Annotated in this window: 55 protein-coding genes and 2 pseudogenes (1 of these 57 running past the window's edge); 23 read left to right on the top strand and 34 right to left on the bottom strand. The window is 70.6% G+C overall.

The features are described 5' to 3' along the window. Window positions 1-431: the 5' portion of a TetR/AcrR family transcriptional regulator gene (locus O2L52_RS24270; protein ID WP_270116079.1), read on the bottom strand. The gene continues 145 nt to the left of window position 1, outside the view; only the first 431 of its 576 coding nucleotides appear in the window; it begins with the start codon at window positions 429-431; its stop codon lies beyond the left edge, outside the window. A gap of 135 nt (window positions 432-566) precedes the next feature. On the opposite strand from O2L52_RS24270, the gene O2L52_RS24265 reads away from it, so the two are divergent. Together O2L52_RS24265 and O2L52_RS24260 are read left to right on the top strand one after the other, a co-directional pair. Continuing rightward, window positions 567-1406, top strand: coding sequence for an SDR family NAD(P)-dependent oxidoreductase (locus O2L52_RS24265; protein ID WP_270116078.1), 840 nt, complete (start codon window positions 567-569; stop codon window positions 1404-1406). Then, window positions 1403-2485: pseudogene (locus O2L52_RS24260) on the top strand (DMT family transporter); the annotation flags it as partial. The gene O2L52_RS24265 and the pseudogene O2L52_RS24260, both read left to right, overlap by 4 nt. Window positions 2486-2795: 310 nt before the next feature. On the opposite strand, the gene O2L52_RS24255 reads toward O2L52_RS24260, so the two are convergent. The 7 genes from O2L52_RS24255 to O2L52_RS24225 form a co-directional block, all read right to left on the bottom strand. After that, a complete protein-coding gene (locus O2L52_RS24255; protein ID WP_270118800.1) occupies window positions 2796-3878 on the bottom strand; it encodes an amidohydrolase family protein in 1083 nt (360 codons plus the stop codon). Between the two features lie 428 nt (window positions 3879-4306). After that, window positions 4307-5434, bottom strand: coding sequence for a hypothetical protein (locus tag O2L52_RS24250; protein WP_270118799.1), 1128 nt, complete (start codon window positions 5432-5434; stop codon window positions 4307-4309). Between the two features lie 79 nt (window positions 5435-5513). Next, complete coding sequence (locus tag O2L52_RS24245; RefSeq protein WP_270118798.1) at window positions 5514-6362, bottom strand: ABC transporter permease; 849 nt, start codon at window positions 6360-6362, stop codon at window positions 5514-5516. After that, on the bottom strand, window positions 6359-7111 hold the full coding sequence (locus tag O2L52_RS24240) for an ABC transporter ATP-binding protein (RefSeq protein WP_270118797.1): 753 nt from the start codon (window positions 7109-7111) through the stop codon (window positions 6359-6361). Before O2L52_RS24240 ends, O2L52_RS24245 begins: the two co-directional genes overlap by 4 nt. Before the next feature lie 139 nt (window positions 7112-7250). After that, the gene (locus O2L52_RS24235) at window positions 7251-8435 is read right to left on the bottom strand and encodes an amidohydrolase (protein ID WP_270118796.1); all 1185 of its coding nucleotides are present in this window, start codon (window positions 8433-8435) and stop codon (window positions 7251-7253) included. 20 nt (window positions 8436-8455) lie between these two features. Continuing rightward, entirely contained in the window at window positions 8456-9199 is a 744-nt protein-coding gene (locus O2L52_RS24230) for a sulfite exporter TauE/SafE family protein (protein WP_270118795.1), read from the bottom strand. Window positions 9200-9567: 368 nt separating this feature from the next. After that, a complete protein-coding gene (locus O2L52_RS24225; RefSeq protein WP_270118794.1) occupies window positions 9568-10266 on the bottom strand; it encodes a GntR family transcriptional regulator in 699 nt (232 codons plus the stop codon). A 72-nt stretch (window positions 10267-10338) separates the two neighbouring features. Here O2L52_RS24225 and O2L52_RS24220 point away from each other — a divergent pair, with 72 nt between their 5' ends. Next, entirely contained in the window at window positions 10339-11388 is a 1050-nt protein-coding gene (locus tag O2L52_RS24220) for an acetamidase/formamidase family protein (RefSeq protein ID WP_270118793.1), read from the top strand. Further along, the gene (locus O2L52_RS24215; RefSeq protein WP_270118792.1) at window positions 11381-12508 is read left to right on the top strand and encodes an amidase; all 1128 of its coding nucleotides are present in this window, start codon (window positions 11381-11383) and stop codon (window positions 12506-12508) included. The genes O2L52_RS24220 and O2L52_RS24215 overlap by 8 nt, the downstream gene beginning before the upstream one ends. 727 nt (window positions 12509-13235) lie before the next feature. On the opposite strand, the gene O2L52_RS24210 is transcribed toward O2L52_RS24215, so the two are convergent. After that, complete coding sequence (locus O2L52_RS24210; RefSeq protein ID WP_091052314.1) at window positions 13236-13856, bottom strand: helix-turn-helix transcriptional regulator; 621 nt, start codon at window positions 13854-13856, stop codon at window positions 13236-13238. A gap of 189 nt (window positions 13857-14045) precedes the next feature. On the opposite strand from O2L52_RS24210, the gene O2L52_RS24205 reads away from it, so the two are divergent. Next, entirely contained in the window at window positions 14046-15782 is a 1737-nt protein-coding gene (locus O2L52_RS24205; protein WP_270118791.1) for an ABC-ATPase domain-containing protein, read from the top strand. A 299-nt stretch (window positions 15783-16081) separates the two neighbouring features. Here O2L52_RS24205 and groL read toward each other — a convergent pair whose 3' ends face one another. After that, complete coding sequence (gene groL / locus O2L52_RS24200; protein WP_270118790.1) at window positions 16082-17716, bottom strand: chaperonin GroEL; 1635 nt, start codon at window positions 17714-17716, stop codon at window positions 16082-16084. 84 nt (window positions 17717-17800) lie between these two features. Further along, complete coding sequence (gene groES, locus O2L52_RS24195) at window positions 17801-18100, bottom strand: co-chaperone GroES (protein ID WP_270118789.1); 300 nt, start codon at window positions 18098-18100, stop codon at window positions 17801-17803. 228 nt (window positions 18101-18328) lie between these two features. On the opposite strand from groES, the gene O2L52_RS24190 reads away from it, so the two are divergent. Beyond that, window positions 18329-19483: a class I SAM-dependent methyltransferase gene (locus O2L52_RS24190; RefSeq protein ID WP_270118787.1), complete on the top strand. Its 1155-nt coding sequence runs from the start codon at window positions 18329-18331 to the stop codon at window positions 19481-19483. On the opposite strand, the gene O2L52_RS24185 is transcribed toward O2L52_RS24190, so the two are convergent. The 4 genes from O2L52_RS24185 to O2L52_RS24170 form a co-directional block, all read right to left on the bottom strand. Further along, complete coding sequence (locus tag O2L52_RS24185; RefSeq protein WP_270118786.1) at window positions 19480-19890, bottom strand: HigA family addiction module antitoxin; 411 nt, start codon at window positions 19888-19890, stop codon at window positions 19480-19482. The genes O2L52_RS24190 and O2L52_RS24185 overlap by 4 nt on opposite strands. Continuing rightward, window positions 19812-20222, bottom strand: coding sequence for a PIN domain-containing protein (locus tag O2L52_RS24180; protein ID WP_270118785.1), 411 nt, complete (start codon window positions 20220-20222; stop codon window positions 19812-19814). Before O2L52_RS24180 ends, O2L52_RS24185 begins: the two co-directional genes overlap by 79 nt. Beyond that, window positions 20212-20358: a hypothetical protein gene (locus tag O2L52_RS24175; protein WP_270118784.1), complete on the bottom strand. Its 147-nt coding sequence runs from the start codon at window positions 20356-20358 to the stop codon at window positions 20212-20214. Before O2L52_RS24175 ends, O2L52_RS24180 begins: the two co-directional genes overlap by 11 nt. A 158-nt stretch (window positions 20359-20516) precedes the next feature. Continuing rightward, entirely contained in the window at window positions 20517-21038 is a 522-nt protein-coding gene (locus O2L52_RS24170; protein WP_270118782.1) for a CGNR zinc finger domain-containing protein, read from the bottom strand. Window positions 21039-21149: 111 nt separating this feature from the next. On the opposite strand from O2L52_RS24170, the gene O2L52_RS24165 reads away from it, so the two are divergent. From O2L52_RS24165 to O2L52_RS24155, 3 genes are read left to right on the top strand one after another with little or no spacing between them, the layout of a single operon-like run. After that, the gene (locus O2L52_RS24165; RefSeq protein ID WP_270118780.1) at window positions 21150-21692 is read left to right on the top strand and encodes a carboxymuconolactone decarboxylase family protein; all 543 of its coding nucleotides are present in this window, start codon (window positions 21150-21152) and stop codon (window positions 21690-21692) included. Further along, a complete protein-coding gene (locus tag O2L52_RS24160; protein ID WP_425554168.1) occupies window positions 21580-22230 on the top strand; it encodes an HPP family protein in 651 nt (216 codons plus the stop codon). Before O2L52_RS24165 ends, O2L52_RS24160 begins: the two co-directional genes overlap by 113 nt. Window positions 22231-22287: 57 nt before the next feature. Then, entirely contained in the window at window positions 22288-22728 is a 441-nt protein-coding gene (locus O2L52_RS24155) for a nuclear transport factor 2 family protein (protein ID WP_270118778.1), read from the top strand. Between the two features lie 123 nt (window positions 22729-22851). Here the strand turns inward: O2L52_RS24155 and O2L52_RS24150 are convergent, their stop codons facing one another. The 3 genes from O2L52_RS24150 to O2L52_RS24140 are packed head-to-tail and all read right to left on the bottom strand — an operon-like array spanning window position 22852 to window position 24940. After that, window positions 22852-23241 (bottom strand): RidA family protein, encoded by a 390-nt coding sequence (locus tag O2L52_RS24150; protein ID WP_270118777.1) that lies wholly within the window; start codon window positions 23239-23241, stop codon window positions 22852-22854. Between the two features lie 53 nt (window positions 23242-23294). Then, window positions 23295-23807, bottom strand: coding sequence for a 5-(carboxyamino)imidazole ribonucleotide mutase (purE, locus tag O2L52_RS24145; protein WP_310296190.1), 513 nt, complete (start codon window positions 23805-23807; stop codon window positions 23295-23297). Next, window positions 23807-24940, bottom strand: coding sequence for a 5-(carboxyamino)imidazole ribonucleotide synthase (locus tag O2L52_RS24140; protein ID WP_270118775.1), 1134 nt, complete (start codon window positions 24938-24940; stop codon window positions 23807-23809). The genes purE and O2L52_RS24140 overlap by 1 nt, the downstream gene beginning before the upstream one ends. Before the next feature lie 179 nt (window positions 24941-25119). Here O2L52_RS24140 and map point away from each other — a divergent pair, with 179 nt between their 5' ends. Then, window positions 25120-25893 carry a type I methionyl aminopeptidase gene (map, locus tag O2L52_RS24135; RefSeq protein ID WP_270118774.1) on the top strand — a complete coding sequence of 258 codons (774 nt, stop codon included), beginning with the start codon at window positions 25120-25122 and terminating at the stop codon, window positions 25891-25893. A gap of 108 nt (window positions 25894-26001) precedes the next feature. Here the strand turns inward: map and O2L52_RS24130 are convergent, their stop codons facing one another. The 4 genes from O2L52_RS24130 to O2L52_RS24115 all read right to left on the bottom strand — a co-directional run bounded on the left by O2L52_RS24130 (window position 26002) and on the right by O2L52_RS24115 (window position 31118). Next, entirely contained in the window at window positions 26002-26631 is a 630-nt protein-coding gene (locus O2L52_RS24130; protein WP_270118772.1) for a GNAT family N-acetyltransferase, read from the bottom strand. Window positions 26632-26662: 31 nt separating this feature from the next. Continuing rightward, window positions 26663-27901: a molybdopterin molybdotransferase MoeA gene (locus tag O2L52_RS24125; protein WP_344469270.1), complete on the bottom strand. Its 1239-nt coding sequence runs from the start codon at window positions 27899-27901 to the stop codon at window positions 26663-26665. Between the two features lie 54 nt (window positions 27902-27955). Beyond that, window positions 27956-28846 carry a UTP--glucose-1-phosphate uridylyltransferase gene (locus O2L52_RS24120; protein WP_270118769.1) on the bottom strand — a complete coding sequence of 297 codons (891 nt, stop codon included), beginning with the start codon at window positions 28844-28846 and terminating at the stop codon, window positions 27956-27958. A 178-nt stretch (window positions 28847-29024) separates the two neighbouring features. Beyond that, window positions 29025-31118, bottom strand: a complete 2094-nt coding sequence (locus O2L52_RS24115; RefSeq protein WP_270118767.1) for a diguanylate cyclase — start codon at window positions 31116-31118, stop codon at window positions 29025-29027. A 158-nt stretch (window positions 31119-31276) separates the two neighbouring features. On the opposite strand from O2L52_RS24115, the gene O2L52_RS24110 reads away from it, so the two are divergent. Continuing rightward, the gene (locus O2L52_RS24110; protein ID WP_270118766.1) at window positions 31277-31879 is read left to right on the top strand and encodes a 5-formyltetrahydrofolate cyclo-ligase; all 603 of its coding nucleotides are present in this window, start codon (window positions 31277-31279) and stop codon (window positions 31877-31879) included. A gap of 153 nt (window positions 31880-32032) precedes the next feature. Further along, window positions 32033-32353, top strand: coding sequence for an FmdB family zinc ribbon protein (locus O2L52_RS24105; protein WP_270118765.1), 321 nt, complete (start codon window positions 32033-32035; stop codon window positions 32351-32353). 73 nt (window positions 32354-32426) lie between these two features. Here O2L52_RS24105 and O2L52_RS24100 read toward each other — a convergent pair whose 3' ends face one another. The 5 genes from O2L52_RS24100 to O2L52_RS24080 all read right to left on the bottom strand — a co-directional run bounded on the left by O2L52_RS24100 (window position 32427) and on the right by O2L52_RS24080 (window position 37340). Next, window positions 32427-34649 (bottom strand): transglycosylase domain-containing protein, encoded by a 2223-nt coding sequence (locus O2L52_RS24100; protein ID WP_270118763.1) that lies wholly within the window; start codon window positions 34647-34649, stop codon window positions 32427-32429. Window positions 34650-34721: 72 nt separating this feature from the next. Next, the gene (locus O2L52_RS24095; protein ID WP_270118762.1) at window positions 34722-35675 is read right to left on the bottom strand and encodes a complex I subunit 1/NuoH family protein; all 954 of its coding nucleotides are present in this window, start codon (window positions 35673-35675) and stop codon (window positions 34722-34724) included. Beyond that, window positions 35665-36402, bottom strand: coding sequence for an NADH-quinone oxidoreductase subunit C (locus O2L52_RS24090; RefSeq protein ID WP_270118760.1), 738 nt, complete (start codon window positions 36400-36402; stop codon window positions 35665-35667). Before O2L52_RS24090 ends, O2L52_RS24095 begins: the two co-directional genes overlap by 11 nt. Window positions 36403-36453: 51 nt before the next feature. Continuing rightward, the gene (locus tag O2L52_RS24085; protein ID WP_270118759.1) at window positions 36454-36981 is read right to left on the bottom strand and encodes an NADH-quinone oxidoreductase subunit B; all 528 of its coding nucleotides are present in this window, start codon (window positions 36979-36981) and stop codon (window positions 36454-36456) included. Then, window positions 36972-37340: an NADH-quinone oxidoreductase subunit A gene (locus O2L52_RS24080; protein WP_270118758.1), complete on the bottom strand. Its 369-nt coding sequence runs from the start codon at window positions 37338-37340 to the stop codon at window positions 36972-36974. Before O2L52_RS24080 ends, O2L52_RS24085 begins: the two co-directional genes overlap by 10 nt. Before the next feature lie 461 nt (window positions 37341-37801). Between O2L52_RS24080 and O2L52_RS24075 the strand changes: the two genes are divergently transcribed. The 6 genes from O2L52_RS24075 to O2L52_RS24050 all read left to right on the top strand — a co-directional run bounded on the left by O2L52_RS24075 (window position 37802) and on the right by O2L52_RS24050 (window position 43139). Continuing rightward, window positions 37802-38434, top strand: a complete 633-nt coding sequence (locus O2L52_RS24075) for an RNA polymerase sigma factor (protein ID WP_270118757.1) — start codon at window positions 37802-37804, stop codon at window positions 38432-38434. Beyond that, window positions 38431-39354 (top strand): hypothetical protein, encoded by a 924-nt coding sequence (locus O2L52_RS24070; RefSeq protein ID WP_270118756.1) that lies wholly within the window; start codon window positions 38431-38433, stop codon window positions 39352-39354. Before O2L52_RS24075 ends, O2L52_RS24070 begins: the two co-directional genes overlap by 4 nt. Before the next feature lie 401 nt (window positions 39355-39755). Beyond that, window positions 39756-41549: a 2-oxoacid:acceptor oxidoreductase subunit alpha gene (locus tag O2L52_RS24065; RefSeq protein WP_373897033.1), complete on the top strand. Its 1794-nt coding sequence runs from the start codon at window positions 39756-39758 to the stop codon at window positions 41547-41549. After that, on the top strand, window positions 41542-42561 hold the full coding sequence (locus tag O2L52_RS24060) for a 2-oxoacid:ferredoxin oxidoreductase subunit beta (protein ID WP_270118753.1): 1020 nt from the start codon (window positions 41542-41544) through the stop codon (window positions 42559-42561). Before O2L52_RS24065 ends, O2L52_RS24060 begins: the two co-directional genes overlap by 8 nt. Window positions 42562-42630: 69 nt before the next feature. Further along, window positions 42631-42882 (top strand): type II toxin-antitoxin system Phd/YefM family antitoxin, encoded by a 252-nt coding sequence (locus O2L52_RS24055; protein ID WP_270118752.1) that lies wholly within the window; start codon window positions 42631-42633, stop codon window positions 42880-42882. Further along, window positions 42879-43139 (top strand): Txe/YoeB family addiction module toxin, encoded by a 261-nt coding sequence (locus tag O2L52_RS24050; protein ID WP_270118750.1) that lies wholly within the window; start codon window positions 42879-42881, stop codon window positions 43137-43139. The genes O2L52_RS24055 and O2L52_RS24050 overlap by 4 nt, the downstream gene beginning before the upstream one ends. A 78-nt stretch (window positions 43140-43217) precedes the next feature. Here the strand turns inward: O2L52_RS24050 and O2L52_RS24045 are convergent, their stop codons facing one another. Then, window positions 43218-44417, bottom strand: coding sequence for a hypothetical protein (locus tag O2L52_RS24045; protein ID WP_270118748.1), 1200 nt, complete (start codon window positions 44415-44417; stop codon window positions 43218-43220). Window positions 44418-44492: 75 nt separating this feature from the next. Continuing rightward, window positions 44493-45404: an IclR family transcriptional regulator gene (locus O2L52_RS24040; RefSeq protein WP_270118747.1), complete on the bottom strand. Its 912-nt coding sequence runs from the start codon at window positions 45402-45404 to the stop codon at window positions 44493-44495. 530 nt (window positions 45405-45934) lie between these two features. Here O2L52_RS24040 and O2L52_RS24035 point away from each other — a divergent pair. Together O2L52_RS24035 and O2L52_RS24030 are read left to right on the top strand one after the other, a co-directional pair. Further along, the gene (locus O2L52_RS24035; protein ID WP_270118746.1) at window positions 45935-47140 is read left to right on the top strand and encodes an MFS transporter; all 1206 of its coding nucleotides are present in this window, start codon (window positions 45935-45937) and stop codon (window positions 47138-47140) included. Window positions 47141-47217: 77 nt separating this feature from the next. Further along, window positions 47218-48213: a polyprenyl synthetase family protein gene (locus O2L52_RS24030; protein WP_344473426.1), complete on the top strand. Its 996-nt coding sequence runs from the start codon at window positions 47218-47220 to the stop codon at window positions 48211-48213. A gap of 342 nt (window positions 48214-48555) precedes the next feature. Here the strand turns inward: O2L52_RS24030 and O2L52_RS24025 are convergent, their stop codons facing one another. Together O2L52_RS24025 and O2L52_RS24020 are read right to left on the bottom strand one after the other, a co-directional pair. Then, window positions 48556-49146, bottom strand: a complete 591-nt coding sequence (locus O2L52_RS24025; RefSeq protein ID WP_270118743.1) for a TetR/AcrR family transcriptional regulator — start codon at window positions 49144-49146, stop codon at window positions 48556-48558. After that, window positions 49124-50650, bottom strand: a complete 1527-nt coding sequence (locus tag O2L52_RS24020) for a DHA2 family efflux MFS transporter permease subunit (protein ID WP_270118742.1) — start codon at window positions 50648-50650, stop codon at window positions 49124-49126. The genes O2L52_RS24025 and O2L52_RS24020 overlap by 23 nt, the downstream gene beginning before the upstream one ends. A gap of 279 nt (window positions 50651-50929) precedes the next feature. Between O2L52_RS24020 and O2L52_RS25530 the strand changes: the two genes are divergently transcribed. Then, window positions 50930-51478: a hypothetical protein gene (locus O2L52_RS25530; RefSeq protein WP_344473423.1), complete on the top strand. Its 549-nt coding sequence runs from the start codon at window positions 50930-50932 to the stop codon at window positions 51476-51478. Between the two features lie 62 nt (window positions 51479-51540). Here O2L52_RS25530 and O2L52_RS24015 read toward each other — a convergent pair. Further along, window positions 51541-52281: pseudogene (locus tag O2L52_RS24015) on the bottom strand (SDR family NAD(P)-dependent oxidoreductase); the annotation flags it as partial. Window positions 52282-52369: 88 nt separating this feature from the next. On the opposite strand from O2L52_RS24015, the gene O2L52_RS24010 reads away from it, so the two are divergent. Continuing rightward, entirely contained in the window at window positions 52370-53230 is an 861-nt protein-coding gene (locus tag O2L52_RS24010) for a sigma-70 family RNA polymerase sigma factor (RefSeq protein WP_270118740.1), read from the top strand. 76 nt (window positions 53231-53306) lie between these two features. On the opposite strand, the gene O2L52_RS24005 is transcribed toward O2L52_RS24010, so the two are convergent. Together O2L52_RS24005 and O2L52_RS24000 are read right to left on the bottom strand one after the other, a co-directional pair. Then, window positions 53307-53504: a DUF397 domain-containing protein gene (locus O2L52_RS24005; RefSeq protein WP_270118739.1), complete on the bottom strand. Its 198-nt coding sequence runs from the start codon at window positions 53502-53504 to the stop codon at window positions 53307-53309. Then, the gene (locus O2L52_RS24000; protein ID WP_270118738.1) at window positions 53501-54355 is read right to left on the bottom strand and encodes a helix-turn-helix domain-containing protein; all 855 of its coding nucleotides are present in this window, start codon (window positions 54353-54355) and stop codon (window positions 53501-53503) included. Before O2L52_RS24000 ends, O2L52_RS24005 begins: the two co-directional genes overlap by 4 nt. Window positions 54356-54564: 209 nt before the next feature. Here O2L52_RS24000 and O2L52_RS23995 point away from each other — a divergent pair. Continuing rightward, the coding region (locus tag O2L52_RS23995; RefSeq protein ID WP_270118737.1) for a hypothetical protein at window positions 54565-54908 on the top strand (344 nt) is incomplete at its 3' end.

Here is a 54908-nt window from a genome sequence, read left to right as displayed (position 1 = left end):
GGGCTGAGAAGGCCGTCGCGTTGGGCGCGTTGGAAGACGGCCATGCAGCGGGCCTGGACTTCGGCGTGGAGGCGGGCCGCCTCGCTGCCGGGTTCCGGGGGGAGGCCGAGGGCGTAGGTCCAGGAGTACTTGACCTGTAGCACGTTCGCGGTGATCCGGTGAATCGCGACGAGCGGCGGCGCGGTGTCGGGGCGGCCGTCGTCGACGGCGTCGAGGAGCTGGCGGGCGGCCGAGACCGCGAGGGCGTCGAGGACGGCCTGGCGGTTGGCGAAGCGGCGGTGGACCGTGGTGCGGGCGAGGCCCGCGGCGGTCGCGATCTGCTCCATCGACGCGCCTGGATCGGCGGCGAGCACCCGCTCGGCGGCCTCCAGGATCGCGCGCACGCTGCGCTCGGCGTCGGCCCGCAGCGGCCGCTTCGTCGTCGGTTCCATGTCGCTCCCGTCCCTCGTGCTGCACAAACGATACACGAACGTCGGCGTAATCGAATTAAATGGAACTTCACTGTTGCGTTTTTTGGATTTTCGCGTACTGTTCTGTCTCAGATACCGATGGAACGGAGCACGACCATGTCAAGCACAGCCCTCATCACCGGCGCCTCCTCCGGGCTCGGCGCGGAGTTCGCATCGCAGCTCGCCGCACGCGGCCACGATGTGGTCCTGGTGGCCCGCAGCGGCGACCGGCTCGAGGCCGAGGCCCGCCGCATCCGCGCCGAGCACGGCGTGAAGGCCGAGGTCATCGTGCAGGACCTCGTCGAACCCGATGCGGCGCAGCGCATCAAGATCAAGCTGGACGCCCGCGGCCTGCAGGTCGGCCTGCTCGTGAACAACGCCGGGTTCGGCACGTGCGGCCGGTTCGAGGAGATCTCCGGGGCGCGCGACCACGATCAGCTGATGGTCAACGTCGTCGCCCTGGTCGATCTCAGCCATGAGCTGCTGCCCGGGATGCTCGCGAACGGCGGCGGCGCGGTCGTGAACATCGCTTCGACCGCCGCGTTCCAGCCCTCCCCGTACTTCGCGGTCTACAGCGCGGCCAAGACCTTCGTGCTCAACTTCAGCCTCGCGCTGCGGAACGAGTACCGCGGACGCGGCGTGAAGGTCCTCGCCGTCTGCCCCGGGCCGGTGCCGACCGGGTTCGTCGAGGCCATCGGCAACGAGAAGGCCGCCTCGTTCGGCGCCCTGATCCCGGCGGACCGGGTGGTGCGCACCGCGTTGCGTGCCCTCGACCGCGACCGGGCCTATGTGACGCCGGGCCTCGGCAACGCCTTGAATGCGCACCTCATGCCGCGTCGGCCCCGGGCGCTCGTTGCCGCCATCAGCGAACGGGTCACCCGGACCGTGCTCGACGGCGGCGCAAAGGACGGGGCTTCGGCTGGGGCCGGGGCGGCAACGGCAGCGGTCGCGCCGTGAGCCACCAACCTCTCGACGGTGCCGCAGTACAGCGATCGGGCGACCACGGCGGCGGTGACGGCGCGGTGCAGCGATCCAGCGCCCAGGGGGCGGTTGAGCGATCCGCTGACCACGGCAACGGCGTGGCTCAACGGTCCAGCGCCCACAGTGCGGTTCAGCGCTCTAGCGTCCACGGCGGCGACGGCGGCGACGGCGACGGCGACGGCGACGGCGACGGCGTAGTACAGCGGTCCGGCATCCTCAATCGCGCTGCCGCCCAACGCCTCGCGATCATCGGCGGCGGAGTCGCGATGCTGCTCGTCGGCACCTCGACCGCGGTGGCGGCGACGATTGCGGACTATCCGGTCCTGATCGGACAGTCGATCCGCTTCGCGCTTGCCGCCGTGATCCTGCTGGCCGTGGTCCGGGCGCAGCGGCTCCCCCGCGTCCGGCTCACCGTGCGCGACGTCCTGCTGCTCGTGGCCCTCGCTGCCACCGGCCTCGCCGGGTTCAATCTCTTCCTCATCGAGGCGACCCGGCACGCGAGCCCTGCGATGATCGGCTCTGTCGTTGGGGCCGTGCCGGTGGCGCTGGCGCTGCTCGCCCCGGTCCTGCAGCGGCGCAAGCCTTCACGCAGGACGGTGATCGCGGCGATGGTGGTCGCAGGCGGCACGGCCGTCGCCGCCGGGCTCGGCTCCGGCAGTGTCGCGGGCCTGCTGCTGGCCATCGGCGCGCTCGGATGCGAGGTGCTGTTCTCCCTGCTCGCGATCCCGTTGCTGCCGAAACTGGGACCCACGCGGGTGTCCGCTTACGCCGCAACGCTCGCCGTACCGATGCTGCTCGTTGCGGGGCTGGGGCTCGAAGGGGCGGACGCACTGCGAATGCCGACGCTCGCCGAAGGCGCGGCCTACGTCTACCTCGGTGTGCTGGTCACGGCCGTAGCGTTCCTGTTGTGGTACAACGCGCTTCGCCGCATCGGGGCCGACCGCAGCGGCCTGCTGGCCGGGCTCGTGCCGGTCGGTGCGCTCCTCACGACCGCGGTGCTCGGCATCGCGCCGGTGACCGTCGCGGATATCGCGGGGGCCGTGATCGTCGGTGCCGGCATCGCGTTCGGTCTCCGGAAGTCGGGCGGGCGGCGGGACGCCGACCGGCCCGGACCGGCGCCGCGCCGCGGCGCGGCGCGAGGCCGTACGGGCGGTCCCGGGTACCCTCCCGATCCCACCTTCACCACTACCAGTGAAAAGGACACCCTCCCAGACGGGTACGACGTCTCGGTAGTCGTTCGAGGTCAAGGGCGGCAACCGAGTCGAACAACGGTGCGCGAATCGGGGCAAACTCGGCGGATGCTGCTCGCGGGGTTCAAGCGAACGAGTGAACGGACGCGAGGAAAGCCCGCGACCGGCACTCGTCCTACTCGATGCGCACTCCGGCACGAACCACGGCTGCGACCTTGGAGCATTGCAACAGCGCCTCGTCCTGGTTCGCCGCTTCAAGGACGACCAGGTCGGCCCTGGCTCCCGGGGTCGGACCGTGCTCCGGGAGCCCGAGGATCTGCGCTGGGTTCACGGTGATCGCGTCGATGAGCGTCGCCCGATCGGCGGCGGCGACGGCGCGGAAGAGCAGGCCCGCGAGCCAAGCGGCTTGGAGCTGGCTGCCGTTCCCATAGGGCGCGAACGGATTGCACAGGTTGTTGTTGGTGATCGCGACCGTGACGCCGGCGCGTGCGGCCCGCAGGAGCGGGGCGACCGGGCGGGTCGCGTGCCAGCCGCTGGCCTCGCGCGGATGGCCGGTGAGGTAGACATCGGTGGCGGGCATGACCGCCAGGGCGATGCCGGCCTCGGCCATCGCGGCGAACGCCCGGTCGGCGCGGTCCGGCGCCATGGCGGCGAGCGTGGTGACGTGGCCGATCGCGACCCTGCCCTGCATGCCGGCGGCGCGGGTGCGTTCGGCCACGAGGTCGATGAGGGACGCCTCCGGGTCGTCGCTGAAGTCGAGATGCAGGTCGACGGGGGCGCCGTACGCCTCGGCGAGATCGAAGACGAAGTCGAGGTGGGCACCCGGGTCGTCGTCGACGTAGGGACAGCCGCCGACCACGTCCGCCCCGGCGGCCATGGCGCCCTTCATGAGTTCGCGCATGCCGTCGAGCTCGAGGCCGCGCTGGGGGAAAGCCACGAGCTGGAGGCCGATCCGGCCGGCGTTGCGGGCGGCCAGGTCGGCGTGGAGGTCCATGAGCCCGAGGCCGACCGCGGGGTCGATCTCGACCATCGCGCGGGCGGCCACAGTGCCGTTGCGCACCAACGTGTCCACGGCGCGCTGCGCCCCTGCGGCGACCACTTCGGGGCCGAGGCGCGGACGGAGCCGCGCGACGGTGGCGATGGCGTCGCCCAGGTCGGCGGTGAGCTTCGCGCCCTCGGCCGCGAGCTCGTTCGCGATCGGTTCCAGCAGGTAGGCCTTGTCGAGATGGACGTGCGCGTCGACAAAGGCGGGCAGCACGACCCGGCCCGCAGCGTCGAAGACCCGGGATGCGCTGATTGTGTTACCGATGGATGCGGACGCCCGATCATCGACGCCCGCGACATCCCCGACGGGCGCGTCCGGGCCGGTGGTGCGGCCCGGCGCGACGGCCCGGGCGTTCACGCCCCCGACTGGTGCGCGCCGACCGGTATCGTCGCCGGGCGCGGCAGCCCGGGCGCCATTGCTCTCGGTGGGTACGTTCGGGCCGACCCTGCCGGGCGCCGCCGCCCGGGCTTCGGTGCCCCCGACGGGTGCGCCGGGCCCGCTGGTCCGCACGCCCAGGCTCTCGATGGATGCGTTCAGACCGACGCTGCCTGGCGCGGCGGCCCGGACGACCTGTCCCCCAAGGAGGATCAGGTCGGCCGGACCGCCCGGGAGGCTCGCCCCGGTGATGGCGTCGAGGCGCGTCACTGGAGGCCGATCGACTCGTCGATGAACTCGTTCGTCATGATGTCGGCCGGCGTGATGCCCTCCGGGATCTCCTCGCCGTAGCCCGCGAAGATCGGCACGACCGAGTCGATCACCCGCTGCACCCGCTCCTCGTCGAAGTTCCCTAGCGTCGCATCGGGACCGTTGCCCACGATCCCCTCCTCGAGCTGCACCGCGACCGAGTCGGTGTTGCCCTCCAACGTGATCGGCGGACCGTCCGGAATGGTCTCCGCGATGCGAAGGATCGCCTCGTTCACCGGCCCGGGATCGGTGACGTAGTCGACCTGGGCCTGCTGGAGCATCGGCACCAGCGCCTCCAGGCAGGGGCTCAGCTCCTCGAGCTCGCCCGAGCGCACCGACCACGCGTGCGGGTAGATCTCGTACCCGGACTCGTGCACGAGCAGGTAGTCGGCCGGCTTCATCCAGCCCTCGACGTCGTGCTCCCAGCGGTACGGCTCGTTCGAGACGTACCCCTGCTGCATCGAGGTGCCGCCGTCCGCCACGAACCGCGCGGGCGTGCCGTCGAACGACGCGTCCGCCTGGGACTCATCGACATAGCCGTTCGCGACGAGGTAGTCCATGAAGACCTTGCCCTCGCTGTACACGACCGGCGCGCCGGTTCCCGGCACGTCGTCCCAGCTGTCGATGTCGTACGTCGCCGGGTCGAACATGATGATCTGCGGGTTGATGTCGAGCGAGGCGAACACGCCCGTCACCGGGAACTCGGCGTTGGCGCGCACCGCGTCGTCCGTGGGCACGAAACCGAGGGTGATCGACGTGTCCTGGTACATCTGCGCCGGGACCGGCTGGCCGCCGAGGAAGGGACCGCCAAGGCTCACTTCGACATTGACGCCGGTGTCGCCGAGCGGCCCGACGTAGGCGCCCTTCGCGGCGTCCACAGTGCCGTCGGGGCCGACGAGCTGGAACGCCGCGGCGCGCTCGGGGGTGGCGAACCAGTCCGTCTGGATCACCACAGTGGACGGGCAGATGTCCGCGAGCGGCCCTTCGCCGGTGGGTTCGGGAGTCGCGGAGGTGGTCGCGGTGCACGCGGCGAGGAGGCTCGCGCCAGTCGCGACCGCGGCTGCGGCGGTGATGCGGCGGTTCATGGGAACTCCAAAAGGGTCGATGGGGGGTCGGTGAGGGGCGCGCTCGCGGCGATGGGAGGGCGCGCAGCGGGTGGGTCGCTCAGCGCTTGCCGTGCAGCCGGTCCACGCGTCCGGCGAGGAAGTCGAAGCACCAGAACAGGGCCAGGCCGACGAGCGAGGAGAGCAGCAGGGCGGTGAGGAGCTCCTCGGTGGCGAGGCGCTGGCGGTAGACGTCGATCATGCGGCCGATGCCCGGAACGCCTTGGCGGAAGAAGAAGTCCGCGACGATGGAGCCGATGATGGCCTGGCCGCCGGAGATCTTGAACCCGGAGATCATGGCCGGGAGCGCGGCGGGCAGCTGCAGCTTCCACAGGCGCTGGAAGCGGCTCGCGCCGTGGAGGGTGAACAGGTCGTGCTCGGCGCTGCTCACCGATTTGAGGCCGAAGAGGGTGTTCGTGATGACCGGGAACAGCGCCACCATGACGCAGACGATCACGCGGGAGCCGAACTCGTACCCGAACCAGAACCCAAACAGCGGGACGACCGCGAGGATCGGGATCGTCTGCAGCACCACCGCGTACGGGTACAGGGAGTACTCGGCCCAGCGGGTCTGGCTCATCACGACCGCGAACAGCACGCCGAGGACGATCGCGAGGGCCAGGCCGACGAGCGCGACCTGGACCGTGGACCAGAGGGCCGTCAGGATCTCGGTGCGCGCCACCGCGTCGAGCAGGCCTTCGGCGAGGACCTCTTCGGGCGAGGGCAGGAGGAAGCGGGACGCCTCGGGGATGAGGAGGTGGCTCGAGGCGGCCCAGGCGGCGATCACGAGGACGAAGACGACGACGGGCGCGAAGACCCGGACGGGGGCGGTCTTGAACGGCCAGAGCGGGCGCTTCGGCGTTTTCGCCTGCGCGGCAGGGGCTTGCACGGCTTCGAGGGTGGCGGTCATGCGCGGGCCTCCTGCTTCGCGCCGCGCAGGGCCGCCGAGACCTCGGAGGCGAGTTCGGCGAACTCGGCGGTGTAGCGCAGCTCCGGGTCGCGCGGGTACGCGAACGGGACGGGGATGTCGGCGGCGACCTTGCCGGGCTGGCCGTTGAGGACGACCACGCGGGTGGACATGAACACCGACTCGGGAACGGAGTGGGTGACGAAGACGCCCGCGAACCCGTCGCGGACGAAGAGGTTGCCGACCTCCTCGTTGAGGCGCTGGCGGGTGATCTCGTCGAGCGCGCCGAAGGGCTCGTCGAAGAGGAACACCTCGGGGCGGAGGGTGAGGGCGCGGGCGATGGAGGCGCGCATGCGCATGCCGCCGGAGAGCTGGGCGGGGCGGTGGTGCTCGAACCCGGCGAGGCCGACGCGTTCGATGGCGTCGCGGGCGCGTTCGCGCCGTTCGGCTTTCGGCACTCCGGCGAGTTCGGCGGGGAGCTCGACGTTGCGGGCGACGGTGCGCCAGGGCAGGAGGCTGGCCTCCTGGAAGACGTACCCGAGGTGGTCGCTGGCGAGGTCGACGGTGCCGCTCGTGGCCGTCTCGAATCCGGCCGCCAGGCGGAGCATCGTCGACTTGCCGCAGCCGGAGGGTCCGACCAGGGAGACGAACTCGCCGGGGCGGATCTCGAGGTCCACTTCGTCGAGCGCACGGGTCCCGTTCGCGAAGGTCAGGGAGACGCCGTTGAAGGCGAGGGCCGGGTCGATGCTCATCGCGACCACCGCTGGCAGTCGTATACATGACCCGGCCCGAGCCTGGAACTGAGGTTGAGCCGTGAGTTCATGGCTCAGTTTTATAGGTATACCATTGCGGCCCGCGGTCCGATCGATTACGAGAGTATTTCGTATACAATCATGTTGCGGGCGTGGCGTTGTGCGCGACGACCTTGCCGCCCTTGACGACGAGCTTCCGCTGCGGGACGCTGACCACGGCTTCGGCCGGCGCAGCGGCGTCGACGGCCACGAGATCGGCCTTGCATCCAATCCCGAGCCCGTAGTCTTCGAGGCCGAGAATCCTTGCGCCGCCGTGGGTTCCGGCCGCGAGCGCGAGTTCGATCTCCGAGTCGGCGACGAGGCGGTCCCGGAAGGCCACCTGGTTGATCTTGCGGAGGAGGTCGCCGTCGCCGTAAGGCGTCCAGAGGTCGCGGATGCCGTCGTTGCCGATGCCGAGCTCCGCGCCGGCCTCGTCCATGAGCCGCACCGGGATCACGGGGGCGCCGCCCACGGCGCAGGTGATCATGGCGACGCCGGCCTCGGCGAGGGCTTCGGCGATGCGGCGCTGGTGGTCCGGCTCGAGGCCGCCCATGGCGTAGGCGTGGCTGATGGTCACGCGCCCGGCGAGTCCCCGCAGTCTGGTGCGCTCGATGATCAGCTCGTACTCCCAGGCGCCGAGCAGGCCCTGGTCGTGAAGGTGGACGTCGATCTTCGCGCCGTGGCGTTCGGCGAGGTCGAAGACGAGGTCGAGCTGGCCGGCGGGGTCGCGGTCGAACCCGGCGGGGTCGAGGCCGCCGATGACTTCGACGCCGCCCTTCAGGGCCGCGTCCAGAAGCTCGGCGACGCCGGGCCGGGTGAGGAGGCCGCCCTGGGGGAAGGCGACGAGCTCGACGTCCACCTTCCCGGCGAGGCGGGCGGCGGCTTCGCGGACGGCTTCGACGCCGGCGAGGCCGACCTCGGGGTCGATGTCGATGTGGCTGCGCACGTGGGTGGTGCCGTGGGAGGCCATGACGGACAAGAGGTTCGCGGCGTAATCGGGGTTCGGGAGTCCGAGTTCGGCACGGCGGCCCTCGCCGTTGCGGATGCGGCCTTCAAGGGTGCGGCCGCCGGTATTGGGGGTCCACGGGCCGCCGAACATGGTCTTGTCGAGGTGGCAGTGGGCGTCGACGAAGCCGGGGAGGACGATCGCGCCGTCGAGGTCGATGACCTGCGCGGCTTCGTCCCCGGGGGTGGTGAAGCGGCCGTCGGTGACGGCGAGGTCGGTGGTCTCGAGGGGTGCGCCGGGGGTCCAGGGGCGGGCGTTGCGGAGGAGGAGGTCGGTCATGGCCGGTCCTTTCGGGAGGATCAGGTCAGGAGCATGGCGCCGCCGGCGGCGGTGCCGAAGGCGATGACGAGGACGCGGAAGGCGATGGGGCGCAGCTTGTCCGCGAGCTTGGCCCCGGTCGCGCCGCCGAGGAGGCAGGCGGGCGCGAGGACGAGGACCGTGAGCCAGTCGACGGGGCCGAAAAGGGCGACCGCGACCATGGCGGTGGTGGAGACGGTGAGGGTGAGCAGGCTCTTCAGGCCGTTGAGGCGGTTGATAGCGGCGTTGACGCCGAGCGCGAGGGCGGTGAGGAGCACGATGCCCATGCCGCCGTTGAAGTACGCGCCGTAGACGCCGCCGAGGAAGACCCCGGCGTAGAGGAGGGCCGAGGAGTCGCGGTCGCGGGCGGCGAGGCGCTTGGTGATGAGCGGCTGGAAAGCGAAGAGCGCGGTCGCGGCGAGCACGAGGTACGGGACGAGCGCGGTGAAGACCTCGGGCGGGGCGGCGAGCAGGGCGACCACCCCGCAGACCGCGCCGAGCGCGCCGGTGAGGACCAGGCGCGGCACGAGCGGGCGGAAGTCGGCGAGGCGCGAGCGGAGCGCGGCGGCCCCGCCGAGGTAGCCGGGCCAGACCGCGACGGCGTTCGTGACGGTGGCGGAGACGGGCGGCAGGCCCATGGCGAGCAGCGCGGGGAACGACAGGAGGCTCCCGCCTCCGGCGATGGCGTTGCAGACGCCCGCGCCGAAACCGGCGGCGAGCAGCAGGGCGATATGCGCGGGGTCCATGGGGTCCTTCCGGGAGGCGGCGGACCCAATCGTATACAACGATTCGCGAGCGGCGTTCGAGGGCGCTTTCGAGGGCCGCTGGAGGCGGTTTCGGCGTCCCGCCGTACAGCCGTCCACAGCCCCCACCCACCACTAGAGGGGGAAAGACTGTAGCGCCGATCCTCCCGCCCGGGTACGACAAAAACCGCCCGGAGCGGCGGTCATGTCACCCGAAGGAGTGGCGAGTCGGCCGCGCGGGAGCGGCGACGGGTCGACCCCGCGGGAGGCGGCGACGAGTCGGCCGCACATGCGGAATGACCTCGGGTGGAAGGCGGTCCGCGCCCGGAACCGGCAGCGGGTCGACCCGCGGGTCGCTGAAAGGCGGCCGGTCAGGCGGCGGTCGGAGCCGGGTCCTCCGGGGCCCGCTCGGCCTGGCGCTCGCGCCGCCGGTAGGCGTGCGTGGCATGGGCGATGTGCTCGGCGAGGAGGGCCGACGCACGGTCGGCGTCACCTGCTCCGATCGCCGCCACGATCCCCTCGTGCTCGGTCCAGGAGTCCTCGGCCCGCCGCGGCAGCTCCACCGCGTACACCCAGGCGATCTTCTGGCTGATCTGCCGGATCATCTGCCCCAGCACCTCGGACCCCGAGGCCTCCGCGATGACCTCGTGAAACCGCGAGTTCAGGCGCGGCAGCTCACCGAGCCGCCCGTCCTGCACCGCGTCCCACCCCATGTTCAGCAGCTCCTTCAAGCGCCCCAGCTGCTCCGGCGTGCGCTGCACCGCCGCCCGCGCCGCGCACATCGGCTCGACCACCGAGCGCAGCTCCAGCAGGTCCTCGGCCTCGGACTCGCTCAACTCGCGCACGAACACGCCCACATACGGCTTGGCCTCGACGAACCCCTCCGCCTCCAGCACCCGCAGCGCCTCCCGCACCGGCACCCGCGAGACCCCGTACCGGCCCGCCAGCGCCTCCTCGGTCAGGCGCTCGCCCGGCGCGAACACGCCTCGGATGATGTCGTCGCGGACCGCCCGCACCGCTTCCTGCGGGGAGCGCCGCGGCGCCTTGCCAGATGCCCGGTCGCCTGCCATGAGAAGCCTCCACTACGATCAGGCCACCATTGTCGTATACAGTCCCTCGCCCCCGGAACGCGGTGCCTCCTCATGACGCTCCTCCAGCCGCTCGGCGCGAACGACCGCGCCCACGCGTACCTCCCCTCCCGGCCCGAGACGATCGGGTGGGGCCTGCTGCCGAACGCGGCGAGCGCGCCGGTCCTGCGCGTGGCCTCGGGCGACGCCGTCGTCGTCGACACGGTCAGCCATGAAGGCCTGCTCGAGGACCAGGGCGGCGACCCGGCGGCGTTCTTCGCCGCGCACGGGATCGGCGCGGTCCTCGAGGACGCGGCCGAGATCGCCCGCGACTGCGAGCGGAAGCCGGACGCGGGCCCGCACATCGTCACCGGTCCGATCCACGTCGAGGGTGCCGAACCGGGCGATGTGCTGGAAGTCGAAGTGCTGCAACTGGAGCGGCGTGCGCCGTACGGGGTGGTGAGCAACCGGCACGGGCGCGGGGTGCTCGCCGGGGAGTATCCGCTCGGCGAGTCGAACGTCAGCGTCGTCACCACTGTGGACGAACATGGGCGGGGTGTGATGCCGGTGGGCGACGGCCGGTCGCTGCGGTTCGGCCTCGCGCCGTTCCTCGGGATCATGGGCACCGCGCCCGCCACCGAAGCGCCCGTCCACTCCGTGCCGCCGGGCGCGCACGGCGGGAACCTCGACATCCGGCTGCTCGGCGCGGGGGCGAAGCTGTACCTGCCGGTCGCGGTGCCGGGCGCGTCGTTCTACACGGGCGATCCGCATTTCTCCCAAGGGGACGGCGAGGTCGCGCTCACCGCGTTCGAGGCGCCGCTGCGGGCGACGTTGCGGCTCACGGTGCACTCGGATGCGCCGACGCGGCGGCTCGCAGCGGCCCTCGGCGGCCCGTTCGCCGAGACTGCGGAACACTGGATCACGACCGGGCTCGACGAGGACCTGGACGAGGCGGCCCGCAAGGCCACTCGCAGCGCGCTGGCGTTCCTGCGGGAGCGCCACGGCCTGCCCGGGCCCGTGGCCCTCGCCTACTTGAGCGCCGCTGTCGACCTGCGGATCTCGCAGGTGGTCGACCTCGTGAAGGGCGTCCACTGCACACTGCCGAAGGAGCTGGACCTTGACTGACCCGTTCATCAGGACCATTGCGGACGCCGAACGCGAAGGGCCGCTAGCGGGCCTGCGCCTCGCGGTGAAGGACCTGTTCGACCTCGCCGGCGTCCCGACCGGTGCGGGGAACCCGCGCTGGCTCGAGACCCACGAGGTGCCGGACGCGGACGCGAAGGCCGTCGCGCTGCTGCGCGAGGCGGGCGCGACGGTCGTCGGCAAGACGATCACCGATGAACTCGCGTGGAGCCTCAACGGCACCAACGCGCACTATGGGACACCGGACAACCCGGCCGCACCGGGCCGGGTGCCGGGCGGGTCGTCCTCGGGGTCGGCGTCGGCGGTCGCCTTGGGGCGCGCGGACATCGGGCTCGGGACGGACACGGGCGGCTCGATCCGCGTCCCGGCGTCCTACTGCGGCCTGTTCGGGCTGCGGCCCACCCACGGGCGGGTGAGCCTGGAGGGCGCGGTGCCGCTGGCGCCGTCGTTCGACACGGCCGGGGTGCTCACGCGGGACGCGGCGACGCTGCGCCTCGCGATGGGCGTGCTCCTCGAAGGAACGCCGGAGGCCGGGCCGATCACCAGGCTGCTGGTGCCGCAGGACATCTGGGCGGAGATCCCGGAGGCGACCCGCGCGGCGGTGATGCCGAAGGTCGAGGAGCTCGGGCTCGCGATCGACCACGCGCCGCTGTTCCCCGAGAGCGCGGACGCGGCGCCGCTGGAGACGGCGCGGGTCGCCTATGCGACCTTGCAGGCCTGGGAGGCGTGGCAGACGCACGGCGAGTGGATCGAGGCGAACGACCCGGTGTTCGGGCCGGGCGTGGCGATGCGGTTCGCGAACGCGGCGAAGTTCGACAGTGCGGACACCGATGCGGCGCAGCGCGTCCGCAGCGGCGTGACGGCGCTGGTCCGGGACCGGCTGCCGCAGGGCACGGCGCTGGCGATCCCGGCCGCGCCGGGGCCGGCGTTCGCGATCGGCGGCTCGCCGAACCGCGAGGCGATCGTGCGGTTGACGTGCATCGCAGGGCTTTCGGGCGCACCGGGCCTGGCCGTCCCGGCAGGGATGGTCGACGGCCTCCCGGTCGGCCTCCAGCTCGTGGCGGCCCCGGGCGCCGACGAGCGGCTGCTGGAACTGGCCTGACGGCGACCGTCCGAAGACGGATACAGCCTGAGTGCCGTGCGCGTCAAGCTGCTTCGCACATAGGCCGGCCGGTCTGACGCCCGAGGCGAACGCGGACACGACCGGTTCCCTCGCACGGGATCGGCGCTGCCGAGCGACTCGGGCGGCGCCGCACACCGTCAGCGTTTTCGGCGCGCGCCCGCTCACCGGCCCGTCCTAGACGGGCCGGTTGTCGGTGCGTCGATTGGCGGCAATGCGGTCGCGGCGGGCAGCGCATTGGTCGGCGATGGGTGCCGACGCCTCCGCGTCCGGTCGCGACGATCGCCGCGCGAGTCAGGTCCGCGGCCTGTTCGAGATGGGCCGGGACAGTGGCTCGCGCAAGGCGATCGTCAATGCTCTCGTGCTCGGCCGGGACGATGGGCGTCCCGTACCGCAAGCGTCCGAGGACGATCGGGCCGGCGGCCGTGGCGGCTTCCCGGTGGCGACGGCCTCCTGAGACCACCGGGTCGCGCGGGCCGGTGCCCGGTCGATCGGTCCGAAGGCCGTGCCGCGGGGCCCCCTCGCCCCGCGGATCCCTCGGTCCGTCGTTGTCACCGTTCGCTTGTGCTGCTTGAGAAAGCGCGTGCTGCTCTGGTGCGCGCCAGGCGCGTGACCCTGCCGGTCACCGCGGCGCCTGCTGCGCGCGTGTCGTTCCGGGGGGCGGCGCGTCCGTCCCTGCCAGTCGGGGCGCGTCGCCGTCAGTGGACGGTCAGCAGACGAGGCCCGAACGGAAGGCCTCGGCCACCGCGTGGGCCCGGTCGCGGGCGCCGAGCTTGCGGAACATGCGCCGCGCGTGGGTCTTGACGGTGTCCTCGGAGACGAACAGGTCGCGCCCGATCTCGGCGTTGGACTTCCCTTCGCTCATGCCCCGCAGGACCTGGAGTTCGCGTTCGGTGAGCTTCATGCCCTGCAGCGTCGAGCGCTGCCGCGGCACGGTCTCGGTGACCCGCTGGAGCGACGGCGAGGCGAACATGATCGCCTGCGCCAGCGCGACCAGCAGGTCGTCGGAGTTGTTGGACGGGGTGCGGATGACACCCCGGGCGCCGGCGGCGACCACCATGGCCGCCGTGCGCGGATCGGCCGCGCCGGACAGGAGGACCCCTGTCCGGGGCGAGCGGGCGCGGACGGTCTTGACGAACTTGACCGGGTCGGGCGCGGCCAAGGCCACGTCGACCAGCACCACGTCCACTTGGCGGCGCCCGAGTTCGAGGAACAGCTCGGGAGAGCCCTCGACCGACTTGACCGCCTGCGCCAAGCCCATGCGGGTCGCGCAGGCCGAGATCTTCTGTCCGGCTTGAGGAGTCTTAACACAGACCAGTACGGTTCTCACTTTGTTCTACCTTTCGCTGCGGTAGGCCGTGCGTGTCTCTGTTACCAGCACGCAGGCGGTCCGCCGCCATGACGCGAGTTCGCGCGGATTTTTCGAGTGACTTTTCGCGGATTCCGGGGCGGGGCGTGGACGCATGGTGTTCGGGTTCGCTTGCAGCGAGATCCCCGACCCGGATGGGAAACTGGGGGCATGACACAGCGAAGAGGCGGACGACCGTACCGAGCCGAGTCCCGCGATTTTGGTGACCATCGTTCACATCCACCTCGCCATGACTTGTCTAACGAACTAACGGCCCTGGAAGGTACGAGTTACGGCCGATATAAATCCTTGCGTGGCAAATGGTGGGCAGGACCGGCGATTCTGGACATTTCACGGGTCCAGTCGGACCCGTACGCGCCGCCGAGCCGGGTGGCGCTCGAGTTCGACGCGGACGCCGCCGACCTCGCCTCGGACTGGTACGCGACGCCGGAGCGGCGCGAGGCGCTGGCGGTGCTGCTCGCGAAGCGGCTGCGGCGGGCTTGCCCCACAAGGGACCTGCGGATCGACGGGGGCGGGCAGGAGATCCTGCGGCGGGCCTCGTGCACCGTGGGCGCGGACGGGTCGGTGGTGTTCCGGCTCGGCGCGCAGTTCCCCGGGCACGGGCGGCGGATCGCGGGCCGGCAGGCCGCGCGGCTGCTGTGCGAGGTCCTGCCGGACACGGCCGACGAGGCGCTCTCGGTGAGCGAGGAGGACGTGCTGGTGTGGACGCGCCACGCGGACGACGTGAAGGCCCTCAGGGAGGCCGTGGCGGCCTCAGGACTGGTCGCGTTCGTAGCGGACGGGGCCATGCTCGCCCGGCGCTCTGGCGTGGACGACAGGCCGCTGGAAGCGGGGGTGCCGTTCGCGAGCCCGGAGTCGATGGCGGTCGAGTTCGAGCTGCCGCATGCGGGGACCGTGCGCGGCATGGGGATCGGGCCGGGCGTGACGTTGATCGTCGGCGGCGGGTTCCACGGCAAGTCGACCCTGTTGCGGGCCTTGGAGTCCGGGGTGTGGGACCACATGCCCGGGGACGGGCGGGAGTTCGTGGTCGCGGACCGGTCGGCGGTGAAGATCCGGGCCGAGGACGGGCGCGCGGTGACGGGCGTGGACGTGCACGCGTTCGTGGACCACCTGCCGAGCGGCGACGACACCAGGCACTTCACGACCGAGAACGCGTCGGGGTCGACCTCGCAGGCGGCCGCGGTGGTGGAGGCGCTCGAGGCGGGCGCGAAGGCGCTCCTGATCGACGAGGACACGGCGGCGACGAACCTGATGATCCGGGACGCGCGGATGCAGGAGCTCGTGGCGAAGGACCGGGAGCCGCTCACGCCGCTGGTGGACCTCGTGCGGTCGATGTCCGACGAGCACGGGGTGGCGACGATCCTCGTCATGGGCGGCTCGGGCGACTACATGGACGTGGCCGACCGGGTGATCCTGATGGACGCCTACCGGCCCGAAGACGTGACGGAGCGGGCGAAGGCCCTCGCGGCCACGCCGACCGGGCGGCGGGTCGAGGCCGAGGGGTTCCGGATGCCGCGGGCGCGGGTGATCGACCCGCAGTCGGTGTCGTCCGAGTCGCGCGGGAAGCAGAAGATCAAGGCCGGGGGCACGGACGGGCTGCGGTTCGGCGAGTCCGATGTGGACGTGCGATCGGTGGAGCAGATCACCGACCCGGCGATGACCACGGGGATCGGCCTGGCGATCGAGGCGGCCGTGCAGCACGGCTGGATCGACGGGGCCGCCACGGTCGCGGAAGCATTGGATCGCCTGGACGAGGCGTTGGACGCCGGCGGGGCGGCGGAGCTCTTGCGGATCCGCGACATCGACCTGGCGGTGCCGCGCCGGTACGAGGTGGCCGCGACGCTCAACCGGATGCGGGAGCTGCGGGTGCGCCAGAGCGGCGAATGAGTTGCGTCCCATGCGGTTCGCGGTGTTTCACAGGCCCCAGTCCAGGCCGGGGCGAACCACCCGATTGCAGGAATAAAAGTGCCTTCGCGGCTCCGATCCCCAAAGGCCGCGAAGGCACTTGAACTCTATCGGTTTCCCGACAGTTGTGCGACTAACTGTCGGGATGTTGACACTTGGGGTTCCGACCCCCTGACCGACCTGCGGCTAAACCAGGCTCGACCGGGACCCGGAGACGCGGCAAGGCCGCCGACGAGGTCGGCGGCCTTGCTGTCGTGCGGCACTGCTCGGGTCAGCTCCCGCTAGTGCGAGTGGCTGTGCCCGCCGTGGGAGTGCGAGTGGCCGTGACCGGCCTCCTCTTCCTCTTCCGGCTTGTCGACGATCGTCACCTCGGTCGTCAGCAGCATGCCGACGATCGAACCGGCGTTCAGCAGCGCGTTGCGGGTGACCTTCACCGGGTCGAGGATGCCGGCCGCGACCAGGTCCTCGTACTCGCCGGTGGCGGCGTTCCAGCCCTCGCGCCAGCCCTTGCCCTCGACGCCGTTCACGATCACGTCGCCGGACTCGCCGGCGTTGATCGCGATGCGCCGCAGGGGCTCGGACAGCGACTCGGCGACGATCTTGAGGCCCACGCGGGCCTCCGGGTCGTCCAGCTCGATCTTCTCGAGGATCGCGATCGCGTGCACCAGGGCCGCGCCGCCGCCGGCGACGATGCCCTCTTCCACCGCGGCCTTGGTCGCGTTGACCGCGTCCTCGATGCGGTGCTTGCGCTCCTTGAGCTCGACCTCGGTGGCCGCGCCGACCTGGATCACGGCCACGCCGCCCGAGAGCTTCGCGAGGCGCTCTTCGAGCTTCTCGCGGTCCCAGGACGACTCGGTCGTGGAGGCCTGCTGCTTGATCTGCGCGATGCGGGCGTTCACGGCCTCCCGCTCCCCGGCGCCGTCCACGATCGTGGTGGCGTCCTTGGAGACGGTGACGCGGCGGGCCCGGCCCAGGTGGGACAGGTCGGCCGCCTTGAGCTCGAGGCCCACCTCCGAAGAGATGACCTCGGCGCCCGTGAGGGCCGCGATGTCGCCCAGGACCGCCTTGCGGCGGTCGCCGAAGGCCGGGGCCTTGACGGCGCACACGCGCAGCGTGCCGCGCAGGGCGTTCACCGTCAGGGTCGCGAGGGCCTGGCCCTCGACGTCCTCGGCGATGATCAGGAGCGGCTTCGACGTCTCGACGACCCGCTCCAGCACCGGCAGCAGCTCCTCGATGGAGCCCACCTTGGAGTTGGTGATGAGGATGTAGGGGTCCTCGAAGACCGTCTGGCGCGAGTCCTGGTCGGTGATGAAGTTCGGCGAGATGAAGCCCTTGTCGAACTGCATGCCCTCGGTCACCTCGAGCACGGTCTCCAGGCTGGAGCCGTCCTCGACGGAGATGACGCCCTCGGCGCCGACCGCGTCCATCGCCTTCGCGATGAGCTCGCCGATCTCCGGGTCCTGCGCCGAGACCGCCGCGACCTGCGCGATGTGCTCGTGGTCGGAGATGACGATGGCCTGGCGCAGGAGCTCCTCGGACACGGCGTTCGCCGCGGCCTCGATGCCCTTGCGGATCGCGATCGGGTTCGCCCCGGCCGTGACCGCCTTGATGCCCGCGCGGGACATCTTCTGCGCCAGCACGGTCGCAGTGGTGGTGCCGTCGCCCGCGACGTCGTTCGTCTTGGTCGCGACCTCCTTCACCAGCTGCGCGCCGAGGTTGGCGTACGGGTCCGCGAGCTCGATCTCCTTGGCGATGGTCACGCCGTCGTTGGTGATCAGCGGCGCACCGAAGGAGCGCTGGAGGACCACGTTGCGGCCTTTCGGGCCGAGCGTGACCTTGACGGTGTCGGCGAGCTCGTCGATGCCGCTCAGCAGGTTGTGCCGCGCGTCCTCGGCGAAATTGAGAATCTTCGGCATGGGTGTCCCTTTCCTAAGACACGAAAGGGCCCTCAGCCGTACGTGCTCGACTGGCGAGCATCGCCGCTGCGGGCCCCAAGCGTGCTAGTTCTCGACGACCGCGAGGACGTCGCGCGAGGACAGGACGAGGTACTCCTCGCCGTTGTACTTGACCTCGGTCCCGCCGTACTTGGAGTAGATGACCACGTCGCCGACCTTCACGTCGATCGGGAGGCGGTTGCCCTTGTCGTCGAAGGCGCCCGGGCCCACGGCCAGAACGGTGCCCTCCTGGGGCTTCTCCTTGGCGGTGTCCGGGATGACCAGACCAGAGGCGGTGGTGGTCTCGGCCTCGTTCGCCTGGACCACGATGCGGTCGCCCAGCGGCTTGATGGCAGCCTTGCTCACTTGGTTTCTCCAAACCTGCGTGTTCAATACGGATATACGCCACGACGGCGCGGGTCTCGTCGTCGCGGGTGCCGAGGCACCGGCCCGTGGCTGTTGGCACTCTCGAGGCGAGAGTGCCAAGCCGATCATAGCGCTTAGCAATCTCGGTCTGCGAGTGCTAAGGCGTAAGTTAGTTCGCCCAGGTGGGGACCGTCAACACCGGGTCTCCAACGTCATACCATGAAGCACGTGGACACCAGCCTGCTCGCCGCCCTCAAGGCCCGCCCCGAGCTCCAGACGCAAGCGGCCGACGCCCTGCGCCGCGACGGCGACCGGGCGCCGCTCACCCTGCGGAAGGCCGGCGTCGCACCCGACCTGGCGGCGGCGGCCCTGACCCTCGCGGAGCTGCGGGAGCAGGCCCGCGGCAAGTTCGGCGACCGCGCGGCGTCCCTGTACTTCACCCGGGCGGGTCTGGAGCAGGCCACGCGGTGGGTCGTGGCCGAGCGCCGGGCGGCGCGGTTCGCGCGGCACGCGGCGGCGGTGACGGACTTGTGCTGCGGGCTCGGCACCGAAGCCCTGGCGTTCGCCGAGGCGGGCCTGCGGGTCGAGGCCGTGGACCTGAACGAGGCGACGGCCGAGTACGCGAGGGCGAACGCCGAGGCCGCGGGACTCGCGGTCGGCGTCGAAGTCGGCGACGCGCTCAGCACCCCGCTGCTGGAGTCGGCGTTCGCGGACCCGGCGCGCCGGTCAGGCGCCGGACGGCACTTCAACCCGGCCGAGTACTCGCCGCCACTGAACGACCTCCTGGCGCACATGGCCACGACCGGTTTCGCCGCGCTGAAGCTCGGCCCGGGCATCAGCCACGAGTGGATTCCCGAAGGGGCCGAAGCGGAATGGGTGTCGGTCGACCGGGACGTTGTCGAGGCGTGCCTGTGGCTGGGCGAAGCGGCGGAGGTCCCGCGCAGGGCGAGCCTGTGCAAGGCGGGCGAGTGGCACGAGCTGACCGGCAGCGGCGAGGAGAAGGCGCCCGTGGGCGAGGTCGCGGCATACCTTTACGAACCGGACGGCGCGGTCATCCGGGCCGGCCTTGTGGCCGAACTCGCGGAGCAGTTGGAGGCGCATACGGCGAACGAGACCATCGCCTACCTGTACAGCGACGAACTGCGGGAGACCCCGTTCGCGAGGGCCTGGAAGGTGGAGGAGGTCTGGCCCCTCCACCCGAAGAAGCTCAAGGCCCTGCTGGCGGAGCGCGGCATCGGCCGCCTGACGATCAAGCAGCGAGGAACGGGCATCGACCCGGCGGCCCTGCGGAAACAGCTGAAGTTGAAGGGCCCCAACGAAGCGACCCTGGTACTCACGCGGCTACGAGAAGCCCACGCCGCGATCCTCTGTCAAGAGGCCTAAGCGGCCGCGAACGGTTTGATCCGGCGAAGGTCGCTGCCGAGGCGGTCGCGCTCGATCTCGAGGTCGAAGCGGTTCTGGAGGTTCATCCAGAACCGGTCGGAGGTGCCGAAGTACCGCGCGAGCCGCAGGGCGGTGTCGGCGCTGATGCGCCGCTTGCCGTGCACGATCTCGTTGATCCGCCGCGGCGGAACCCCGATCGCCATCGCAAGCCGGTACTGCGAGACGCCAAGCGGCTCCAGAAACTCCCCGGCAAGGATCTCCCCGGGTGAATCGGCGGCATCAAAGCTTCCATCGGTCTCCCCTTCCCGAGAACCCCGGCAAGCCGTGTTCAGGCGAACGGGTTCTCGATGACGAGGCCGTTGTATTCCGCGCCGGTCGCCAGGTCTTCGGTGAGCACTCGCGAGCATCCGGCCTGCCGTGCTGCTTCGATCACCAGGGAGTCCCAGTGCGACAACTGCCAGCGCTGACCGGCTCGAAGTGCGAGCTGGACCAGCTGGGCGTCTACGGCGACGCAGTGGATCCGCGCCAGGTTCCGGACCATGTGGGCCGCCGTCTCGGGTTCGATCGCCGGCTTGAGCTTCCTCGTGACCGTCACGTAGAACTCGTTCAAAACCTGGGCGGAAAGCACGAGTCCGTCGGCCTGCGCAAGCAGCGTTCGAGCGATCTTCTTCTTCGCGGGGTCAGCGTCGTCGACCGCGTAGACCAAGACGTTCGTGTCGAGGAAGGCCCTACCGCTCATAGAGATCCTCGCGACTCCAGTTGTGGCCCTCGGGACCGCTTGAAGCCGAGACCTGGTCCGCGAGGTCCAGGAAGTCGGCGAGCGCCTGCCGCGCGGGGTCCTCACCTGCGAGGCCCTCGAGGTAGTCGCGGACCATAGCGTTCACTGTCGTGTCAAGCTCAAGCGCCCTCATGCGCGCACGTCGCAGCAGGTCGTCGTCAAGACTAAGCGTAAGGTTTGCCATGTCCCCTCCATCCGTGTAGCACATATTCAGTGTAGCACTGATCGGGTTCGCGCGACCTCGGCGAGAAGTGCTCAGGCGTGTCGCTGGTGGTAGCGGACAGCCTTGGCCCGGTTGCCGCAGGTCTCCATGGAGTGCCAGCGGCGGCTGCCGTTTCGGGTGGTGTCGAGATACCAGAGGATGCACTCGTGGTTGGCGCACTTGCGGATGCGGTCCGCCTTGCGCTCGAAGAGGTCGAGGAACTCGACGGCGCAGCGCCAGCCCGGCAGGCGGGCGGGGTCGTCGACTTCGTCCACGGCCGCGGGCCGGCCTTCGAAGAGTTGAAGGCGCCGGGTGCCGTGGGCGAGGACCGCGTTGAGCCTGGCTTCGCCGCCTTCCTCCCGCTGGAGGACCGCGCGGATCGACTCGCGGGCCTCGGTGAGGTGCTCGCGCACTTCGGCCTCGGGGGCGTCGGCGGGGAGGTCGTGGCCGTCGAGCCAGTCGCGCAGGGCCCCAGGCACTCCGAACATGTCGAAGGGCGCGCCGTTCGACATCCAGACGGTGTCGAGGAGGTCGAGCGGCAGCGGCTCCCCGGAGAGCGGTCGCGTGATGGCCATCTCGCAATTGTAACCGGTAAAGCTCTTGTAGCCGGTTGTCGTGTGGCGCTAGCCTTCTCCCTGTGAAACCGTCTAAATGAAGTTAGACGGTTAAGGATGAAAGGCCACCCCATGTCACGCCTCCCCCTGATCCAGCCCGAGACCGCCGCCGACGAGACCGCCGACCTCCTCGCGGGCGTCCAGCAGTCCCTCGGCCGCACCCCGAACATGACGAAGGCGATGGCCAACAGCCCGGCCGTCCTCAAGGGATACCTCGGCTTCTCCGGTGCGCTCGCCGCCGGAGTGCTCCCGGTGCACCTGCGCGAGCGGCTGTCTCTCCTTGTGGCGCAAGAGAACGGCTGCGACTACTGCCTCTCCGCCCACACCTTCCTCGGCCAGAAGCGCGGCCGGCTCGACCAGGACCAGATCGCGGCCGCGCGCCGGGGCGAGGCCGACGAGCCGAAGACGGCTGCGGCCCTGGCGTTCGCGAAAGCCGTGCTGCGCAGCAAGGGCGGCGTGGACGACGCCGATCTGAAGGCCGCCCGCGAAGCCGGGCTCTCCGATGAGGAGATCGCCGAAGTGGTCGCCACCGTCGCACTCCAGGTCTTCACCAACTACTTCAACAAGACCGCCGACACCGACATCGACTGGCCGGTCGTCCGGCACGACCACTAAGGACTTCGCGGCGGGCCGAACCGCCGCCGATACGGAGAGACCCCGGATGAATCCGCCCCTGAAAACCCAGACCACCACGGCCAGTTGGACAAAGGTGGTCGTGCCGACGATCGCCGGCCTCGTCGGGCTGCTCGCACTCGCCGCACTCCAGGCCACCACCGGCACAGCGGTGTTCGCACTGCCGTGGGTCGCCGCCGTCGGCATCATCGCCATCGCACCCAAAGCGCCGTTCGCGCAACCGCGCGCGATGCTGCTCGGCCAGCTCAGCGCCGGAGTCGTGGGCCTGGCGGCGGTCGCGATCATGGGCCCGTCGATCTGGACCGCCGCGATCGCGGCGGGGCTGACGACCGCGCCGATGCTGCTCCTCAAGGCCCCACACCCGCCCGCGACGGCGACCGCCGCGCTCATCGGCGCGACCGGACCGTCCGTGTGGTTCCTCCTCGACCCGATCCTGCTCGCCAGCGCCGCCACGGTGCTCGTCGGCTGGGCGCTGGGCAGAGTGCTTCCCGCGCACCGGTATCCGACGCAGTGGTGGTGACCCCCGAAATACCCGTACCCGGCGCTCGCCGAGCGCCGTCCAGAAAGGAACATCCTCATGTCAGAGACCCGTCCTCCGTTGCCGCCGTTCACCGCCGAGTCCGCCGCCGCCAAGGTGCAGGCGGCCGAAGACGGGTGGAACACTCGCGACCCCGCGCGCGTGGCGCTCGCCTATACGCCTGATTCGGTGTGGCGCAACCGCTCCGATTTTCTCGAGGGTCGTGAGGCGATCGAGCGGTTCCTCACGGCCAAGTGGGCGCGGGAGCACGAGTACGCGCTGCGGAAGGAGCTGTGGGCGTTCACCGAGAACCGGATCGCCGTGAAGTTCCAGTACGAGTGGCACGACGACGAGGTCCAGTGGTGGCGCAGCTACGGAAACGAGCTGTGGGAGTTCACCGGGGATGGGCTGATGGCCCGCCGCGAGGCGAGCATCAACGACGTGCGGATCGCGGAGGCGGACCGCCGGATCTTCGGCCGCCGTCCCGACAGTGAGCGTTAGTCGCGAAGCAGGGCCTGTCACGAGCGGACCTTGACGTGCGAAGCAGCGCCGGTGTCGTCACGAGCGAAGGCGCGCATACGAGAGCCGGGCACCGCGATCAGCGGTGCCCGGCTCTCGCGGTGCTTAAGGGAGCCGTGCGGTGAGGTCGACCTCGACGAGCTGGCCGGGGTAGCCGAGCGCGGTCACGCCGACGACGGTGCTCGCGGCCTTGAACGCCGTGGCGAGTTCGGTCTGCTCGGCGAAGCGGTGCCAGGCGGCGCCGACCACGGCGCTGTCGGCGCTGACCACGTAGACGACGGAGCGGACGACGTCGTCGGCTCCGGCGCCGACCGAGGCGAGCGCGGCGAGGCAGTTGGCGGCGGTCTGGTCGATCTGGACGTCGAGGTCCCCGATGCCGACGACCTGCTGCTCGGCGTCGACGGGGCACTGCCCGGCGAGCATCGCGAGCCGCCCGGACTCGACCACGGTCACATGCTCGTATCCCCCGGTGGGGTGCAGTTCGGTGTCAGCCACATCGCGAGTCTAAGGCGGATGCCGCCGCCGGGACAGCGGGTTTCCGGTTCGCGCTACTCGGGGTGGGCGAGGCGGTAGCGGAGGTTGGCGTCCTTCTCGGTGACCATGCGCTCGAGGTCGACCTGGTAGTCCGAGAGCTTGGCGCGGAGGGCCTCGTCGGCGGAGCCGAGGATGCGGAGGGCGAGGAGGCCGGCGTTCTTGGCGCCGGCGATGGAGACGGTGGCGACGGGGATGCCGGCGGGCATCTGGACGATCGACATGAGGGAGTCCATGCCGTCGAGGTACTTGAGGGGGACGGGGACGCCGATCACGGGCAGCGGCGTCGCGGAGGCGACCATGCCGGGGAGGTGGGCGGCGCCGCCGGCGCCCGCGATGATGACCTGGAGGCCGCGGGAGGCGGCGGAGTCGGCGTAGTTGAGCATGCCGTGGGGGGTGCGGTGGGCGGAGACGACGCGGACCTCGAAGGGGACGCCGAACTCGGCGAGGACTTCGGTGGCCGGTTCCATGGTGGGCCAGTCGGAGTCGGAGCCCATGATGACGCCGACCCGGGGGTGCTGCTCTGCCATTACTCGCCTTCCTGGAGCCATTTCGCGGCCCGCAGGGCGCGGTGCCGCAGCACGTCGGGGTCGTCGCCGCAGACCGTGACGTGGCCGATCTTGCGGCCGGGGCGCACGGCCTTGCCGTAGAGGTGGACGTGCGCGCCCGGGTCCTCGGCGAGGAGGTGCTGGAGGCGCTCGTCGATGCGGGGGCCGCCGGGGGCGCCGCCGAGGACGTTGGCCATCACGGTGTACGGCGCGGCGGTCTCGGTGGAGCCGAGCGGGTAGTCGAGGACGGCGCGGAGGTGCTGCTCGAACTGGCTGGTGCGGGCGCCTTCGATGGTCCAGTGGCCGGAGTTGTGGGCGCGCATGGCGAGTTCGTTGACGAAGAGGCCCTTGGAGGTCTGGAAGAGCTCGACGGCGAGCATGCCGCACACGTCGAGGTCCTTCGCGATCGTCTCGGCGATGCGGCGGGCCTCGGCGGCGGTCTCGTCGCTCAGGTGCGGGGCGGGGGCGATGACCTCGGTGCAGATGCCGCCGGTCTGGACGGTCTCGACGACGGGGTAGACGGCGGTCTCGCCGCGCGGGGAGCGGGCGATCTGGACCGCGAGCTCGCGCTGGAGGGCCATGCGCTCCTCGGCGATGAGGCGGATGCCGGAGGCGAGCACGGCCTGCGCGTCGCCGGGCGTGTCGATCATCCACACGCCCTTGCCGTCGTAGCCGCCGGTGGCGGCCTTGAGGACGCAGGGGAGGCCGAAGGCCTCGACGTCGGAGATGGAGTCGACGGGGGCCCAGCGGGGCTGGGGCAGGCCGAGCCCGGCGAGGCGGGTGCGCATGGCCTGCTTGTCCTGGGCGTAGAGCAGGGCCTCGGGGCGCGGCTGGACTTCGACGCCTTCGGCGGCGAGGGCGCGGAGGGCGTCCTGCGGGACGTGCTCGTGGTCGAAGGTGACCACGGTGCAGCCCTTGGCGAAGGCGCGGAGGTCGTCGACGTTCCGGTAGTCGCCGAAGACGGTCGCGGGGGTGACGACCGCGGCGCTCTCGGCCGGGTCCCCGGCGAGCACTCTGAGGCTCTGCCCGAGGGCGATGGCGGCCTGGTGGGTCATGCGGGCGAGCTGACCGGCGCCGATCATGCCCACCGTCGGAAGTTGCGTCGCGGCGTCCACGGCCAGAGCCTAACCCCTGCCCCGGCCTGCACGTTAACGATTGTCAACCGGCGTGACCTGGGCCCTTACAGGATGATGGGATGTCTCGGCGGTCGCAGTTTGCGGGGGCTCTCGGCGGCGGCGGGCGCGAGCGGTGATGATGGAGGGGACACCGCTGCACGAGTTCCGAAGGACCCGCCATGATCGAGTACTACTCCCCCGCCGAGATCGAGGCGATGCGCCCGGCAGGCCGCTTCGTGGCCGGGATCCTCTCCGAGCTGGAGCGGACCGCCGAGGTCGGCATGAACCTGCTCGAACTCGATGACCTGGTCGCGCGCCGCATCAAGGAGGCCGGGGCGGTCTCCTGCTACGTGGACTACCACCCGTCGTTCGGCGCGAGCCCGTTCGGGAAGGTGCTGTGCACCTCGGTGAACGACGCGGTGCTGCACGGCCTCCCGTTCGACTACAAGATCCAGGACGGCGACCTGGTGAGCTTCGACTTCGCGGCCGAAGTGGACGGCTGGGTCGCGGACTCGGCGCTGTCGGTCGTCGTCGGGAACGCGAGCGAGCACGACCTGCACCTCATCGACACGACCGCGCGGGCCCTCGAGGCGGGCATCGGGGCGGCGCGGGTCGGGAACAAGATCGGGGACATCGGGCACGCGATCGCCACCGTGGCGCGCGGCGACGGCCTCAGCGTGAACACCCAGTTCGGCGGGCACGGCGTGGGCCGGACCATGCACGGCGACCCGCACATCCCGAACGACGGCCGCCCGGGCCGGGGCATGAAGCTCAAGCCGGGCCTGGTCATCGCGATCGAGCCGTGGTTCCTGCAGTCCACCGACGAGATCGTCTACGACCCGGACGGGTGGACGCTGCGCAGCGCCGACGGCTCGCGCGGGGCGCACATGGAGCACACGATCGCGATCACCGAGGACGGGCCGATCGTCCTCACCGCCCGCGACCAGGTGTAAAGCGAAGCGCGGCAAGGCGGGCCCGCGTCAGGACTGATGCGGGACCCGAACGGAGAAAGCACTGCGCAGCGGGTCCGAACCGGCTTCCGGTCCGGGCCCGCGCGGCGTTCAATGCTCCGCTTCGGTCCGGGCGAGGCGGGCCATGCGGTCGATCATGCGCTCGGAGGCGATCTCCTCGGCGGTGACGGCGTACCCGTAGTGGTCGCGCCAGTCGCCGTCGATGTAGAGGTACCGCTTGTGCAGGCCCTCGCGGCGCAGGCCGAGCTTCTCGGCGACCCGGTTCGAGGGGCCGTTCTCGGGCCGGATGTTCACCTCGATGCGGTGGAGGCGGCCGACGGTGAGGGCGTGGTCGACGACGAGCGCGAGCGCGGTCGCCGTGATGCCCTTCCCGGCGTGGCCGCGGTCGATCCAGTAGCCGGCGTAGGCGGAGCCGAAGGCGCGGCGCACGATGTTGCCGACGGTGAGGCCGCCCGCGAGCTGCCCCTGCCAGCACACGGCGAGGGGCCAGCTCGTGCCGTCCTTGATGGAGCGCTTGAGGCCGCGGAGCATCGCGCGGAACGCCGCGGGCGAGTGGGCTTCGTGCCAGGTGGTGCCGGTGCCGGGTTCCCAAGGGGCGAGCCAGGCTTCGTTGGCGCGGCGCAGGTCCGACCAGCGGGCGGCGTCGGAGCGTCGGAAGGGGCGGACGCTGACGTCCCCGTGGTTCAGGTGCACGGGCCAACCGGGGTTGGAGAGGGTCATTCGTGTTCCAGCTGCGGGTCGTTCGTGAAGATCATCGGTTCCGGTCCAGGAGCAGCACGTCTACGGTCGAACCGGCGGGCACCCGGGTCGCGTTCTCGCCGATCGTCATGAGGCCGGTCGCCTCGGCGAGTCCGGAGAGCGTGTAGGACGTGGCTCCCAGCGGGGCGACGGTGTAGCCGCCGCCGCGCCTCTCGGCGACGCGGACGGGCCGGAATTCGCGCAGCCCGCTCGGTGAGGATACGGGCTCGGTCAGGTTGGCGCGCACGCTGGGCCGGAAAACGGGCTCGGCCCCGGCGAGGCGCTGGATGAGCGGCCGGGCGATGACCTCGAACGCGATCGTGGCCGCGACGGGGTCGCCGGGCAGGCACACCACGGGCACCTCCTCGGGGCCGATCGTGCCGAAGCCCATGGTCTCGCAGAGGTAGACGGCCACCGGGTTGAAGTCGACGGCGCCGTCGCGGGAGAAGGTGCGCCGCACCATGTCCCCCGGGCCCAGGCCCGTGCCGCCGGTGGTGATGACGAGGTCGGCGCGGAGGATCTGGTCGTCGAGGACCGACCGGAGCGCGTCCGGCTCGTCGTCGCAGATGCCGACGCGGTACGCGTGCGCGCCCGCCTCGGAGGCCGCCGCGGTGACCAGGTGGGAGTTGACGTCGATGAGCTGGCCCGGCTGCGAGGGGCGGCCGGTGTCGACGAGCTCATCGCCCGTGGCGATCACGACCACGCGGGGCGTGGGCCGCACGACCACGTCGGCGATGCCGGCGGCGGCGAGGAGCCCGATCAGGTTGGGGGTGACGCGGCGGCCCTCGTGGGCGAGGATCTCACCCGAGGGGCGCTCGGAACCCATGCGGCGCACGCCGTGTCCGCGGCGCGGCACCTGCCGGACGTCGACCGTGGCCATGCCCTCGTCGGTCCACGCGAGGGGCACGACCATGTCGGCGCCGACCGGCAGGGCCGCGCCCGCGGCCACGGAGAAGCACGTGCCGGAGACCAGGCGCACGGGGCGCCAGGACGAGGCGGCGAGGTCGCCGAGGACCTTGAGGCCCACGCCGCGTTCGGGGCTCGCGCCGGCGATGTCGTCGCCGTTGCACGCGTAGCCGTCGATCGCGGCGTAGTCGAAGGCGGGGAGCGGGCCGGGATTCACTGCGTTCTCGGCCAGGACCGACCCGGTGGACTGGGTCATGTCGATGTCGACCGGCGGCAGGGGTCGCACCAGGGCCAGCGCCTTCGCCAGGAAGTCGGCCAATGGTGTCGCCTCGCCGGTCCCCTTCACTCCTCATCCCCCCGTCGGTCAAGTTCCTCTCAGCGCCGCCTCGCGGTCGCCGGGTCAGTCAAGTGTCGCACTGAATTCGCGCAGCCAGGCGTTGAAGCCGGGCAAGTCGTCCCGCTGGGTTGCGAGCTCGACCAGCGTCTGGAGGTACGCGACGGGCTCGCCGGTGTCGTAGCGGCGGCCACGGAAGACGACTGCGTGGACCGGGGTCCCCTTGGCGCGCATGGTCTCCATGGCGTCGGTGAGTTGGATCTCGCCGCCGCTGCCCGGCTCGGTCTCCTCGAGCACGGGGAAGATCGCCCCGGGGAGGACGTAGCGTCCGATGAGGATCAGGTTCGAGGGCGCGTCCTCGACGGCCGGCTTCTCGACGAGGCCGGTCACTTCGACGACGTCCTCGGCGTCGGTGGGCCGCACGGCGGCGACGCCGTAGCGGGAGACCTGGTCCTCGGGGACCTCGATGAGGGCGAGGACGATGCCGCCGGTCTCGGCCTGGAGGTCGATCATGCGCGGCAGGAGCTTGTCGTCGAGGTGGCACCACTCGTCGCCGAGGAGGACCGCGAAGGGCTCGTCGCCGACGTGGCCGGCGGCGCGGCCGACGGCGTGGCCGAGGCCCTTGGCGCCGCCCTGGCGGATGGCGGTCATCTCGGCGATGCTCTCGGGGGCCTTGACCTTGGCGAGCATCGCGTCCTTGCCCTTGGCCTTGAGGGCGTTGTCGAGGTCGGCGCGGGCGTCGAAGTAGTCGATCATGGCGTCTTTGCCGGGGGCGGTGACGAGCGTGACGTCGTCGGCGCCGGCGGCGGCGGCCTCCTCCACGATGTACTGGAGGACCGGCTTGTCGACGATCGGCAGGAGTTCCTTGGGGATCGCCTTGGTGACCGGCAGGAAGCGGGTGGCGAAGCCAGCCGCGGGGATTACGGCTTTCGTGGCGCGGGGCGCGGTTGCTGACATACCGCGAGGGTAGCGTGCACACGCTGCGTCGGCGGTCAGCCACCCTGCCGAACAACGGGTGAACGTTCATGTCGGGTGGTCCGCCCGGCCGGGGGTCGGGGCCGCCGGTCGCTGCTGCGAAGGCCTGCAGGGGTTCCCGGATCGCGGCCCGCCGTGCCGGCGCCCAGGTGGGCGGCGCTCAGGCCGCCGCGACCCGCCAGGTGTCGCGCCCGCCCGCCTTGGCGGCGTAGAGCGCCTCGTCGGCGGCCGCGAGCACGCCGGTGGCCGTGTCGGCGTGCTCCCCGAGGACGGCGATGCCGATGGAGACGGTGATGCCGAGTTCGCGCCCGCCCGAGGCGTCGTTGACCTTGAACTTGCGGGCGTTGACCGCTTTGCCGAGCCGCTCGGCGACCGCCGAGGCGCCGACCGCGTCGGTCTCCGGCAGCAGGACCATGAACTCCTCGCCGCCGTGGCGGAACGCGAGGTCGACTTCGCGGATCTGGCCGGTGATGCGGCGCGCGAGCTCGATGAGGACCTGGTCGCCGACCGGGTGGCCGTAGGTGTCGTTGACGTCCTTGAAGCGGTCGAGGTCGATCGCGAGGAGCGCGGAGGGCCGCTGGTAGCGGCGGGACCGCTCGGCCTCGCGGCGCAGCGAGGTCTGCATGAACCGGTAGTTCCACAGGCCCGTGAGGGGATCGGTGAGGCTCAGCCGCTCGGCGTGGCGGTGCAGGAGGACGTTCTCGACCGCGACCGAGGCCTGCCCGGCGAAGGTCCGCAGCGTGTCGACGTCGCCCGATTCGAACTCGTCCCCGCCGATCCGGTTGTAGAGGACGAGCACGCCGAGGACGCCCGCGTCGGTGCGCGGCGCGCCGCCGTACTCGCCTTCGCCGGCACGGGACCGGTCGTACTCGGCCCGCCGGACGCTCCGCGACTGGTCGGAGGGCTGGACGCCCCGGCCGCGCTCCTGCTCCGGCGGCAGGCGGCCGCTGTCATGGTCGACGGGCTGGCGTCCGCTACTCCACTCATGGTCAACGGGCTGACGCCCGCTGAACGGCACCGCGACGATCGTGTGGGCGTCCGGTTCGGTGTCGGCGCGGGCGTGGCCTTCGAAGCGGCCGTCGACGATGCGGCCGTGGGCGGGGACGCCGCCCGCGGCGATCGCGCCGATGATCCCCTCGCCGATGCGGATGCTCGCGGGCTCGGTGATGCCGAGGTCGCCCTCGCCGGCGCGCTCGCGGAGCTGGTCGGCGTCGTCCACGTCGACGAGCATGATGACCCCGGCCTCGGCCCCGGCCGTCACCATCGCCGTGTCGAGGATGACCTCCAGGATGCGGTCGAGGTCGAGGGTCGCGGTGAGGGTCTGGCCGAGGCGGCCGAGCTGGCCGCGCATCTGGTCGCGGGAGGCCGTGAGGGCGTTGACGTACGACTGGGTCTGGGCGGTCATGCGGTTGAACGCGAACGCGAGCTGCGCGACCTCGTCGCGCCCGTGCACCGGGACGCGCACGTTGAGGTCGCCCTGGGCCACGCGCTCGGCGGCGGCCGAGAGCTCCGCGAGCGGCCGCGTGGTCGAGCGGGCGAGCCAGGCGGCGAGGCCGACCGCGCAGAACGCCGAGGCGGTGACCATCGCGGCGAGCGTCCAGTACATCGGGGTGACGTCCGTGGCGACCGTGCCGATGCTCAAGGGCAGGAACGAGTCCGTGAAGTCCCAGCGCCCGGCGTCGGCGCTGCCGACCTGGAGCGGGACGGCGCGGGAGTCCTGGAGGATGAGGTCGGCGTCCGCGACGCGGGCGAGGCGGGCCAGGAACGTCTGGTCGACCTCGCGGAAGGCGGTGAACACCGACGTGGAGCCGTCGGCGTTCTGGACCTCGGCCTGCGCGCCGAGCGCCACGATCGGGCCCGCCCCGGCGTAGACCGCGGTCTCGCCGCAGTCGACCCAGGAGCCGTCGGGGGCCTCGGCGCCGATGTCGGTGCCCGGGCTGGTGCTGACGGACGCGAGGCTCGAGAAGACCACGCCGTCGACCACCGCCCGGTCGACGAGGAGTTGCGCCATTTCGACCGCGTTCTCCTGATCGCCGTTACGGTAGTTCAATGCCACCGCCGCCGCCGAAGCCTGGATGCGCTCGCAGATGGTGCCGAGGGTCGAGTCGACCATCGTCACCGCCGAGTTGGCCAGGGCCTCCCCGCGGGAGTCCGCCAGATGGGACATGACGGCAGCGACGAAGACGGCCCCCACCAGGACCGGCCCGAGCACGACGACGAGGAACGCCGTGGTGAGCCGTGAGCGCAGCGACACCGAATCCCCCTCAAGTTCACTACTTAGAAGACTACCTAGAGCTACGGGTTCAACACGACGCGGCAAGGCTTTGTAAACGGGACTAACCGAAAGGGTGAGTGGAGGTCTCCGTTCGGGGGAATCCTCCCAGCTAACGACCACTGAAGGAAGGAAACGGCATGCAAGAGGCGAAGACCGCAGCGCGCCGGCAGCTGCTCGAGGCCCGCAACGCACTGCCCGGAGAGCAGCGCGGATACGCCGATCTGGCGACATGGAAGGCCTTGCGGGACTTCCTGATCGAGGTCGTGGACGAAGGCGCCGTCGTGGCCGCCTACCGGCCGTTCGGCTCGGAACCGGGCGCGGCGCTCGAACCCGAACTGCCCGAACGCCTCGCGGTGGTCTACAAGGTCCTCGAACCGGTGCTCCTGCCCGACAAGGACCTCGCCTGGCGCGAGGCCGGAGGCCCTGGGGGGCAAGAGGATCCGGACCAGAACTCGAAGGACGGGGACGGCCCGAACCCGGGCGGAGCGGTGCTCGGACCGGAGGCGATCCAGCAGGCCGCGGCCGTCATAGTTCCCGGCCTCGCCGTCTCGGATGATGGGATGCGGCTCGGTCGGGGCGGCGGTTCGTACGATCGGGCGCTCGCCCGGGTCGGTCCGGACGTGCCGGTGGTGGCGCTCCTGCGCGACGGCGAGTTCGGCTTCATGGTCCCGGCCGAGCCCCACGACCGGCCGGTGACGGGCGTGATCACCCCGGCCCGGGGGTTCACCTCCTTGAGATAGGCCACACCCCGGGTCCCGGCCGGTCCGGTCCACCGCCGGCACGCTCGCGAACGGTCCTGTGACCTGTCCGGCGACCCGGGATGGGATTAGCACTCTTCGGCGTTGACTGCTAATGTCGATCGAGATCTGTGTTGAGTGCTGGAGGTCTAGGACGTGCCTGTCTACGAATACCGCTGCAAGGAGTGCGGTTTCGAGTTCGACAAACACCAGTCGTTCTCCGAAGCGCGCCTCAGCGACTGCCCGAACTGCGAGGCCAAGGGCGCACTGCGCAAGGTCTTCGGGAACGTCGGCGTCACCTTCAAGGGCAGCGGTTTCTACCGCACCGACTCCAGGTCGACCGACTCCAGCTCCCTGAGCTCGAACGGCTCCAAGAACGGGTCGAAGCCGGGCGAGGGCAAGTCGGAGAAGAAGTCCGAGACCAAGGCCGCCCCGGCCGCCAAGTCGGACTCCAAGAGCGCCGCCAAGGCCGCCTGAGCGGCACACAGCCGATACTTCCACCGCTGCCCGGTCGCATTCGCGACCGGGCAGCGGTGTCTTCGCGGGTCCCCTACTCGTCGCCGTCCCCGAACCACCAGGACTCGGTGGCCTCCTCGCTCGGGGCCGCGGATCGCTCGTCCGAGGCGCCGTCGGTCGTCGGGGCGGCCTCCTCGGCGTCCGTCCCGTCTTCCGTCAAGCCCTCGCCCTCTTCGGCTGTCGCCCCGGCTCCGGGCTCCTCATCGAGGACCGGCGGGTCCGCCTCAGCCTCACGCTTGGCCTCCTCCTCCTCCTGGGCGGGGCCGAACAGGTCGCGTTCGGTGCCCCCGCGGTACTCGTCCGAGCGGCCGTCCATCACCTGCCACCAGATGCGCTCGGCGATCGTGCCCTCGTGCGAGCTGCCGTCGCCCTCCTTCGTCTCGTCCCCGGCCCAGACCGCGAGCACCAGGCCCGGGGCGAAGCCGGTGTGCCAGGTGGCGGAGGCGTTCACGCCGACCTCGTAGTCGCCGAGCTCGGCGCCGTTCAGGAACAGCGGGAGCTGGGCCTCGGAGGCCGGCACCGGGTCGGCCTGGACGACGGTCGGCTCGACCTCGTAGAGCGAGCCTTCGGGGCCGTTGACGACCTCCACGAAGTAGGGCTCGGCGACCTCGCCGTCGCTCACGATCGCCGCGTGCGCCACGGCCATGTCGAGGGTCGTGACCGGGTAGGCGCCGATGCCGAGGTCCGGCTGGAATCCCGTGTCCGCCGCGGGGTCGATCGCGGCGGCCACCCCGTGCTCGTCGAGGTCGTGCGGGTCCCACATCTGCTCGATGCCGAGCGCGGCGGCGGTCCGCGCGATGGCGTCCCCGCCGATCGACTCGGCGACCTCGTACACCGGCGTGTCGAGCTTCTGGGTGACCGCGTCGAGGAGGCTGACCTCGTGGTCCTGGGCGCCGCCGATGTTCACCAGGTCCATCGGTTCGCCCTCGGCGTCGAGGTAGGTCGCGAACTGCCGCGGCGAGGAGCCGTCGAGGTCGGCCGACCAGACGTCCACGCCCATGTCGACGGCGGCGGCGTAGACGAGGGTGTTGAAGGCGGTGCCGGGCCGGTGGCCGACGTCGGCGGCGAGGTCCAGGCCGGCGCCGTTCTCGCCGCCGTAGTAGGCGAGCACGCGACCGGTGCCCGGTTCGACGGCGCTGAGCGCGGCGGCCATGTGCTCGTTCTCGGCCCCGACCTCGCGGATGCCGGTCTGCTCGACGGCGAGCTCCTGGAGGTCGGCGTCGATGGTGGTGACGATGTCGAACCCGCCGCGCAGCACCTCGTCGGTGCCGATCCCGGCGTCGGCGAGCTCCTGGAGCACGTAGCCGTTGGTGATGAACCCTTCCGGGCCGAGCCCTTCGGGATCGTCCGTCGGGTCGAGGGTCTCGGGGAGGTCCACGATCGCGTCGCGCTTGACCTGCTCGAGGTCGCCGGTGACGACCATCTGGTCGAGCACGTACGCCCAGCGCTCGTTCGCGGCCTCGATGTCGCCGCCCTTGCCGTAGGGGTCGCGCGGGTCGAAGGGGCCGTCCGGGGACTTGATCTGCGCGACCAGGAGCGCGGACTGGGACGTCGAGAGGTCGGCGGCCGAGGTGCCGAAGAAGGCCTGCGCGGCGGCCTCGACCCCGTACGCGCCGCGCCCGAAGTAGACGATGTTGAGGTAGTGGTTGAGGATCTCGTCCTTGGTGAACTCGTCCTCCATCTTCATCGCCATGGCCGCCTCGCGGGCCTTGCGGAGGTAGGAGCCGTCGCCGCGGATGTCGGCCACCAGGCCCACGTACTGCTGGGTGAGGGTGGAGGCGCCCTGCTTGTCGCCGCCCTTGACGTTGTTGACGATCGCGCGGAGCACCCCTTTGGCGTCCACGCCGGGGTGCTCGTAGAAGTTGGCGTCCTCGGCGGCGACCACGGCGTGCTCCACGTCGTCGGCGATCGCGTCGAGGTCGACGGAGGCGCGCCGCTCGGCGGCTAGCTCGCCCATCACGGTCGTGCCGTCGCTGTAGTAGACGGTGGAGCCCTGGCTGAGGGCGTCGTCGAGGTCCTCAGGCAGGTCCACATTGGCGTAGAAGACCGAGCCGGTCACGGTGACGGTGGTGCCGAGGACGAGGGCCGCGAGGCCGAGCGCGGCGATCTTGCGCTTCTTGCGGCGGTGCTTCGGCTTGGCGCCCGGCGGCCGGTCCGCTGGGGGGCCGGCCTCGGTTCTGGGCCGTCTCCTGAAGGGCCGCAAGATGATCGTGCGGCCGGGATCTTCGGTCTCGGTTGCGTCTCGACCTGGTTCCATGCTCAGGAATACGCGCGAAGTTCGCCAAACGGTTGCGGCGGTTTGAATAGTTCCTAAAGGGACGTATGTTACTCAGAGGACCAGTGCGACGGATGTGGTCAGGACGAGCTGCGCCAGCGCGATCGGCACCAGGGCCTTCCAGCAGAGGGCCTGGATCTGGTCGACGCGCAGGCGCGGCCAGGCCACGCGGAGCCAGATGACGACTGCCGCCAGCGCGCCGGTCTTCAGGAGCGTCCAGAGCCAGCCCAGCGATTCGGGGCCGGGGCCCTTCCAGCCGCCCAGGAAGAGCACGGCGGTGAGGGCCGAGATGACGACGATGCCCACGTACTCGGCGAGGAGCAGGAGCGCGAAGCGCAGTCCGGCGTACTCGGTGAGGTAGCCGAAGACGAGTTCGGAGTCGGCGACGGGCGCGTCGAACGGCGGGCGGCGGATCTCGGCGAGCCCGGCGGTGAAGAACACGAGCGCGGCGGGGGCCTGCCACAGCAGCCACCAGGGGTTCCAGGCCTCCACGATCTGGGGGAGGCTGAGGGTCCCGGCCGCGATGGCGACGGAGGCGGCGGCGAGCACGAGCGGCAGTTCGTAGGCCATGAGCTGCGCGGCGCCGCGCAGGGCGCCGATGAGCGTGTACTTGTTCGCGGAGGACCAGCCGGCCATGAGGACCGCGAGGACGCCGACGCCGACGAGGGCGACGACGATGAACAGGCCCATGTCGAGGCTCGATCCGACGAGGTCGCCGGGGCCGAGCGGGATGAAGAGGATGACCAGGAGATAAGGCAGGAGCGCGACGGCGGGCGCGAGCTTGAAGACGGGCTTGTCGGCGTCGTCGGGGACGAGGTCTTCCTTCTGGGCGAACTTGACGCCGTCGGCGATGAGCTGGGCCCAGCCGTGGAAGCCGCCGGCGTGCATCGGGCCGAGGCGGCCCTGCATGTGGGCCATGAGCTTGTGCTCGGTCTGGCCGACTACCAAGGGCAGCACGAGGAACGCGGCGAGCACGGCGGCGAGCTTGACCGCGATCTCAAGAAGCATCGGGACGCCTCAGGCGGGGGTCCGGGGTGGCTTTCGGGGCGTCTGCGGGCCCGGGGTCGGGGACGTCGGCCGGTGCGGTGGAGCCGGAAGGGTCAACCGGTGTGGTGGTCGCGCCGGGCGCGCCGTTCGGGCCGTCGACCGGTTGGATCCAGTCCTCCGGAACGCCGGGCGGGCGCTTGGGGGCGCGCTTGCGGACGGTGCCGTGCCCTTCGCCGGGCTCCTTGGCTCCCGGCCAGGGTTTGACGACGCGGGAGGCGAGGATGAAGTCCTTGCGGAGCGGGTGGCCCTCGAACTCGGGGGCGAGGAGGAGCGGCTGGAGGTCGGGGTGGCCGGGGAAGTCGACGCCGAACATCTCGTGGGTCTCGCGCTCGTGCCAGTCCGCGCCGAGGTAGAGGTCGACGACGGAGCCGACGGCGCCTTCGGTGAGGAGGGCGCGCAGGAGCACGCCGCGCCGCTCGCTCACGGACCAGAGGTGGGCGATGATGCGGAAGCGGATCGGGCCGGGCGGACCGTCCTCGGTCGCGGGTGCGGCCGGGCCCTCGTCGACGGCGGAGAGCCAGTCGAAGAAGTCGCAGCCGACCTCGTCGCGGCAAGCGCGCACGGCCTCGTGCCAGTCCTTGGGGTCGACGTCCACGACGACGCGCGGGCCGTCGAAGCCCAGGTCGTCAGTGCCGTCCCTGAATGCACCCAGCGCGGTGCGGACGCGGTCCTCCCAGAAGTCAGGCATACCGCCCCCTCGGGCCAGATCCTATAGGAAATAGGATATATCCTATAGGGTTCACTCGGGCCTCCTCAGGAGCGGGCGCGTGCTCGGCGTGCGCCGCAGCGGCTCGGCGGCGATCTGCTTCTGGAGTTGGCCGATGCCGTAGAGCAGGGCCTCGGGGCGCGGCGGGCAGCCGGGGATGTAGACGTCGACGGGGATGATCTGGTCGACCCCTTTGGTGACGCAGTACGAGTCCCAGTAGGGCCCGCCGGAATTGGAGCAGGCGCCGAAGGAGATCACGTACTTCGGCTCGGGCATCTGCTCGTAGAGGCGCTTGATCGCCGGTGCCATCTTGTCCGTGACCGTGCCGGAGACGACCATGAGGTCCGCCTGGCGCGGCGAGTGCGCGAAGGGGATCACCCCGAGGCGCATGAAGTCGTGGCGGCTCATCGAGGCGGCGATGAATTCGATCGCGCAGCAGGCGAGTCCGAAGTTGAAGACCCACAGGGAATAGCGCCGGCCCCAGTTCAGGACGTAGCGGATCGGCTCGCCGAGGATGTTCGTTTCCGTTGGGCGCGAAGGGAACGGGAGTCTCACCGCCATCGCAGGACCTCTTTCCGCCAGGCGTAGGCGAGGCCGAGCGCGAGTACGCCCACGAAGACGCCCATCTCGACCGCCGCCGCAGGCCCGAAGGCCCGGAACACCGCGGCCCACGGGAAGAGGAACACCGCTTCGACCGCGAAGAGCACGAACAGGAACGCGTAGACGTAGTAGCGGATCTGGACCTGCGCCCAGTCCTTGCCCACGGGATCGACCCCGCACTCGTAGGTCTGGCCCTTCGCCTTGGAAGGCGCACTCGGCCTGAGGAGCCGGTTGGCGGTCATCGCGGCGGCGACGAACGCGAACCCGGCGAGCAGGAGCACCCCGAATACGGCGTAATCGCTCAACCGGGTCGTGTGCATAACGACACCATAGCGGCGCACAGCGCCGGGCGATACCCGTGCGCGGGCGAATCGGGCGCGATTCGAGCCGATTCCGGGGAACTTCGGCGCACCGGGCGCAACCGCCCGGCACGCCCCTGCGTGTTGTTGTACGAAGAGGATTCACCCGAACGCCGCGAACCCCTGCTAATGGGGGCGCGAACGCACAGGCAACAGGAATGGGATCACCGCACATGACCGCCGCCGGCGCACCGACGCTGCTCCGAGTCGACGCCGAGTCCGCCACGATGCTGCTCGACCGGCCCGTGGTCCTCGGCGGCGCCTTCGACGGCTTGGACGGTCCGGTAGCCGCTGAGAGGATTGTCGACATAACGACCCCGCCTCGCGTCTCCCCCTTCCCGAACGCGACAATGGTTGCCGCCGGGCACGAACGCGATGACCCGGAAGATTCCCTTGTCCCACCTACCTGCGCTGGAGCGGATGTGCGAACGGAGGCGGAGTTCACCGACCTCTACGAGAAGCATTTCTCGGAGCTCGCGGCCCAGGTCTGCGCCTACCTCGGCGACGCCACCGAAGCCCAGGACCTCGTCCAGGAGGCGTTCCTGCGCGCATGGCAGCGCTGGGACAAGGTCGGCGGTTACGAGGAGCCGGTCGCGTGGGTCCGCCGCGTCGCGTGGAACCTCGCCACGAGCCGCCACCGCCGCAACCAGGTGGCCCGCAAGTTCCTCCAGAAGTCCTCCGCGCCGGAGATGGCCCCGGCCGCGAGCCCCGACCACGTCGCGCTCGTCGCCGCGCTGAAGCAGGTCCCGGCCAAGCGCCGCCAGGCGCTCGTCATGCACTACATGGCGGACATGACGGTGAACGCGATCGCCGCGGCGACCGGTGCGAAAGAGGGCACCGTGAAGTCGTGGCTGCACCGCGGCCGCAAGGAACTCGCCGCGCTGCTCACCGACACCGCGGCCGACCCGCGGCCCGCGAAGGCCGCCAAGGCCGCGAAGACCCCCGAGGGCGACCCGGACACCATGCCGATCCGCATCAAGCGCGCCCTCCCCGGCTCGCAGCGGACGCCCCGCGCCACGACCCGCCGAGCTCCCGTGAAGGAGGACCGCTCATGACCTTCGAACCTGATGACGACAAGGTCGCAGCGGCCTTCGCGAGCTTCAAGGCGGACGCCGCCGCGCAGTTCCCGGCGCCGCCGGTCAACGAACTGCTCGGCCGCGCCCCGGCCGCGAAGCGCCGCCGCCGGCTCGTGTCCCTGGCCGCGATCGCCGGCGCCTGCACTGCGGTCACCGCGGGCGGCTTCGCCGTGGCCCAGACGATCGGCCCGATCGCGTTCGGCCCCGAGCCCTCGGGCAACGAGAGCACCTCGGTCGAGGCCGCCACTTCGGACGAGACGCCGAGCTTCAGCATCGGCGACCCGGCGAGCCCGCACTCCTCCGGCGGCGAGGAGCCGACCGAGGAGATCGAGATCCCGGCCGAGACCACCCTGGTCATCACCGACCCGGGCGCGTACGGCGAGCCCTGCGCCGACGTCTCCCTCGGCTTGAACGTTGAGGACTGGACCTTCACCGACGAGACGCCCTGGGCGATCGCGTTCGACGCCGAAGCGGGCGTCGGGCCGGTGCTCGGCGACGTGAACGGCGACGGCGTCGACGACGTCGCGGCCGTGCTCGAATGCCGCTCCGAAGGCGCTGAAGCGTCGACCACCGCCGGCGTGGCCGCGTTCGCGTGGAACGAAAACGGCACCTCGCTCGAGCAGCTCGGCTGGGTGTGGGAGCCGAAGGCGCCCACCGCCACCGTCGCGATCACCGCGATCGAGGACGGCGTGGTCACCGTCGACGCCGTGAACCCGGGCTTCCCGGACCAGACCGGCTCGTTCCAGTACGCGTGGAACGCCGAGACCGAGGCCTTCGCCCCGGTCGCCGACGACCCGCCCGCGACGCCGACGCCGTCCGAGAGCTCGCCGAGCACACCGCCGAACGAGACGCCGACCGCCGACGAGAGCGCCGCCGCGACGGCCTCCAGCGGGTCCTGATAGGAGGCCGGCCGGGCTCGGCCGGACCGTCGGAAACACGACTCCGGCGTGTCCGCGAGCGCGGCTCGCGTCCAGAATCCGGGACGCTTCGGCGCATTGAACAGTGTTCCGGGAGAGCCGAAACAAGAGGTCCAGGTCACTGCGCACCTCGCATCGTCTCATCATGTGAGCCGGATCGCCGAAAGTGGTGTCGCCTACATCGCGCCCGCGTCGCAGGGTTGGCATCGCGAGGTGACGCCCGCGTAGCATCGCAAGTAGCAGACACGGCGGAGCCCCGCTCCCCGAACACCGAACGCCGCAGTCCTTGCGTGCCCCAGAACCCGCATGAGGAGAACTAGGTGAATACCGTCCGGCAGCTCGACCGGGTCGTCATCCGCTTCGCAGGGGACTCCGGCGACGGGATGCAGCTCACTGGTGACCGCTTCACTGCGGAGACCGCCAAGCTCGGCAACGACCTGTCGACGCTCCCTAACTACCCCGCCGAGATCCGGGCTCCCGCAGGCACACTCCCCGGCGTGTCGAGCTTCCAGATCCACTTCGCGGACACCGACATCCTCACCCCGGGCGACCAGCCCGAGGTGCTCATCGCGATGAACCCCGCGGCGCTCAAGGCGAACCTGAGCGACCTCAAGCCGGGCGGCACCATCGTCGTCAACACCGACGAGTTCACCAAGCGCAACCTCACCAAGGTCGGCTACGACGCGAACCCGCTCGAAGACGGCTCGCTCGACGACTACCAGGTGCACGCCGTCGCCCTCGCGACCTTGACGATCGGCGCGCTCGCCGAGCACGAGGTCTCGAAGAAGGACGCCGAGCGCTCGAAGAACATGTTCGCGCTCGGCCTCGTCTCGTGGATGTACTCGCGTCCGACCGAGGCCACCGAGGAGTTCCTGCGCGGCAAGTTCAAGGCCAAGCCGACCATCGCCGAGGCGAACATCGCCGCACTGCGGGCCGGCTGGAACTACGGCGACACCACCGAGGCGTTCGCCGTTCGCTTCGAGATCCCGCCGGCGAAGCTCAAGTCGGGCACCTACCGGAACATCACCGGCAACCAGGCCCTGGCCTGGGGCATCACCGCCGCGGGCGTCGCGTCGGGCCTCCCGGTGTTCCTGGGCGCGTACCCGATCACCCCGGCCAGCGACATCCTGCACGAGCTCTCCAAGCACAAGCGCTTCGGCGTGACCACCGTGCAGGCCGAGGACGAGATCGCCGCCGTCGGTGCGGCCCTGGGCGCTTCGTGGGGCGGGGCGCTCGGCGTCACCACCTCCTCGGGCCCGGGCATCGCGCTGAAGTCGGAGACCATCTCGCTCGCCGTCTCGCTGGAGCTGCCGCTCCTGGTCGTCGACGTGCAGCGCGCCGGTCCCTCGACCGGTCTGCCGACCAAGACCGAGCAGGCCGACCTCATGATGGCCATGTTCGGCCGCCACGGCGAGGCCCCGATCGCGGTCCTCGCCCCGCAGTCCCCTTCGGACTGCTTCGACATCATGCTCCACGCGGCGCGCATGGCGCTGACCTACCGGACCCCGGTCATGGTCCTCTCGGACGGCTACATCGCCAACGGCGCCGAGCCGTGGCGCCTGCCCGAGCTCACCGACATCCCCGACATCTCCGTCGAGTTCGCGACCGAGACGAACGGCGTGGACAAGGCCGGCGAGCCGGTGTTCCTGCCGTACCTGCGCGACTTCGACACCCTGGCCCGCCCGTGGGCGGTCCCGGGCACGCCCGGCCTCCAGCACCGCATCGGCGGCATCGAGAAGGCCGACAAGACCGGCGACATCTCGTACGACCCCGAGAACCACGACCACATGGTGCGCACCCGCGCGGCGAAGATCGCCCGGATCGACGTGCCGGACCTGGAAGTGGACGACCCGGCCGGCGACGCCGACGTGCTCGTCCTCGGGTGGGGCTCCACGTGGGGCCCCATCGGCGCGGCTGTGCGGGGCCTGCGCGACAAGGGCGTCTCCGTCGCCCGCGCGCACCTGCGGTTCCTCAACCCGATGCCGAAGAACACCGCCGAGGTCCTCGCCCGCTACGACCGGGTCGTGGTCCCCGAGATGAACCTCGGGCAGCTCGCGCTCCTGCTGCGCGGCAACTTCCCCGGCACGAACGTGGTCGGCTACAACAAGGTGCGCGGCCTCCCGTTCACCTCCAACGAACTCCAGGACGCCATCGAGGAGGTCATCAAGAATGGCTGACGTCAAGCTCGACGCCCCCAAGCTGAAGGCCAAGGACTTCAAGTCGAGCCAGGAGGTGCGCTGGTGCCCCGGCTGCGGCGACTACGCCATCCTGGCCGCCGTCCAGTCCTTCCTGCCCGAGCTGGGCCTCGAGCGCGAGAAGATCGCGTTCATCTCCGGCATCGGCTGCTCCTCGCGGTTCCCGTACTACCTCAACACGTACGGCCTGCACTCGATCCACGGCCGCGCCCCGGCCATCGCCACGGGCCTGGCGGTCTCCCGCCCGGACCTGTCGGTGTGGGTCGTCACCGGCGACGGCGACGCGCTGTCGATCGGCGGCAACCACCTCATCCACGCGCTGCGCCGCAACGTGAACCTGAAGATCCTGCTGTTCAACAACCGGATCTACGGCCTCACCAAGGGCCAGTACTCCCCCACCTCCGGGCCGGGCACGCTCACCAAGTCGAGCCCGATGGGCTCGGTCGACGCGCCGTTCAACCCCTTGTCGCTGGCGCTGGGCTCCGAGGCCACGTTCGTGGCCCGCACCCTCGACTCCGACCGCGCGCACCTGCAGGAAGTCCTGCGGGCCGCGGCCGAGCACGAGGGCAGCGCGTTCGTCGAGATCTACCAGAACTGCCCGATCTTCAACGACGGCGCGTTCGAGGTCCTGAAGAACCCCGAGACCCGCGACGAGTCGATCATCCGGCTCCAGGACGGCGAGCCGATCCGCTTCGGCGACAAGGTCGTCGTGCAGTCCGGTTACGGACTCCAGGTCAAGGACGCCGCTGAAGTCGACGAGGCCGACGTGGTCGTGCACAAGGCCGACGTCGACGACCCGGCGTACGCGTTCGCGCTGTCGCGCCTGTCGGGCATCGCCCTGGACCACACCCCGATCGGCGTGTTCCGCAACGTCAAGCGGCCCACGTACGACACCCAGGTGCGCACCCAGGTCGACGAGGCCGCCGCGGGCGTCGACCGCACCGAGGCCCTCGACCGCCTCCTGCATTCCGGCGACACCTGGACCGTGCTCTAGCCATCCTAGAAACGCAGGCGGGTCAATCCCACGGGAAGTACACTTTCGAGACAAGATGAGGGGGTGAGTATGAAGACAATTTCCTTCTCCCAAGCGCAGGCCGAGTATGCGGAAACGCTCGCCTCTGTCATCGATGACCGCGAAGAGGTGGTCGTGACCGGCGGTGGGCACGCCCCAGTGGTGATCGTCGCGCTCGACGACTACAAATCACTGCTTGAGACTGCCTACCTGATGAAGAGCCCGGCGAATGCCCGCCGCCTGCTCGCCGCCATCGAGAGCCTTGAGAGCGGCCAGGGGACCGAGCGGGACCTCGCCGAGTGAAAGTGACTTGGGCTGCGGGGGCCTGGGACGATTACTTGTACTGGCAGGATCAGGACCGCAAGATCGTCAAACGTATCAACACGCTGATCAAGGACATTCAACGCAACGGCAATGAGGGAATCGGCAAGCCCGAACCGCTCCGACACGGCTTCCACGGCCTCTGGTCCCGCCGGATCACTCAAGAGCACCGACTCATCTACAAGGTCGAAGAAGGCGCCGTTCACATAGCCCAATGCCGGTACCACTACGAAGGATGATCCTCCCAGAGGCGGCACTGCGCACGCAGTAGCGGGCCGGACCCCGAGGGGGGTCCGGCCCGCTTTCTGTTGCGCCGCTTAGCTTTCGAGCACTTCCTGGGCCTCGGCCAGGATCGCCTTGACCTCCTCCTGCCAGGCGTACGTCGCGGTCTCGATCGAGACGTAGAACGACTCCTGGGAGGCGACCCAGGCTTCCTCGGCGGTCTCGCGGTAGCCGGTCTCGTCGCCGCATTCGGCGAGGTCCACGGCGAACGCGATCTCGAAGGCCTTCTTGCCCTCGTAGTCGTCGGGGGCGTCGTCGGGCAGGTCCGGGTGGTCGCCCACGACGGAGCCCTCGCCTTCGTACAGCTCGAAGAAGTAGTCGGTGACCGGCAGGGACGACTCCTCGCCGAACTCCCAGCCGTGGCGGTCGTGCTCGGCGAGGCAGTCGACGAGCTCGTTCTGGACGGCGGCGATCCCCTCGTGGAACAAGACCTGCGAGGCTTCCAGGGCCTCGCCGTCGTCCATGGGGTTGTCCGGGCGGTAGTACCAGTACGCGCCGCGGCTCTTGCCGCCCTCGGGGTCCTCGACCAGCCGCAGGTCGTCGTAGAGCGCGTCGATCATCTCGCGCAGGCAGCCGCCCGGTTCGGGCTGCATGTACGAGAACTCGTCGCCGGTGTAGACCTCGTCCTCGCTGGCCTCGGGCTCAGTGCCCTCCTCGCCGATCAGGTAGCCGTACTCGTCCAGCGCGGCGGCCTCTCCCTGATAGGCGGTGTACCAGTCGAACTGCTCCCGGGGGTCGAGCGCGGCGAACTCGCTCTCGGTCCCGCCGGTCCCGCCGCCCTCGGGCCCGCCCATCGCCTCGCTGTCGACCTCGAAGCCCTTGTGCGCCATGTACGCCTCGACCTCGTCGGGATCGGCCTCCGGGTCGAACCGCCACGAGCCGAAGCCGTACTGCGAGGCCTCCTCGACCGACGGCAGCCAGCTGCCCCATTCGTCGGCCCTGACCAGCTCGTCCTCCGGCTCGAACTCGCCGGAGACGAAGAAGAGCTCGTCGTGGACCGTGAAACCGTCCTCTTCCAGGCAGCCCTTGACGATCCGGGACTCCGCGGACTCCAGTTCGAACAGGAGCCGGTTGCTCTCGTTGACCATGTCGATGAGCCGCGGCGCCTCGAACGTCTCGCCCGCGCCCTCGGGCGCGCCGTCCTCGCCGCCGTTCGCGTCGTCGGAGCAGGCGGCGGCGGCCGCCAGGGCCAGTGCGGCGACGAAGGCGCCAACGACCCGGGTCTTGCGTTGCATCGCGTTCCTCTCAGGTGGAGCCGAAGCGACTTCGGCTCCCTGAGTACGCGTGCCCCGCGCGGCCGGGTTGCCCCGCTAAAGCAGCGGTTCGAGTTCGAGGGCGGCGTCGCGCAGGCGCTGCGTGAGCTCCGGCCAAGAGGACCGGATCTCCTCCAGCGGGAGCGCGACGGCGAAGACGATCCGCTCGCCGGGCGTCACCCCTTCGCGCACCACGACACCCGCGCAGCCGACGCCTTCGCGGAACTGGCCCATCTCGGCGTACACCCCGGACTCGCCGTAGACCGCGAGGTCGTATTCGAGGGCGTCCGGCTCGATCAGAGTGCGGCGCGTGAACGGGCGCATCCCGGCCGACTTCAGGAACCGGGCGCGGTCGTGCGGCTGGAGGGTGGCGAGGAGAGCCTTGCCGAGCGCGGTGGCGTGCGCGCCGTCGTCGAAGCCGACGATGAGCTCCTCCACGTGCGGGCTGCGGTGGCCCTCGATCACGTCCGTGACGGCCGGGCGGCCCTCCACGAAGCGGGCGATGAAGGTCGAGTACCCGGTCTCGGTCGACATGCGGCGCATGAACTCGCCGCAGGTGCTCGGGCCGGCGATCGCGCGGGTGAGCTCGGAGTAGCGGTCGGAGACCTCGAGGCCGAGCGTGTAGCGGCCGTTCTCGTGGCGGCGCAGGTAGTTCTCGTAGACCAGCGTGCGCAGCAGGTTGTAGGCGGTGGCCCGGTTGAGGCCGCACTCGAAGGCGATGCGCGGGGCGGTGACGCCCTCGGCGTGGCGGCCCACGAGCTCCATGATGCGCAGCGCCCGCTGGACGCTCTGGATCATCTTGGTCGGCTCGCTCTGCGCGCTCGGGAAGGCGCTCGCCGCCGAGGCGCCCTTGGCGGGCTTGTGATCCGGGGGCGCGGGCCGGCTTCTGGCCGCCCGCTGCCGGGGCGCGCTCGAGTAGTTCGGGACACCGCTCTGCGGTTCATCCCCTGGTCGCCGCTGCTCCACCATGCCGCCGCTCCAATTTGCACCAGTTGTCCGACTATCGGCGCCGGGTGCGGCGCCGGTCGGACCGGCCATATCTAACTATATAAACAACAGCCGGTTGCGTCACAGTCGCATACAGGGCAGTATCTAACTGTCAGCACCGTTCGCGGTCCGGCTCACGCCGGTCGCGGACAAACCGCGGCGGCGGCGTCGAGTCCCCACCAAACTTCCTCGTCGCCGCCGCGGAACAATTCGAATAACCGAAACGCGGCGGCTCCCTCCCACCAGGGCCGCCGCGTTTCGTTTGCCCCAATGTTCCTGGGAGAGAAGCGGATACGGCGGTTCCGACGGAAAACCACAGGTGACGGGCGGCCCGCGGGGCCGAAGTCCACTGTCGTTAGGCAGCGCTGTCGTACAGACGCAACAGTCGCACACGCTGTGTGCCGGAGTCAAGACAGCGTCACGAAGGATCACGCTCACGGGGGACGCACCTTCACGATCGGGCGTTGTGCGCACCGATCCGGTTATCAGATAAGCGGAGTACGGTTGCCGTCGTGTCCACCTCCACACGCTCCCGGCTCCGCTTCCAACGGGGCCTCCGACCCCGGGACTCCCCGCCCCGGACCGCCACCACCGTCACCGCCGCCATGACCGTCCAGGTCGCCGCCGTCCTCCCGCTCTTCCTCTTCGGCGGCCTCGCCGTGCAGATCGCCGGCGAACTCGGCATGGGCCTCAGCGCGATCGGCTGGATCACCGGCATCTACTTCACCGTCACCGCGGCCACCACCATGCCCTCCGGGCGGCTCGTCGACCGCTTCGGCGCGCTCGTGACCGCCCGCTCCGCCATCGCGATGTCCGCCGCCGGGCTCCTCGGCGTCGCCGCCTTCGCCCACGACCCCATCGTGCTCACCGTCTTCATGGTGCTCTGCGCGCCCGCGAACGGCCTCGGGCAGCTCGCCTCCAACACCGTCCTCAGCGAATGGGCACCGCAGGGCCGCCGCGGACTCCTCTTCGGCGCCAAGCAGGCCTCGGTGCCGCTGTGCACCATGCTCGGCGGACTCAGCGTCCCCCTCGTCGCGCTCACCCTCGGCTGGCGGTGGGCGTTCGTCATCGGCGCAGGCCTCGTACTCCTCGCGCTCGTCCCGCTCGCCGGACTCGGACGGCCCCCCGTGCGGCCCAAGAACAAGAGCGCCCGCTCCTTCGACCTGCAGCTGCTGCTGTTCGCCGTCGCGACCTTCCTCGGCGCGCTCGCCGCCACCCCCATCGGCTCGTTCATCACCACCTTCACCGTCGACTCCGGCGGCTCCGAGACCTACGCGGGACTGGTCCTCATGGTCGGCGGCATCGCGGGCGTCATCGGCCGCACCGGCTTCGGCGCCCTCGCCGACGTGCGCAAAGGCGGCGAGTTCCAGATCATCGCCCTCATGCTCACCGCCGGGGCCGCGGGCGTCGCCACCTACCTCTTCGGGCTGCCGTGGCTGCTGCCGATCGGCACCGCCGCCGCGTACGGCCTCGGCTGGGCCTGGCCGGGGCTGATGAACCACGCCGTGGTCCAGCGGTACGCGGACGCCCCGGCGCTGGCGACCTCGGTGACGCAGACGGGAATCTTCCTCGGAGGCGCCGTGGGCCCGATCTGCTTCGGGCTCGTCGTCGACCACATCGGCTGGGGCGCGGGCTGGTCGGCCGCGGTCGCGGCCATGGCGGCGTCGGCCCTGTTCATCGTGGCGGGCAGCATGGTCGGCAAACGCCGCGCGCATTGACGTTCCTCGTTGCGGCGCGCGCGACTACCGGATCCCGTGCCGATCAGTCCAGGGCGGTTACGCGATAAGGTGTGGCTGTGGTGACCACCCGACGCGCCCAGACCGCGCTGACCTTCTCCGACGAGGCTTTCGCCGAAGAGATCCGAGCCTCGCTCGATCTCGTCGAGGAACGACTGCTCAAAGCCGTCGACACCGACCAGCCGCTGCTGCGCCAGTCCGGGTCCCACCTCATCCGCGCCGGCGGGAAGCGCTTCCGCCCCATGCTCACCCTCGCGTGCGCGCACCTCGGCGACCCGGCCCGGCCGGGCATCCTCGACGCGGCCGTCGCCCTCGAGCTCACGCACCTGGCGACGCTCTACCACGACGACGTCATGGACGAGGCGCTCGTGCGCCGCGGCGCCCCGAGCGCCAACGCCCGCTGGGACAACTCGGTCGCGATCCTCACCGGCGACTACCTGTTCAGCCAGGCCGCGCAGATGATGGCCGACCTCGGCATCGAGGCCGTGCGCCTGCAGTCCGCGACGTTCGCGCGGCTCGTGCGCGGCCAGATCAACGAGACCATGCCGCAGCCCGAGGGCATCGACCCGGTCGAATGGCACCTCGAGATCCTGTCCGAGAAGACCGGCTCGCTCATCGCGACCTGCGCGAAGTTCGGCGCCTGGTTCGCGGGCGCCTCGGAGGAGACCATCGCGACCGCCGCCGAGTTCGGCGAGGTCATCGGCGTGGCGTTCCAGATCGCGGACGACATCATCGACATCGCCTCGGACTCCTCGGGCAAGACCCCGGGCACCGACCTCCTCGAAGGGGTCCCGACCCTCCCGGTGATCTACGCGCTCGCCGACGACGACCCGAAGGAAGCCCGGCTGCGCGAACTCGTGGCGCGCCCGGTCGCCGAGGAAGACCTCCCCGAAGCCCTCGAACTCCTGCGGAACTCCAAGGCCCTGGAGCAGGCCCGCGCCACGCTCTTGCAGTACCAGGAGCGGGCCCGCCGCCTCGCGAAGTCCCTCCCCGAAGGCCCGGCCCAGAAGGCCCTGGTCGACATCTGCGACTACATGATCGAACGCGACGCCTAATCCGGCAGTTCCGGCCCGCTCCCAGGGATCATCGTCCCCGAGGCGGCCCTCCCCGAAGAACGCATCCGCTTCGGCCCGCATCTCCGCATAGTCGAGGTGCGGCCGCCGCTGAGCGCGCCTGACGAGTTCCTCCGATGTGCGCTCGCGACCCGCTCTGAGCGGCGCGCTTGCTGCGGCCTTGGCCGCTGCCTCGCGAAGGACCTGCTTCGCGCGTTCATGTTCGATCGGCTGCGTGCCTTGGGCACGAGCGCGCTGGTTGCGGAGGGCGGCAATGATGTCCTCCGCGTCTTCCCGGTCGCTGAAGTTCTCGCGGTCACGTTCCATCGGCGGATGCTATCGGTCTTAGAGCGGGGCGCCCGCTTCGAGGTGGGCGAGGCATTTGTCGAGGTTGGCGGCGAGGTCGTCCTTGGTGCCGTCGGTCTCGGCCCAGGCGCTGATCGCCACGGTCCAGGAGGCGACGACGAGCGCGGTGAAGTGGCGGACCTCCAGCTCTTCGGCGGAGCGGCCGGTGCGCTGGGCGACCATCTGCGCCAGGAGCCGCTCGGTGGCCGCGGACTGCCCGACCTGGCGGGCGCGCAGGGCCGGGACCGAGAAGATCATCCGCACGCGGCGCCGCACGCGCTCGATGTCCTCGTCCGTGAACTCCCTGAACAGGGCGGTGAGGACCGCGCGCAGGGCCTCCAGCGGCGCGGTCCCCTCCTGCTGGCTCTCGAAGACGTCGACGATGAGCGGGTCGTACTCGTCCTGCACGACCACGTCCTCCTTCACCGGGAAGTAGCGGTAGAAGGTCGAGGGGGAGACGCCCGCGGCCTCGGCGATCTGCTCGATCGTCGTCGCGTCGTAGCCCTGCTCGTCGAAGAGCCGCAGGGCCTCCTCCTGCAACCGGTGCAGGGTCTCGATCTTCTTGCGCTCACGCAGCCCGGGACGGTTCATGCTGCGATTGTGCCTCTTCCGCTCCCGGGTGCTTCGGGAACCTCGGGCCCGCCGCGCACGCGACGACGACGGCGAGGACCGCGCAGACCAGGAACACCGCGCCCATCCCGTCCGTGAACGACGCGAACGCGCTCTGCGCGGTCTCCGGCGAGCCGAGCGTCTCGGCGACCGCCGCGGCCCCGGCCACGGAGTCCTCGGCGGCACTTTCGGCCTCGGCCGGGAGCGGCGGCAGGTCGAGTTCCGCACGGTAGACACTGGCCGCGATCGACCCGAAGACCGCCACGCCGATCGCGCCGCCGGTCTGGCGCAGGGTCTGCATGAGGGCCGAGCCGATCGCCGCCCGGTCGGGCGGGAGCGAGGCGAGGACCGCGTCCGTCGCGGGGACCAGGGACATACCGAAGCCCGCGCCGAGGACCGCGAGCCAGAGCGCGACGAAGCCGAAACCGGTGTCCGGGCCGGTCGCGGTGGCGGCGGCGCATCCGGCCGCCGAGAGCACCAGGCCGGCGATCACCGTGAAGCGGTAGCCGAACCGGGCGGCCAGCCGCTCGGCCCCGAGGCCGCCGACCATGAGCCCGCCGATCATCGGGAGCAGCCGCAGCCCCGTTCCGAAGGCGCTGTGCCCCTGCACGATCTGCAGGTACTGCGGCACCAGGAACAGCGCGCCCATCATGAGCATCGAGGAGGCCGTGGCGATGGCCGAGCCCCACAGGAACGCCCGGTCGCGGAACAGCCCGAGGTCGACCATCGGCGCGGCCGAGCGGGTCTGCGAGACCACGAACGCCGCGATGAGGACGAGCCCGCCGATGCCGCCGATCAGCGTGGCCGGCGAGAGCCAGCCCTCCACGGGCGCCTCAATGACGCCGTAGACGAGCGCGCCCAGGCCGAGCACCGACGCGAGGGCCGCGAGCGGCTGGAGGCGCGGGGCGCTCCGATCGTGGGACTCGGGGAGCAGGAACGCGATCGCGAAGAAGCCGATCACGATGAGCGGCAGGTTGATGAGGAAGACCGAGCCCCACCAGTAGTGCTCGAGCAGCCAGCCGCCCAGGAGCGGGCCGAGCGGGAGTCCGACGGCCATGCCCGCGGTCAGGAGCGCGACCGCGCGGGTGCGCTCGGCACCGCTGAACATGCTGGGCACTACCGCGATCGACACGGGCATGACCACGGCCGCGCCGACGCCCATGAGCGCGCGGGCGGCGATGAGCACGCCCACCGAGTCGGCGGCGGTGGCGAGGGCGCAGGCCGCGCCGAAGATCGCGAGGCCGGCGAGGAGGACCTTCTTGCGGCCGAGCCGGTCCCCCAGCAGTCCCGCGGGCAGGAGCAGCGCGGCCAGCGCGACGATGAAGGCGTCGACGATCCACTGGAGTTCGGCGTTGGAGGCGTCGAGGTCGACGGCGAGGGTCGGCAGGGCGACGTTGAGGATCGTGATGTCGAGTCCGACGACGAGCAGGCCGAACAGGAGCGAGAGGAGGGCCCACCAGCGGCGGCGGGCGGAGACGGGAGCCATGGGGCCTCAATTCTGGAAGTAACTGTCATTTGACAGTAGCTATCAGAATTACGCCTGTCAAGGCGCGCCGATGCGAGCACGCAACGTGTTCTGGCTCCCACCGGGTCCCCGCGGGTGGACGGGGTTCGCTATCGTTCAAAGGTCGCTTTCCCCAGGAAGCGGCGCCCCCAGCCACGGCGAAGCTCGCGAGCCGTGCCTTCAGCTCAGCCGTCCGGCGCGGACTGCGTAGTCCCGCCGGGGAGTCCTTCGGCGCGCGTTCGCGGCCGAGAAGGGAGCGCAGTGCGACTCGGACACCACGGGCCCTCTGCCAAGCCGAAGACCGTTCTCGCCGCGCAAGGGGTCATCTGGCTCCAGTTCGCCGCGATCGTGCTGCTCTACTCGATCGGCGTGCGGTTCCTCTTCGACGCGACGAGGTCCTCCTCCAGCCACGACACGATGCTCGACGTCATCGGGTCCATCGACCTCGAACGGCTGGTCACGATCCTCCTCAGCGTCGCCGTCACGGTCTCGATGCCGTTCATCGCCACCCGCCTCGGCCGCCGCCGCGCCCACGCGGTCAAGGCCGCCTGGTGGGCGCTCGCGATCGTCCCGGGCGCGATGTTCCTCTGGATCCTCGGCCGCGCCTACTTCGCCACGTTCCCCGACGAGGCCCCGTTCTTCGTCAGCGCCGCCGCGATGCTCGTCGTGTGCGGGTCCTTCCCCACCGCGGCGCTCCTGCTGCTGCGATCCAAGGCCGCCAAGGCCTGGTTCGCCGCCGAGGAGCTGTTCGAGGAGATCGACCGCGAGCTCTCCGAGACGGGGGAGCTCGAAGCGGCCAAGGTCAGCTGACAGCCGTACGGAAAAGCCGCGGGGAGCGAATGCTCCCCGCGGCTTTCGTTCTGCACGGATAACCAGGCGACCGGGCCGAGGCGGTCGGTGAAGGTCGCGGTGGGGCCGTCGGGCCCGGCGGTGGCCAGGGCGATGAACGGGTCGGTGCCCTCGGTGACGGTGAGTTGGCCGCGGTGGCCGTTCATGTCGGTGGCGGCGAACTTGCGGTTGGCGACCTCGCCGGGGGTGACGACGTTGAACTTGATGCCCGGGAGCGCCTGCGCGTACCGGACGGTGATCATGTTCAGCGCGGCTTTCGAAGAGCTGTAGGCGAGTTCGTGCATGCTCGCGACGGGCTGGGTCGGGTCGGTGATGACGGCGAACGAGCCGCCGCCGCTCGACACCATGATGACGCGCGGGTTCGCGGCGGCCTGGAGCAGCGGCAGGAACGCGTGCGTGACCCTGACCGGGCCGTACACGTTGGTGTCGTAGACGCCGTGGAGCTCGTCGGCCGTGGCGAGTTCGGGGGCGACGAAGTGCCCCGGGGCGCCGGCGTTGTTGATGAGGACGTCGAGGGTCGCGGTGTGCTCGCGGACGAGCGCGAAAGCGGCGGCCACCGACTCGTCCGAGGTGACGTCGAGCGGGACGAGGACCGCGTCCGCGCCGTCGGCGTGCAGCTTCGCGACGGCGTCGCGGCCGCGGGCCTCGTCGCGCGAGCCGAGGAAGACCTTCCAGCCCAGCGCGCCGAGGCGGCGGGCGGCTTCGAGGCCGAGGCCCTTGTTGGCGCCGGTGATGAGGACTGAGGTCTGTGACTGCTGCGTCATGTTGGCTCCCATGGTTGCTTTCCTTCTCGCTCCGTGTCGGAATTGGTCTTGCACCTACTTGACGGACCGCGATGGAGAAACCAGACGGATGGCTGAAGAATTTTTCACGGCGGAGGCCTTCGAGGCCCACCGGACGCATCTCCGCGCGGTCGCCTACCGGATGCTGGGGTCGCTGAGCGAGGCTGAGGACGCCGTCCAGGAGGCCTGGATCAAGGCCTCGCGTGCGGACACCGCCGGGGTCGAGAACCCGGCCGGATGGCTCACCACCGTGGTGAGCCGGGTGTGTCTGGACATGCTGCGGTCCCGCAAGGCCCGCCGCGAGGACGCCCTCGACGGCCAGGAGGCCCAGGTGCGCCTGCGGCCCAGCGTCGATCCGGAAGCGGAGGCGCAGCTCGCGGATGCGGTGGGCCTGGCGATGCTCGTGGTCCTCGACGCGCTCTCCCCCGTCGAGCGGCTCGCGTTCGTGCTGCACGACATGTTCGCGGTGCCGTTCGCGGAGATCGCCCCGATCGTGGAGCGCAGCCCCGAGACGACGCAGCGCCTCGCGAGCCGAGCGCGCAGGCGGGTGCACGGAAAGTCGAGTGTGGACGGTGATCGGCTGCGGCGCTTCCAGGCGGTCGACGCGTTCCTCCAGGCCTCGCGGGACGGCGAGTTCGGGATGCTGCTGTCGCTGCTGGACCCGAACGTGACGATGCGCCTCGACGACGCGGCCCGGCTCCTGAGCGCCAGGACAGCCATGACCGGCGCGACCGCCGTGGCCGAGGCCTTCAACGGCCAGGCCGCGCTGGCCCGCCCGGTGCTCATCGACGGCGAACCCGGGATCGTCTTCGCCCCGCGCGGCAAGGTCATCATGCTTTTCACCGTACGGTTCGAGGGTGACCGCATCGCCGAGATCCGCGCCGTGGCCGATGAGTCGGCGCTGGCGGCGATCGAGCTGACGGTCGTCTAGGACGCGGAAAAGCCGCGGGGAGCCGATGGCTCCCTGCGGCTTTCGCTTGGCGCGCTAAAGAAGGTGAGCGACGCCGTTAGCGGGTCGCGTGGGCGCGGAGCGCGGCCCAGTCGGCGGCGCCGACCCAGATCGCGGGGCCGGTCGGCCCTTCCTTGGAGTCGCGGATGCCGGCCTGGTCACCATCGGCGGCGACACAGACGCAGTTGCCGCCCTGGTTCGCCGAGCGCGCGGTTTTGCGCCAGATGTGCTGGTCATCGAACTCTACGACGGTCATGAATACAACTCCTGCGACAGCTTCTTGATGAACCTCAAGCTGGCTTGCTCGGACAAGGCCATCTTGATGAGGTGCAGATAGGCGTCATCATACTGCGCGACCTCCTCAGGTTCATCGAGGTAAAGGGCGCCGGTGAAGTAGTCGATGTACACGACGCCGTATTCGGGTGCGATCGGAAATCGGAGCAGCATGAATGAACCAGCGCTGGCCGAATGCGCGCCTGCGCTGTCGGGCAAGACCTGCAACGTGATGTTCGGCCTCTTCGAGAGCTCAGCTATGTGAGCCAACTGCTCCGCCATCGTCTCGGCGCCGCCGACTGCGCACCGAAGTACTGCTTCGTGAATCACTACCCAATAGCCGACCGGGTTGTCGCCTCCGAGGACCGCCGCGCGAGCCAAGCGCGCTTGAACATTGTCCTCAACGACATCCGCCCCCAGCTTGCCCTGCCCTAGCATCGCGCGCGCATACGCCTCGGTCTGGAGGAGCCCTGGCATCGGCTGGATCGCGACCTCCAGAATCTTTGAAGCGTCGCGCTCCAATGCGATGAGGTCCTCAACGGGTTCCCAGACCGCCGTCTTGGCCTCGCCTTTCGGGCGCCGCTTCCGGGATCGCTTCACCAGATCGAGGAGTTCCGCCTGTTGCTCCTCGTCGACCCCGTAGATCGTGAGCAGCTTTTCCGCCACCGGGTTCGACATCGCTGAGACGCCGCTTTCGTAGCGCGACAGGCTGTTCTGCGCGATGCCAGAGAGTTCGGCTACCTCATGCTGGGCCTTCCTCGCAGCCAGCCGGAGACGTTTGAGCTCCGCGCCGATGATGCGGCGGAGCGCCGTGGGTCCGTTGGGAATCGACATCGACTGCACACCTCGATCATATGTTTGGATTCAGCTAACTTGGATAATCCTTAGTTACTGATATAGTATATGTCACACGCTTCAAAGTCTACGTCCACCGAGCAAGGGAGACCGCGATGGACACGACCGACCCACCCGGGGACTTCTACGAGGGCGACCTCGCCTAAAGCGAGCAGAGCCTCGGGGAGCTGTGGGAGAACGAGCGGTACATGCTCCGGCTGAATCTGCCTGGGGGCCTGAGCTTCCGCGACGCGGACGGCCTCGCCCACCAGATCGTGGCCGAGATCGCCGAACGCCACAAGGGCGCTGCCACATGGGGCAGCCTCGGCCGCGAGTTCGACCGTTCCGCCTTCGCCCTCCTGAGCCGAAAGCCGGGAACCACCATCAGCGGCAAGGCCTGGCGAGTGAGAGCGCACAAGGGAAAAGCCGCGGGGAGGTCGCCCTCCACCGTGGCGCCGCTCATGAGCGCGAACCGGGTGCCGTTCCACAGCTTGTTGCAGAAGTTCCGCGCGACCTCGGCGAGCTCGATCGACGCGATCGAGTCGGCGCCCGG

Origin of the sequence: Glycomyces algeriensis (genome assembly GCF_027622855.1) — a bacterium.
In the GTDB taxonomy this organism is placed as follows: domain Bacteria; phylum Actinomycetota; class Actinomycetes; order Mycobacteriales; family Micromonosporaceae; genus Glycomyces; species Glycomyces algeriensis.
Note: the sequence above shows the minus strand (reverse complement) of the source record. Positions and strands in the feature narration are given on the sequence as shown.

Coding starts and splice junctions, on each gene's coding strand:
- O2L52_RS24250 (WP_270118799.1), bottom strand. CDS start 5,434: ATGAACCGCCGCATCACCGCCGCAGCCGCGGTCGCGACTGGCGCGAGC.
- purE (WP_310296190.1), bottom strand. CDS start 23,807: ATGGCAGAGCAGCACCCCCGGGTCGGCGTCATCATGGGCTCCGACTCC.
- O2L52_RS24130 (WP_270118772.1), bottom strand. CDS start 26,631: ATGACCCTCTCCAACCCCGGTTGGCCCGTGCACCTGAACCACGGGGAC.
- O2L52_RS24155 (WP_270118778.1), top strand. CDS start 22,288: ATGTCAGAGACCCGTCCTCCGTTGCCGCCGTTCACCGCCGAGTCCGCC.
- O2L52_RS24110 (WP_270118766.1), top strand. CDS start 31,277: ATGCAAGAGGCGAAGACCGCAGCGCGCCGGCAGCTGCTCGAGGCCCGC.
- O2L52_RS24120 (WP_270118769.1), bottom strand. CDS start 28,846: ATGTCAGCAACCGCGCCCCGCGCCACGAAAGCCGTAATCCCCGCGGCT.
- O2L52_RS24265 (WP_270116078.1), top strand. CDS start 567: ATGTCAAGCACAGCCCTCATCACCGGCGCCTCCTCCGGGCTCGGCGCG.
- O2L52_RS24185 (WP_270118786.1), bottom strand. CDS start 19,890: ATGCTCGCGAGTGCTCACCGAAGACCTGGCGACCGGCGCGGAATACAA.
- O2L52_RS24040 (WP_270118747.1), bottom strand. CDS start 45,404: ATGGTGGAGCAGCGGCGACCAGGGGATGAACCGCAGAGCGGTGTCCCG.
- O2L52_RS24060 (WP_270118753.1), top strand. CDS start 41,542: ATGGCTGACGTCAAGCTCGACGCCCCCAAGCTGAAGGCCAAGGACTTC.
- O2L52_RS24020 (WP_270118742.1), bottom strand. CDS start 50,650: ATGGCTCCCGTCTCCGCCCGCCGCCGCTGGTGGGCCCTCCTCTCGCTC.
- O2L52_RS24170 (WP_270118782.1), bottom strand. CDS start 21,038: ATGGCCATCACGCGACCGCTCTCCGGGGAGCCGCTGCCGCTCGACCTC.
- O2L52_RS24180 (WP_270118785.1), bottom strand. CDS start 20,222: ATGAGCGGTAGGGCCTTCCTCGACACGAACGTCTTGGTCTACGCGGTC.
- O2L52_RS24225 (WP_270118794.1), bottom strand. CDS start 10,266: ATGGCAGGCGACCGGGCATCTGGCAAGGCGCCGCGGCGCTCCCCGCAG.
- O2L52_RS24010 (WP_270118740.1), top strand. CDS start 52,370: ATGGCTGAAGAATTTTTCACGGCGGAGGCCTTCGAGGCCCACCGGACG.
- O2L52_RS24160 (WP_425554168.1), top strand. CDS start 21,580: ATGAGGAGATCGCCGAAGTGGTCGCCACCGTCGCACTCCAGGTCTTCA.
- O2L52_RS24245 (WP_270118798.1), bottom strand. CDS start 6,362: ATGACCGCCACCCTCGAAGCCGTGCAAGCCCCTGCCGCGCAGGCGAAA.
- O2L52_RS24090 (WP_270118760.1), bottom strand. CDS start 36,402: ATGCCTGACTTCTGGGAGGACCGCGTCCGCACCGCGCTGGGTGCATTC.
- O2L52_RS24005 (WP_270118739.1), bottom strand. CDS start 53,504: ATGACCGTCGTAGAGTTCGATGACCAGCACATCTGGCGCAAAACCGCG.
- O2L52_RS24055 (WP_270118752.1), top strand. CDS start 42,631: ATGAAGACAATTTCCTTCTCCCAAGCGCAGGCCGAGTATGCGGAAACG.
- O2L52_RS24100 (WP_270118763.1), bottom strand. CDS start 34,649: ATGGAACCAGGTCGAGACGCAACCGAGACCGAAGATCCCGGCCGCACG.
- O2L52_RS24230 (WP_270118795.1), bottom strand. CDS start 9,199: ATGGACCCCGCGCATATCGCCCTGCTGCTCGCCGCCGGTTTCGGCGCG.
- O2L52_RS24065 (WP_373897033.1), top strand. CDS start 39,756: ATGCAGCTCACTGGTGACCGCTTCACTGCGGAGACCGCCAAGCTCGGC.
- O2L52_RS24080 (WP_270118758.1), bottom strand. CDS start 37,340: ATGCACACGACCCGGTTGAGCGATTACGCCGTATTCGGGGTGCTCCTG.
- O2L52_RS24025 (WP_270118743.1), bottom strand. CDS start 49,146: ATGAACCGTCCCGGGCTGCGTGAGCGCAAGAAGATCGAGACCCTGCAC.
- O2L52_RS24220 (WP_270118793.1), top strand. CDS start 10,339: ATGACGCTCCTCCAGCCGCTCGGCGCGAACGACCGCGCCCACGCGTAC.
- O2L52_RS24175 (WP_270118784.1), bottom strand. CDS start 20,358: ATGGTCCGCGACTACCTCGAGGGCCTCGCAGGTGAGGACCCCGCGCGG.
- O2L52_RS24240 (WP_270118797.1), bottom strand. CDS start 7,111: ATGAGCATCGACCCGGCCCTCGCCTTCAACGGCGTCTCCCTGACCTTC.
- O2L52_RS24085 (WP_270118759.1), bottom strand. CDS start 36,981: ATGGCGGTGAGACTCCCGTTCCCTTCGCGCCCAACGGAAACGAACATC.
- O2L52_RS24070 (WP_270118756.1), top strand. CDS start 38,431: ATGACCTTCGAACCTGATGACGACAAGGTCGCAGCGGCCTTCGCGAGC.
- O2L52_RS24205 (WP_270118791.1), top strand. CDS start 14,046: ATGACACAGCGAAGAGGCGGACGACCGTACCGAGCCGAGTCCCGCGAT.
- map (WP_270118774.1), top strand. CDS start 25,120: ATGATCGAGTACTACTCCCCCGCCGAGATCGAGGCGATGCGCCCGGCA.
- O2L52_RS24045 (WP_270118748.1), bottom strand. CDS start 44,417: ATGCAACGCAAGACCCGGGTCGTTGGCGCCTTCGTCGCCGCACTGGCC.
- O2L52_RS24000 (WP_270118738.1), bottom strand. CDS start 54,355: ATGTCGATTCCCAACGGACCCACGGCGCTCCGCCGCATCATCGGCGCG.
- groL (WP_270118790.1), bottom strand. CDS start 17,716: ATGCCGAAGATTCTCAATTTCGCCGAGGACGCGCGGCACAACCTGCTG.
- O2L52_RS24235 (WP_270118796.1), bottom strand. CDS start 8,435: ATGACCGACCTCCTCCTCCGCAACGCCCGCCCCTGGACCCCCGGCGCA.
- O2L52_RS24165 (WP_270118780.1), top strand. CDS start 21,150: ATGTCACGCCTCCCCCTGATCCAGCCCGAGACCGCCGCCGACGAGACC.
- O2L52_RS24095 (WP_270118762.1), bottom strand. CDS start 35,675: ATGCTTCTTGAGATCGCGGTCAAGCTCGCCGCCGTGCTCGCCGCGTTC.